The sequence below is a fragment of the Vibrio sp. 03-59-1 genome, assembly GCF_013114135.1.
GTDB classification, from domain to species: Bacteria; Pseudomonadota; Gammaproteobacteria; order Enterobacterales; family Vibrionaceae; genus Vibrio; species Vibrio cortegadensis.
In genome coordinates this window covers 1-57,671 of the sequence record NZ_VTYA01000004.1, presented here as the reverse complement: position 1 = coordinate 57,671, position 57,671 = coordinate 1, and the positions used below count along the sequence as shown (strand labels likewise).

The 57,671-nt window shown below is 41.9% G+C and carries 50 protein-coding genes (1 of these 50 running past the window's edge); 27 read left to right on the top strand and 23 right to left on the bottom strand.

The window, feature by feature from the left end; all coding sequences use genetic code 11:
• Window positions 1-977: the 5' portion of a cardiolipin synthase gene (gene cls / locus F0249_RS05070; protein WP_171756053.1), read on the bottom strand. 478 nt of this gene lie to the left of the window's left edge; 977 of the gene's 1,455 nt are visible here — the first part of the coding sequence; the start codon lies at window positions 975-977; its stop codon lies off the left edge, out of view.
• 351 nt (window positions 978-1,328) lie between these two features.
• Here cls and F0249_RS05065 point away from each other — a divergent pair, with 351 nt between their 5' ends.
• From F0249_RS05065 to F0249_RS05055, 3 genes are all read left to right on the top strand, one after another.
• Window positions 1,329-2,663, top strand: a complete 1,335-nt coding sequence (locus tag F0249_RS05065; RefSeq protein ID WP_113795968.1) for a sodium-dependent transporter — start codon at window positions 1,329-1,331, stop codon at window positions 2,661-2,663.
• A gap of 114 nt (window positions 2,664-2,777) precedes the next feature.
• Window positions 2,778-3,476 carry a TIGR01621 family pseudouridine synthase gene (locus F0249_RS05060; RefSeq protein WP_171756052.1) on the top strand — a complete coding sequence of 233 codons (699 nt, stop codon included), beginning with the start codon at window positions 2,778-2,780 and terminating at the stop codon, window positions 3,474-3,476.
• 20 nt (window positions 3,477-3,496) lie between these two features.
• Entirely contained in the window at window positions 3,497-4,444 is a 948-nt protein-coding gene (locus F0249_RS05055) for a class I SAM-dependent methyltransferase (RefSeq protein ID WP_171756051.1), read from the top strand.
• A gap of 51 nt (window positions 4,445-4,495) precedes the next feature.
• Here the strand turns inward: F0249_RS05055 and F0249_RS05050 are convergent, their stop codons facing one another.
• The gene (locus tag F0249_RS05050; protein ID WP_171756050.1) at window positions 4,496-4,942 is read right to left on the bottom strand and encodes an META domain-containing protein; all 447 of its coding nucleotides are present in this window, start codon (window positions 4,940-4,942) and stop codon (window positions 4,496-4,498) included.
• A gap of 228 nt (window positions 4,943-5,170) precedes the next feature.
• Here F0249_RS05050 and F0249_RS05045 point away from each other — a divergent pair, with 228 nt between their 5' ends.
• A complete protein-coding gene (locus F0249_RS05045) occupies window positions 5,171-5,413 on the top strand; it encodes a DUF1289 domain-containing protein (RefSeq protein WP_017053707.1) in 243 nt (80 codons plus the stop codon).
• A gap of 19 nt (window positions 5,414-5,432) precedes the next feature.
• Here the strand turns inward: F0249_RS05045 and F0249_RS05040 are convergent, their stop codons facing one another.
• The gene (locus tag F0249_RS05040) at window positions 5,433-7,082 is read right to left on the bottom strand and encodes an RluA family pseudouridine synthase (protein WP_171756049.1); all 1,650 of its coding nucleotides are present in this window, start codon (window positions 7,080-7,082) and stop codon (window positions 5,433-5,435) included.
• A 187-nt stretch (window positions 7,083-7,269) separates the two neighbouring features.
• Window positions 7,270-7,809: a type II secretion system protein gene (locus F0249_RS05035; RefSeq protein WP_171756048.1), complete on the bottom strand. Its 540-nt coding sequence runs from the start codon at window positions 7,807-7,809 to the stop codon at window positions 7,270-7,272.
• A gap of 323 nt (window positions 7,810-8,132) precedes the next feature.
• Here F0249_RS05035 and F0249_RS05030 point away from each other — a divergent pair, with 323 nt between their 5' ends.
• The 3 genes from F0249_RS05030 (at window position 8,133) to F0249_RS05020 (ending at window position 10,678) form a co-directional block, all read left to right on the top strand.
• Window positions 8,133-8,495, top strand: a complete 363-nt coding sequence (locus F0249_RS05030) for a PilZ domain-containing protein (protein ID WP_171756047.1) — start codon at window positions 8,133-8,135, stop codon at window positions 8,493-8,495.
• Between the two features lie 233 nt (window positions 8,496-8,728).
• Window positions 8,729-9,760: a DUF2804 domain-containing protein gene (locus F0249_RS05025; protein WP_171756165.1), complete on the top strand. Its 1,032-nt coding sequence runs from the start codon at window positions 8,729-8,731 to the stop codon at window positions 9,758-9,760.
• Window positions 9,761-9,775: 15 nt separating this feature from the next.
• Window positions 9,776-10,678, top strand: a complete 903-nt coding sequence (locus tag F0249_RS05020; RefSeq protein WP_171756046.1) for a sterol desaturase family protein — start codon at window positions 9,776-9,778, stop codon at window positions 10,676-10,678.
• A 147-nt stretch (window positions 10,679-10,825) separates the two neighbouring features.
• Here F0249_RS05020 and F0249_RS05015 read toward each other — a convergent pair whose 3' ends face one another.
• The 6 genes from F0249_RS05015 to F0249_RS04990 form a co-directional block, all read right to left on the bottom strand.
• Entirely contained in the window at window positions 10,826-12,244 is a 1,419-nt protein-coding gene (locus F0249_RS05015) for a YfcC family protein (RefSeq protein ID WP_136995853.1), read from the bottom strand.
• 47 nt (window positions 12,245-12,291) lie between these two features.
• A complete protein-coding gene (locus tag F0249_RS05010) occupies window positions 12,292-13,356 on the bottom strand; it encodes an alanine/ornithine racemase family PLP-dependent enzyme (RefSeq protein ID WP_171756045.1) in 1,065 nt (354 codons plus the stop codon).
• 186 nt (window positions 13,357-13,542) lie between these two features.
• On the bottom strand, window positions 13,543-14,502 hold the full coding sequence (locus tag F0249_RS05005; RefSeq protein WP_171756044.1) for a LysR family transcriptional regulator: 960 nt from the start codon (window positions 14,500-14,502) through the stop codon (window positions 13,543-13,545).
• 251 nt (window positions 14,503-14,753) lie between these two features.
• Entirely contained in the window at window positions 14,754-16,442 is a 1,689-nt protein-coding gene (locus F0249_RS05000; RefSeq protein WP_171756043.1) for an SgrR family transcriptional regulator, read from the bottom strand.
• A gap of 442 nt (window positions 16,443-16,884) precedes the next feature.
• Window positions 16,885-17,160: a nitrogenase-stabilizing/protective protein NifW gene (locus F0249_RS04995; RefSeq protein WP_017053717.1), complete on the bottom strand. Its 276-nt coding sequence runs from the start codon at window positions 17,158-17,160 to the stop codon at window positions 16,885-16,887.
• A gap of 108 nt (window positions 17,161-17,268) precedes the next feature.
• On the bottom strand, window positions 17,269-18,849 hold the full coding sequence (locus tag F0249_RS04990) for a BCCT family transporter (protein ID WP_171756042.1): 1,581 nt from the start codon (window positions 18,847-18,849) through the stop codon (window positions 17,269-17,271).
• Window positions 18,850-19,236: 387 nt separating this feature from the next.
• On the opposite strand from F0249_RS04990, the gene F0249_RS04985 reads away from it, so the two are divergent.
• A complete protein-coding gene (locus F0249_RS04985) occupies window positions 19,237-19,959 on the top strand; it encodes a hypothetical protein (protein ID WP_171756041.1) in 723 nt (240 codons plus the stop codon).
• Window positions 19,960-19,970: 11 nt separating this feature from the next.
• On the opposite strand, the gene F0249_RS04980 is transcribed toward F0249_RS04985, so the two are convergent.
• Entirely contained in the window at window positions 19,971-20,834 is an 864-nt protein-coding gene (locus F0249_RS04980) for a LysR family transcriptional regulator (RefSeq protein WP_171756040.1), read from the bottom strand.
• A gap of 113 nt (window positions 20,835-20,947) precedes the next feature.
• Between F0249_RS04980 and F0249_RS04975 the strand changes: the two genes are divergently transcribed.
• The 3 genes from F0249_RS04975 to F0249_RS04965 all read left to right on the top strand — a co-directional run bounded on the left by F0249_RS04975 (window position 20,948) and on the right by F0249_RS04965 (window position 24,062).
• On the top strand, window positions 20,948-21,322 hold the full coding sequence (locus tag F0249_RS04975) for a nuclear transport factor 2 family protein (protein ID WP_017053721.1): 375 nt from the start codon (window positions 20,948-20,950) through the stop codon (window positions 21,320-21,322).
• A 396-nt stretch (window positions 21,323-21,718) separates the two neighbouring features.
• Window positions 21,719-23,206 carry a SulP family inorganic anion transporter gene (locus F0249_RS04970; protein ID WP_171756039.1) on the top strand — a complete coding sequence of 496 codons (1,488 nt, stop codon included), beginning with the start codon at window positions 21,719-21,721 and terminating at the stop codon, window positions 23,204-23,206.
• A 10-nt stretch (window positions 23,207-23,216) separates the two neighbouring features.
• A complete protein-coding gene (locus F0249_RS04965) occupies window positions 23,217-24,062 on the top strand; it encodes a universal stress protein (protein ID WP_171756038.1) in 846 nt (281 codons plus the stop codon).
• A gap of 70 nt (window positions 24,063-24,132) precedes the next feature.
• Here F0249_RS04965 and F0249_RS04960 read toward each other — a convergent pair whose 3' ends face one another.
• The 3 genes from F0249_RS04960 to F0249_RS04950 all read right to left on the bottom strand — a co-directional run bounded on the left by F0249_RS04960 (window position 24,133) and on the right by F0249_RS04950 (window position 27,395).
• The gene (locus tag F0249_RS04960; protein WP_171756037.1) at window positions 24,133-25,236 is read right to left on the bottom strand and encodes an alkene reductase; all 1,104 of its coding nucleotides are present in this window, start codon (window positions 25,234-25,236) and stop codon (window positions 24,133-24,135) included.
• Window positions 25,237-25,256: 20 nt separating this feature from the next.
• Window positions 25,257-25,925 (bottom strand): SDR family oxidoreductase, encoded by a 669-nt coding sequence (locus F0249_RS04955; protein ID WP_136995856.1) that lies wholly within the window; start codon window positions 25,923-25,925, stop codon window positions 25,257-25,259.
• 282 nt (window positions 25,926-26,207) lie between these two features.
• Window positions 26,208-27,395 (bottom strand): MFS transporter, encoded by a 1,188-nt coding sequence (locus F0249_RS04950; RefSeq protein ID WP_136995857.1) that lies wholly within the window; start codon window positions 27,393-27,395, stop codon window positions 26,208-26,210.
• Between the two features lie 162 nt (window positions 27,396-27,557).
• On the opposite strand from F0249_RS04950, the gene F0249_RS04945 reads away from it, so the two are divergent.
• Entirely contained in the window at window positions 27,558-28,469 is a 912-nt protein-coding gene (locus F0249_RS04945; RefSeq protein WP_113796028.1) for a LysR family transcriptional regulator, read from the top strand.
• Window positions 28,470-28,668: 199 nt separating this feature from the next.
• Here F0249_RS04945 and rplY read toward each other — a convergent pair whose 3' ends face one another.
• Entirely contained in the window at window positions 28,669-28,947 is a 279-nt protein-coding gene (gene rplY / locus F0249_RS04940) for a 50S ribosomal protein L25 (protein ID WP_017053727.1), read from the bottom strand.
• Window positions 28,948-29,434: 487 nt separating this feature from the next.
• On the opposite strand from rplY, the gene F0249_RS04935 reads away from it, so the two are divergent.
• Together F0249_RS04935 and F0249_RS04930 are read left to right on the top strand one after the other, a co-directional pair.
• Window positions 29,435-30,163, top strand: a complete 729-nt coding sequence (locus F0249_RS04935) for a glycosyltransferase (protein ID WP_017053728.1) — start codon at window positions 29,435-29,437, stop codon at window positions 30,161-30,163.
• Between the two features lie 88 nt (window positions 30,164-30,251).
• The gene (locus F0249_RS04930; RefSeq protein WP_171756036.1) at window positions 30,252-31,634 is read left to right on the top strand and encodes an LssY C-terminal domain-containing protein; all 1,383 of its coding nucleotides are present in this window, start codon (window positions 30,252-30,254) and stop codon (window positions 31,632-31,634) included.
• 276 nt (window positions 31,635-31,910) lie between these two features.
• On the opposite strand, the gene F0249_RS04925 is transcribed toward F0249_RS04930, so the two are convergent.
• On the bottom strand, window positions 31,911-32,183 hold the full coding sequence (locus F0249_RS04925) for a hypothetical protein (RefSeq protein ID WP_171756035.1): 273 nt from the start codon (window positions 32,181-32,183) through the stop codon (window positions 31,911-31,913).
• A 249-nt stretch (window positions 32,184-32,432) separates the two neighbouring features.
• Here F0249_RS04925 and F0249_RS04920 point away from each other — a divergent pair, with 249 nt between their 5' ends.
• The 4 genes from F0249_RS04920 to F0249_RS04905 all read left to right on the top strand — a co-directional run bounded on the left by F0249_RS04920 (window position 32,433) and on the right by F0249_RS04905 (window position 37,310).
• On the top strand, window positions 32,433-33,842 hold the full coding sequence (locus F0249_RS04920) for a hypothetical protein (RefSeq protein ID WP_171756034.1): 1,410 nt from the start codon (window positions 32,433-32,435) through the stop codon (window positions 33,840-33,842).
• Between the two features lie 19 nt (window positions 33,843-33,861).
• Window positions 33,862-34,470: a penicillin-binding protein activator LpoB gene (gene lpoB / locus F0249_RS04915; RefSeq protein WP_171756033.1), complete on the top strand. Its 609-nt coding sequence runs from the start codon at window positions 33,862-33,864 to the stop codon at window positions 34,468-34,470.
• Between the two features lie 100 nt (window positions 34,471-34,570).
• Complete coding sequence (locus tag F0249_RS04910) at window positions 34,571-36,133, top strand: hypothetical protein (protein WP_171756032.1); 1,563 nt, start codon at window positions 34,571-34,573, stop codon at window positions 36,131-36,133.
• 46 nt (window positions 36,134-36,179) lie between these two features.
• Window positions 36,180-37,310, top strand: a complete 1,131-nt coding sequence (locus tag F0249_RS04905; protein ID WP_171756031.1) for a hypothetical protein — start codon at window positions 36,180-36,182, stop codon at window positions 37,308-37,310.
• A 120-nt stretch (window positions 37,311-37,430) separates the two neighbouring features.
• Here F0249_RS04905 and F0249_RS04900 read toward each other — a convergent pair whose 3' ends face one another.
• The 4 genes from F0249_RS04900 to F0249_RS04885 form a co-directional block, all read right to left on the bottom strand.
• Window positions 37,431-38,783: an ATP-binding protein gene (locus tag F0249_RS04900; protein ID WP_171756030.1), complete on the bottom strand. Its 1,353-nt coding sequence runs from the start codon at window positions 38,781-38,783 to the stop codon at window positions 37,431-37,433.
• Window positions 38,784-38,817: 34 nt separating this feature from the next.
• Window positions 38,818-39,477 (bottom strand): response regulator transcription factor, encoded by a 660-nt coding sequence (locus F0249_RS04895; RefSeq protein ID WP_017053731.1) that lies wholly within the window; start codon window positions 39,475-39,477, stop codon window positions 38,818-38,820.
• Window positions 39,478-39,514: 37 nt separating this feature from the next.
• Complete coding sequence (locus F0249_RS04890) at window positions 39,515-39,910, bottom strand: PepSY domain-containing protein (RefSeq protein WP_017053732.1); 396 nt, start codon at window positions 39,908-39,910, stop codon at window positions 39,515-39,517.
• A gap of 113 nt (window positions 39,911-40,023) precedes the next feature.
• Window positions 40,024-41,766 (bottom strand): DEAD/DEAH box helicase, encoded by a 1,743-nt coding sequence (locus F0249_RS04885; protein ID WP_136995861.1) that lies wholly within the window; start codon window positions 41,764-41,766, stop codon window positions 40,024-40,026.
• Window positions 41,767-41,901: 135 nt separating this feature from the next.
• Between F0249_RS04885 and rsuA the strand changes: the two genes are divergently transcribed.
• The 3 genes from rsuA (at window position 41,902) to F0249_RS04870 (ending at window position 44,687) form a co-directional block, all read left to right on the top strand.
• Window positions 41,902-42,597: a 16S rRNA pseudouridine(516) synthase RsuA gene (gene rsuA, locus F0249_RS04880; protein ID WP_113796033.1), complete on the top strand. Its 696-nt coding sequence runs from the start codon at window positions 41,902-41,904 to the stop codon at window positions 42,595-42,597.
• A gap of 186 nt (window positions 42,598-42,783) precedes the next feature.
• Complete coding sequence (locus F0249_RS04875) at window positions 42,784-44,028, top strand: Bcr/CflA family multidrug efflux MFS transporter (RefSeq protein ID WP_171756029.1); 1,245 nt, start codon at window positions 42,784-42,786, stop codon at window positions 44,026-44,028.
• Window positions 44,028-44,687 carry a DUF2913 family protein gene (locus F0249_RS04870; protein WP_171756028.1) on the top strand — a complete coding sequence of 220 codons (660 nt, stop codon included), beginning with the start codon at window positions 44,028-44,030 and terminating at the stop codon, window positions 44,685-44,687. The genes F0249_RS04875 and F0249_RS04870 overlap by 1 nt, the downstream gene beginning before the upstream one ends.
• 227 nt (window positions 44,688-44,914) lie before the next feature.
• Here F0249_RS04870 and F0249_RS04865 read toward each other — a convergent pair whose 3' ends face one another.
• Window positions 44,915-46,360, bottom strand: a complete 1,446-nt coding sequence (locus F0249_RS04865) for a DUF2867 domain-containing protein (RefSeq protein WP_171756027.1) — start codon at window positions 46,358-46,360, stop codon at window positions 44,915-44,917.
• Window positions 46,361-46,485: 125 nt separating this feature from the next.
• On the opposite strand from F0249_RS04865, the gene F0249_RS04860 reads away from it, so the two are divergent.
• From F0249_RS04860 to nhaA, 5 genes are all read left to right on the top strand, one after another.
• Complete coding sequence (locus F0249_RS04860; RefSeq protein WP_171756026.1) at window positions 46,486-47,868, top strand: MATE family efflux transporter; 1,383 nt, start codon at window positions 46,486-46,488, stop codon at window positions 47,866-47,868.
• 122 nt (window positions 47,869-47,990) lie between these two features.
• Window positions 47,991-48,662 (top strand): ABC transporter ATP-binding protein, encoded by a 672-nt coding sequence (locus F0249_RS04855; protein WP_017051782.1) that lies wholly within the window; start codon window positions 47,991-47,993, stop codon window positions 48,660-48,662.
• A complete protein-coding gene (locus F0249_RS04850; protein ID WP_171756025.1) occupies window positions 48,643-51,096 on the top strand; it encodes an ABC transporter permease in 2,454 nt (817 codons plus the stop codon). The genes F0249_RS04855 and F0249_RS04850 overlap by 20 nt, the downstream gene beginning before the upstream one ends.
• Window positions 51,097-51,237: 141 nt before the next feature.
• A complete protein-coding gene (locus F0249_RS04845; RefSeq protein ID WP_171756164.1) occupies window positions 51,238-52,317 on the top strand; it encodes a lipocalin-like domain-containing protein in 1,080 nt (359 codons plus the stop codon).
• Window positions 52,318-52,787: 470 nt separating this feature from the next.
• Window positions 52,788-53,933 (top strand): Na+/H+ antiporter NhaA, encoded by a 1,146-nt coding sequence (gene nhaA / locus F0249_RS04840; RefSeq protein WP_113796044.1) that lies wholly within the window; start codon window positions 52,788-52,790, stop codon window positions 53,931-53,933.
• Window positions 53,934-54,022: 89 nt separating this feature from the next.
• Here the strand turns inward: nhaA and F0249_RS04835 are convergent, their stop codons facing one another.
• Complete coding sequence (locus tag F0249_RS04835) at window positions 54,023-54,631, bottom strand: OmpA family protein (protein WP_017051778.1); 609 nt, start codon at window positions 54,629-54,631, stop codon at window positions 54,023-54,025.
• A 2-nt stretch (window positions 54,632-54,633) separates the two neighbouring features.
• On the bottom strand, window positions 54,634-55,944 hold the full coding sequence (locus F0249_RS04830; RefSeq protein WP_171756024.1) for a TolC family outer membrane protein: 1,311 nt from the start codon (window positions 55,942-55,944) through the stop codon (window positions 54,634-54,636).
• 315 nt (window positions 55,945-56,259) lie between these two features.
• On the opposite strand from F0249_RS04830, the gene F0249_RS04825 reads away from it, so the two are divergent.
• On the top strand, window positions 56,260-57,671 hold a 1,412-nt coding region (locus tag F0249_RS04825; RefSeq protein ID WP_216599531.1), incomplete at its 3' end, for a VCBS domain-containing protein.

The window sequence follows — 57,671 nt, the reverse complement described above, 5'->3', positions numbered from 1 at the left end:
ATACTGAGGACTTGTAAAATGAGGTTTTCAGGCATCCCCGGCCCGGAAGGCACGACTTGGATAGGGTGAAGGCTCTCATTGGTATTAATTGTACACTCAGGTAATTGAGGAAAGACTCGTTCACCAGTCTCCACTTCCCAATCCCAGCAATGAATCGCGGAAAGAACATTGACCGTTGGGCCTGTGACCCTCACCATAATGTCAATCCACTGACCGACGCCTGAATCTTGTTTGAAATGTTCAGGGTCAACCAGATTCATTGAGCCTGTGTAGGCAATGCTATCATCGATAACAATAATTTTTCTGTGTTGACGTAAATCTAAGCGACGCAAAAATATACGCATAGGGCTTACTGCAAGTGCTTGCTTTACTTCAATACCAGAAGATTTCATCATGCCGAACCAATGACTTCGGAAAAATCGCGGGCTTCCGGCTGAATCCAGTAACAGCTTTACATTCACCCCTCGCTTAGATGCCTGTATCAATGCAGAGGCGACAGAGTCTGCTAACCCTCCTGGGTGCCAAATGTAGAAAACCATCCGAATACTTGATTGAGCGTTTTCAATATCTTGAATTATCGAGCGTAATATTTTGTCGGGGGAGTCTTGCAATGAAAGTGAGTTACCACTCAAAGCAGGGATCCCCATTCGGTTATTACATAGCTCATCAATTTTGGTGATATGAACGCTCATGTGCTCAGGAAGGTGAGCTTGGCAGTCGTTTAACTGATTAAACCAATTACCAAAAGGGGTGAACATTTTATGAGCGCGCTCTGCCCGTGTTCTGCCTAAATTAAGCTCCCCAAAAAGGAAATAACAGAACACACCAACAATAGGAATGATGTAAATAATCATCAACCAAGATAATGAAACACTCACGGCTCTGCGTTTTAGAACCACACGCAAGGTCACACCTGCGACAAGCACCCAATAAAGGACAACGCCAATGATCGTAAGATAATGATAAAGCTGTTCCATGAGATAAGTTCTGTAAGTTTAGATAGTTCTGATAGTAATGCGAAACTACTTGAATGGGAATTTTCTATGCGATCAAAATTGCAAGAAGATATGAAACCTCTTACCAGTGGATTGTTGTTAGAAAAGTGTTAAATGGCGAGATAAAAAGAAAGATTGATTAAAAAACCAACATTTAAAAGTGAAAATTTGAGTGCAATCCGAAAAATATACTGTTCGGACTTCCAATTTTAATCTCAAACTGTTTTACTTGCTAGACATCAAGCGCCAATCCATTTTTATTAGAGTGTAAATTAAAATTTACACCACCCTATAGGCGCCTTAATACGCACACACAACTTTGGTACATTTATTATGGCGAGTAGTTCTAGAGGCCAATTCTCTTCGAAGTTTGGTTTTATAATGGCCGCAGCGGGTTCCGCTGTTGGTTTAGGTAATATTTGGGGATTTCCCACACAAGCTGCGAGCAATGGTGGCGCGGTATTTTTAATTGTTTATCTATTGATGGTGTTCTTGCTTGCATTTCCGATGCTGGTCGCTGAACTTACTATCGGTCGTTACGGTCAATCTAACCCAATTGCATCATTAAAAGCAGTATGGCCAAAAGGTAAAGCAGGCGCGATTGCTGTCGGCTTAGCTGGCATGACAGCGGTATCTTTAATTTTAAGCTTTTATGCCATCGTTGCTGGTTGGTTAATTGGTTCTTTTGCCGGAAGCGGTCTTGACCTGCTTGGTATGAATGACGCTGCGGATTGGCTAACGGGTTTTGGTACGGCTCGAAACCTGATTTTGATGGTTATATTTATGCTGCTAACTATGTATGTAGTACGTAGTGGCGTTGCTGATGGTATCGAACGTTGGTCAACTCGTTTAATGCCTGTGCTTTTTGGTCTGTTCGGATTGATGATCATCTACATCTTTACGCAAGATGGTGCTGTCGAAGGTCTGAAAATGTACCTTGTTCCTGATTTCTCACATTTCAGTGCTGATCTTGTCGTTAGTGCAATGGGTCAAGCCTTCTTCTCATTATCACTTGGTGTTTGTACCATGATGGTGTACGGCTCTTACCTGAAAAAAGATACGAACTTACCTAAAACCGCAGCGCAGGTTGCATTGGTTGATACTGGTGTTGCATTTGGTGCTGGGCTGCTGATTCTTCCTGCAATGTTTGTGGCGAAAAACAATGGCGTAGAAATTTTCTCAGAATCAGGCGCATTACTAAGTTCAGATACACTCGTGTTTGCAGTTCTACCAGCGATGTTCGATACAATGGGCACAATGGGTATCTTTGTTAGTCTTGTGTTCTTCCTACTAATGATTATTGCGGCTTTAACATCATCTATTTCAATGCTTGAAGTGCCAGTTGCATGTGCGACTGAGGAGCTAAAACAGAGCAGAACAGTCGCAGTGGCGTGGATTGGTACCGTAATAACAGTGGTATCGTCAGTGATTGTTTTAAACTTTGGCGATCTGTTCGGCTTTGTAATTCAGTTAACGACTGTGTACGCGCAACCGATCATTGGCCTATTCATAACGCTGATTGCGGGCTGGATTTGGCATCGTAACAGTGTATTAGAAGAGCTTAAGCAAGGTTACCCAGAAATCGAAAGCGGCTTATTCTGGAAAGTATGGCCACTATATGTACGCGTTGTATGTCCGGTACTGATGCTGATGGTCTTCTTTGCATAAAGCGTCCATTTAATCTCAACACTTCTAATGAAAGCCTCGCCATTGCGGGGCTTTTTCGTGTGGTATCTCTGTAAGGAATCGCTATAATCAAGCGCCTATTATAGGAGCGCAGTCATGTTCGACATACTCTTTAGTCATTCCGACTTTGTAATCATTAACAAACACCCTAACGTCAGCGTCCACAAAGATGACGGTGATACCATGCTGCTCCAAGAAGTGGCTAAAGTGACTGGAGACGAAAAACTCTATCTGGTCCACCGCCTAGACAAAATGACCTCTGGTATTCTTCTATTAGCAAAACGCCATGCGGCCGCAAGTGCGTTATCTCAAGCATTTGCCAATCGAGAAGTGGAAAAATACTACTTAGCGATCGGAGCCAATAAACCGAAGAAAAAACAGGGGCTGGTAAAAGGGGATATGGAGCGCTCTAGACGATCTTCATGGAAGCTAATGACTACTCAGGTTAACCCTGCAATCACTCAATTCTTATCGCAAGCGGCCCTACCAGGTGAGCGGTTATTCCTTTGTAAGCCGTATACAGGGCGTACCCATCAAATAAGAGTGGCATTAAAATCTGTAGGTTCTGCGATTGTTGGTGACCCTATTTATAATTGTGGTGAGCCATCAGACCGTGGTTATTTACACGCTTTTGCTATTCGTTTCAAATACCAGCAAGAAGAGTTTGAATGCCTTTGCGATCCTAGAGAGCAGATAAACCTTGGAGCCAAGTGGCATGAGCAACCGACAAGTAGCAATATAGATGAGTGGCTGATGCCTTGGAAGATGAACTGGCCTAAGTTAACGACTAAATGATAAGTAATAGAGATTTTCAGATGCAAACAATCGCACTACCCGTATTTTTTGAACATATAGAGCAGCAACTTCATACTGTCCCTGATGAAATTCGACGTATTTTTCATGGGCGAGGGCAGCACTGGGAAGGATTAGAGCAACTCACATGTGATTGGCTACAAGGCCAGATGGTAGTGAACATTTTTAAACCAGTTGAAGACGAATTTTTTAATGCGCTGAAATCTGGTTTACTTGCTTTAACAAAGAGTGAAATTTGGAATAAAAGAGAAGGTAAGTCGATTCTAATTCAACACCGTTATAGTGACGGTGCTCCATCTGAGGTGATCTTTGGTGAATTAAACGCAAATCCAGTGGTTATTGAAAGCGGTTTAAAATACCAGCTAGATATAGGCAGAAACCAGAACTTTGGTTTGTTTCTAGACATGCGTTTTGGGCGTGACTGGGTAAGAAATAATGCTGAAGAGAAGAAGGTATTAAATTTATTTTCATATACCTGTGGCTTCTCGGTCGCGGCTATTGCTGGTGGTGCAAATAAAGTGGTTAATGTAGACATGGCAAAAGGCTCACTGAATAAAGGCCGTGAAAATCACCGAGTAAATGGACATGACACAAGCAAGGTTAGCTTCTTAGGTCATGATATTTTTAAGTCGTGGGGAAAAATAAAAAAGGCAGGCCCATACGAATTAATCGTAATTGATCCACCATCTTTTCAGAAAGGAAGCTTTGCATTAACAAAAGATTATAAAAAAATATTACGACGTTTACCTGAATTATTGACCGAAAATGGTCAAGTTTTAGCTTGTGTTAACTCGCCAGCGGTCAGTCCTGATTTTTTAATTAACTCTATGAAGGAAGAGGCTCCATTAATTAAGCACAGCGCTAGGTTGAATAATCCACCGGAGTTTTTGGATATAAATCCAGATAATAGCTTAAAAGCTATGGTTTTTATGCGAATTATTCATAGTTAAAGAAAATTTGGCATCATATTATTATGATGCCAAATTGATGTGTATATATTTTTAATTCATCCAGTCTCGCAGTGTGTATGTCAGAGTATGTGAGTCATTTTTGAGTATGAGTGACTCTTTTGTGAGAGTCAGTTGTGACCAATCTGATAACGTTTGAGAAACGGTACTCTCTACCGCCATCGATTCTTCAGGACACATCTTCATCGTCATCCCCATTTGCTTAATACGAAACTTGCCATTCTCAAGTTCGCTTTGGCCGAAGAAGTTATTGCATCCGGCATTTCCGTTTGCTGTCATCTTTTCGCCTATTTCTAAACTTGCGGCAGGTACTTTCGAATCAGAGTTTACTTGTTTTCCATCAATTTTTGTCAGTTCCCAATGGTGATGCTGCAAATCTTGTTCTGTAACAATACTGTTATCATCCGCATTGCCAGTGCACGCTGATAGCATGACTGGAAGAGAAACTGCTGCGAATAATGTTTTTGAGCTAAACTTCATAGGACGAACTCCAGTAAATATGGCTAGCAAATGCTATTGATTATTATGCTATTTATGTATTAACAATATAGTGGAATAAGTTATCTTGGTGTCAGTATATCGTCATTATTTTTTATAAATTATTTTAGTGCAATGGAAATTGTATTTTGAGAAGTAAATATTAGCTTTATCCGTTTAATGTCATATTTATGGTGTATGAGATTGAGCACTTAGTTTGGGAGGGAAGATATGGAGCAATTGGAGTTTTTTACTGTACCTAACCCTTGTGTTGGAGTTTGTACCGTTGATCCAAAAGGCTATTGCCAAGGATGCATGCGCAAGCGTAGTGAACGGTTTGAGTGGCTGTCCATGACACCTGCTCAGCAGTTGAATGTTATCCGGTTATGCCGTCAACGCTATCAACGTCAAAAGCTTAAGAAGAAGATAAGCACTGAAACGGAAACCAGTCCTCAGCAGCGCTTATTTGATTGATGAGTGTTTAAAATAATGACTAAAAATTGGCATCAGCAGTGAACACCATTACTTTTTTAGTTACAGGGTGAATCAGACGTAAATATTCAGCATGTAAGTGGAGGCGGTCTTGTTTATAGCCATACAAATCATCGCCAACAATTGAGCAATTAAGCCCTAAACGATGCGCACAGTGGACTCTGAGTTGATGAGTACGGCCTGTTTTCGGGTAGAGTCTGACTCTTGTTCTGCCTTCTATTCGGTTAAGGACTTGCCAAGTCGTTTCCGCTTTTCTTCCTTTCTCAAAGCAGACTAACTGCCGAGGTCGATCGCTTAAATCTCCCGCTAGTGGCAGCTTAATGACACCGGACTCTTCTTCTACTTCGCCTTCCAACAAAGCAACATAGTGTTTTTCTACTGTTCGTTCAATAAACTGCTTCTGAATAAATCGATTTGCTTCAGAGGTAAGGGCCAATACAATTAACCCTGATGTAGACATATCAAGTCTATGGACAATCAGAGGGCCAGTCGCATTAGGGTAACGTGATTTTATACGTGTATAGACAGAATCTAAGATGGTTTTTCCAGGAACGGATAGAAACTCTTCAGGCTTATTTACGATAACCATCACGTCATCTTCATAGATGATATCGAGTTCTTTGCCTTCAGCAGGGTTAACTGTCAATGGACTGGGGTCTGTCTCAATACCATCTAACATATGATTGAGAATTTCATAGCACTTACTTTGGCAGACCGGGTATAAATTTTTATGCTGCCTGATCTCTTTTTCAGGCGCGGGGCCCCACCAAAACTCAGCAAGCGCGAGTGGTTTCATTTGATGTTTGAACGCATACTGCAATAGTTTCGGGGCATTCTCATGCTCTGAATTCACAATAGGTTCGAGTGGTGTATTATCTTTAAATAAATGGTAGAGGCTTTGTGTAGTGCCGCGTTGATTTAAAAAAGTACGTTGTTGTAGATTTAGTTTTGTTAACTTGCCCAGTTCTAGTCTACAGGCATCTTTTTGAGCATTCACAGTGGCATTCTGATTTCTTAGTTGCTCTTCTACAAACGCGATCTTCTCTAACCATTCATGTTTTAATTTTTTTAGCTGTCGTTTTTCTTGGCTACTTTGTTCACCTAAGGACTTAATGAATGATGCTAGTTGCTCAGGTGACATCTCAGCTTCTGCTTGATTTCGCTGTAACTTTCGATCTTTCTTAGCTTCCTTGATCCGTAGTTGATGACTGTCGAGAGCGATACTCGATTCTGATTTAATGCTCATTAGCTCTAAGTTAAGCTGATGTAAGTCAGGATCATCATTTAATTTATCAAGCTTACAACGAAGGTTATCAATCTTGTTCTGAATGTATTGCAGTTCAGGATTGGTTGAGTCCAAAATGCTAGGAACAAACTTTTCCAATGCAGTAGGTTTTTCACCAGAGACGCTAGATAAATAGCCTACAATACCATCTTGGTCTTTTACGACCAGAACACCAAACATTCGACCCATGTGGAGAACATCTTCTAGAGTGTTTGATTGCTCGGTAAGGTATTGTTGTAACCCTTCGATAGCTTGATTCGCTAAAGGATGTGGTTCGTAATAGTATGGAAAAGTAAAACGTTTCGGTAATGGTTGAGTTGCGGGATCAAACGCTAGCCGAGAAAAACGTGGGTTAAATGGGAGCATTTCAATATCTGTATCTGAGTTCAGCCCTCATAGAAAGAGGAATGAAAGTGAATGAGTCATCAGATGATGAATATTTACATTATCGAGCTGTTTTTAAGTCGAGCATTTTTATTTCATGCAATGATTAATACCAAGCCTACACTCTAAGCAAGTATAGGCTTTGATTCATTTTATGGGTATCGAATAATTAAAGGCAAGGTAACACTTCAAGTTGATATTGAGTTGTTGCCGACGTCGGTGGGGCGTAGCGCACAGCACAGGCCGTCATGTCTGTTTCTCCTCTTACTGTGACAAAAAGCTCACGACGAGGATCTCCATCAGGATGACGCAGAACAACCCAATCGGAATTATCTGTTTCAAGGTCTTGTACTAACTGACGAAGGCTGGTGTCATCAGCATCAGGGTAGCCATATATGAAGGTGCAATTTTCAGAACCACCAATATTACAATCGGTAAAAGGGAGGTCATGCTTGGGTGTTGGCGGTGTTAGTCCCGTATCTTCATTTTTATTTGAGACGTATCTTAAATGCTCTAACCCTTCTATAGCCATTTTCCCATATCCGATGGCCAGTGCTCCTTCGATAGCTCCTTTCATGCCTTCTAATCGAGCATTGCGCGCGTCCGTTTGTAAATTCAAAAATCGAGGGGCAGCGGTGACCGCTAAAATGCCGAGAATGACAATCACGACAACGAGCTCTATAAGAGTAAAACCATTATTTTTTTTCATAAAATTGTTTCGCAGAATTTTGGTAAGGGGTAATGGTGCTGTTTGATTGCCGCATTATACAATAAAGTTCGTATTTTGTAATTTATGAAAAATAATTTTAGGTATTAGTTTTTATTAATTACTTACAAAAGCGAAGTTAGCTTCGATAACCAGAAGAACATTGCCATGATGAATGTTTTAGTTTTGGCGAGATATGGTATCTATGTTGGCAAATGTAAGCTAAAGTTTTGCTAAACCAAGCAGATACATAACTATTCTTATTACAGCGTAGAACCTACAAAATCAGTTTGATCGAAAGGGATTGGAAGGAATATTAAGCCCCCATGGAAAAAGAAGTAACTGAGCAAAAACGTCAATATTATCGGCTAAAATATCCGAAAAAGGCACGACCTTTGATAAGAATCGGAGATCAGTTGATCCCTGTGAGTGAAGTTTCAGAAAAAGGTATACGCATTGTTAGGCATGATTTTTCAGCTTTATATAAAGGGTTGATTATGGCTGGAATTTTACGTTTACATGGTGATCGTCAGGTTCCTGTTCAAGGGCCAATACTGCGTTTTGATGGTAATGAAGTCATCATTAAACTAGATGAAGGTATAACCTTTAAAGATATGTTTGAAGAACAGCGTTATATTCGACAAAAATACCCGGTTCATTTTACTAATCAAAATAGGCAAACAGATTAGGTAATGATTGTAGTTTCAAGTCTCTTCAACCTCCTACCGTTCACCTCAGGCCATAAATAAATGTAATTGGGAGTCGCTTTTGGTCATCTTATGAGAGCGTTTCCCCGTTAGCCAAGGTACATGAGTGAATATTTGTGACTCTAGCCCTGCATATTTCAAATAAAAATCTGTCTAAAAGCACAATTAAGCATCAAAATACTGTTATCAAAATGTAAATGGAATTTGATGTGAGCATGAGAATTACCCAAACCGCTCCTAAAAACTTGATGGATAGCTCTGGAAACCCGATGGTTGGTCAATTTGATGGCATCCCACAAGATCTTGGTGTTGAGCTCTTTCGCTATAAGAATGAAATGGATAACTCCGCAAGTCGTTGGAGACAATATTTCGATTATAAGCAATTTCAATTTGTTAGTGTGATTTCTGATAATTACATTATCGGAGTCGCACTTGCAGACATTCGTTACCTCGGTTCTGCTTTTTGTTATGTGTATGACATTCAAAATAACGCACTCATCGAGGAGACTTGGCTTCGACCATTTTCCATAGATACGGCAACGTCACCTTCCCCCTACTCATCGGTCGCACACATTGGCGGAAAGGACGTTCAATTTAACATCGTTGACGGACAATGGCAGGTGGTCCTCAACACTAGGAGTGTGAAAGCAGATCTTCGTTTACTCCCTTTTCCAAATCAAAGCTTACCACTATCGATGTGTACACCAACTGGCTATAACGGTTGGACCTATACTCAAAAACACAATGCTTTACGTATTGAAGGCAACTTATCGGTCTTAGATAATAACGTTGATTTGACTCGATCATTGGCTAATTATGACTTCTCTGCTGGGTATATGCGACGTGAAACGAGTTGGCGCTGGGCAAGCATTAATTACAAAGAAAAAGGCACTACATTAGGCTTAAATTTAGCGGCTGGCGTGAACGAAACTGGCAGTTGTGAAAATGTATTTTGGGTGAATGGTGAGCGTCATTTGTTGGGGCCTGTCCATTTTGACTTTGTTCGTTCAAATGATAAAGAAGCTCAAGAACCGTCAAAGTGGCGAATCTATTCTGATGATGGGCAGGTTGACCTTGAATTTCAATCCGTTAATTGTCGCTCAGAGAAACTCAACCTGTGGTTGCTTAAAAGTAATTTTCGCCAGTTTATCGGACACTTTTCTGGATATATTCAAGATGATCAAGGAACGATTCATCGCTTGAATAATGCTATAGGCTTGACTGAAGATCATTTCGCTCGTTGGTAAAAAAAGGAGGTTAAAATGGACCTTAACCGTTTGATAGATAATCCTGAGTGGCTTCTAATGCTGCTTGCTCCTCTATTTGTAACGTGCATTTTGGCTGAATTTTTTTTGGGTCAAAAAAGAGGAAGCTTGCCAGAAAATGCTCGCTATCATTTCGCAGAGGTAGCATGTAATTTTATGTTAGCTGGAATGCACCAATCGACAGATATTCTTCTTGGCCTTGCTGTTGCTGGTATCTATTTATGGCTTTTTGATTGGCGTATCTTCGATATCAGTATGAACTGGCAAAGTTTCATTGTTCTGATGATTCTGCAAGATTTTTTCTATTATTGGTTCCATCGTGCAAGTCACCGAGTCCGTTGGATGTGGGCCGCGCATGTTGTACACCACAGTTCTGAGCGAATGAATTTTAGTACGGCTTTTCGTCAAAGCTTAATGTACCCATTAGCCGGAATGTGGATGTTTTGGTTACCGCTGGTCGTCATCGGTTTCGAGCCTAAATGGGTCGTTTTCGTAGTATTACTGAATCTTGGACTGCAATTTTTCGTGCATACTCAATGGATCAGGTCGTTAGGGATATTGGAGTATATTTTTAATACGCCATCACACCATCGGGTTCATCATGGACGCAATGCTCAATATATTGATAAAAATTACGCGGGCGTGCTGATCATTTGGGATAAAGTGTTCAATACATTTGAGCCTGAAGTCGAAACCGTTCGCTATGGCATTTCAAAACCAGTCAATAGCTTTAATCCGCTGGTGGTGACATTTGCAGAGTGGAAAGCGATGTTTCAAGAGTTGTTCGAGAGTCAGGGTAACTTGAAACATAAACTGGCAATACTGTTTTCACCGCCATCGGATCATCCTCAAGATCAGCAAAGAGTTGAAGAGGTATCGTCATCAAAAGAACTTAGTTGAAAACATGCGTAGAACTTAGCTTAATGAGGTCGGTTTTGGAGTGATACAGCATGAAGCTTTCTGAGTGATGATAAGGCCATGCCGTGGTATCCATAGCATGGCCTTGTTTTACTTAGTGTAATGATATCAATGACTCAGTAGGAATGTTTAGCTGTAAAGCCCAGCCCCTATAGACAAGATGACGCAGTTTAGAGCAATGAAAAATACCACTAGCGGTGCAATAAATTTCAGCCAAATAATGTAAGGGATACGTGCAATCGCCAGCCCACCCATGAGCACCCCGTAGGTTGGTGTGATGAACAGAATGGTACCGATACCACTCATAAACGCGGTAACCACTAACTCTCTTCCTGTATTTGCAAAGTCACTCAATGGCGCAAGAATTGGCATACTCATTACCGCTAGGCCAGAAGTGGATGGAACGATGAAAGAGAGAAGCATTTCAATCGCGTAGACGGTGTTGATGAATAGAATGGAACTCTTACCTGCCACAATACCTTCAGCGTAATGAAGAATGGTATCAGTGATGTTTCCTGCTTCCATTACCACTACGATCCCACGAGCAACGCCGACAATTAATGCAACGCCAATGAGATCTGCCGCGCCCGCTACAAAAGAGTTAATGAGGTCATCTTCACTCAGGCGGCCAATGATGCCACATAAAATCCCCATAAAAATAAATAGGGTAGCCATTTCGGCCATCCACCAGCCGAGAAGGGAAACGCCATAAATCATGATGCCAAAGGTAAGAATGAAGAGGAAAAGTACACCTTTTTGTGAGCCAGTCAGAAGGGGAAGGGTATCTGTGTTCTCTTTACCACTCAAAAAATGCGCTTCATTATCTTTACGCAGGTGAGCAAGTAGAGAAAGCTCAGGATTGTTCTGAATCTTTTTCGCATAACGCATCACATAACCAATCCCAACCACAAGAGCAATAGCAAGAATGGCAAAGCGCAACTCAACGCCACTCAAAAAATCGACGCTGGCCGCATTGGAGGCGATAACTGTACCGAATGGGTTGATTGTAGAACCTAATGTGCCAACGCCTGTTCCCACAAAAATAACAGCGACTGCCACCAATGGATCAAATCGAGCCGTCATAAAAATGGGGATAAGAAGACCATAGAAGGCGAGAGATTCTTCAGCCATACCATAAGAAGTACCGCCTAGTGCGAACAGAACCATGAGGATTGGGATCATGTAGATCTCTCTGCCTTTTAGTCGCACCATTACTCGCGCAATGCCAGTATCAATAGCGCCTGTTTTAGTCACTATTCCCAGAAAGCCACCCACCATCAGCACAAACAGGCTGACATCGATAGCGCCAATAACCCCGCTGACCGGATCATAAAAGCCGGAGATGGGAGCCATTAAAGTATCGAAGAAACCTTGAGGCGAGGATTCGATGACATGATAAGAGCCTGGTAGTGGAACTTCACGCCCCAATTGCTCATTCATTTCACGAGTGTATTTGCCTGCTGGTAATAGGTAGGTCAGTGAGGCAAAGAACGCGATCAGTAGAAATAAGATCGTGAAGGTGTTTGGAAACTTCTTAATTTTGAACATGTTGTATCCTTAACGAGGCGTTTCTGCTCGCAGTAGTCATAGGGACATTAGATAAAGTGTTTGGTGATATATTCAGAGGTCATGCACTGCAATACACCGCCATAGGAGAGTTCGAAGTCAATTAAACTTCCGATGTGATAGTTGTCATCACAGTCAGTAATATCGAGAATCAAGTGATCGCTACTACCGCCAATGACAATAATATTGCTGTCTTTTGGGGTCATTTGGTCGATATCAATATCTTGTTTACCAATGGCACAAATCGCGCGTTTGCGCAGGCCTCTGTCGATAAACTCAGGTCGTTGACCGAAAGCATCCAGAGCCGTAGAAAGAGTTGGAACAGAAGGTTTAACTTTGATTTCCACCACTTCTGCGGAGAGATCAAACGTATCTTGGCGAGTGTTTGGAATTGGATCGTCATTTAGTCCAATGCCCATCAAAATTGAAGCACCAAGCCTTAGCTGATTAATACCCTGAGGAAGTGATCCACTTAGCATCAGAGGTAAACCTGCGGAGCTGGCACCAGAGAGGTACATTAAATGGATCTGATGCTCTTGCTCAATCTGTTGGGCTAAAGCGATCAGTTGTTTTTGATTATCGACACTCGGTTCAACTCCGCCATAACAAGCGAGATTAGTCCCAAGTCCGACGAGCTTTAAGCCTTCGAGTGTCATGACTTGCCGTGCGAGAGCCAAGGTCTCTTCTTGGTAGAAAGCCCCTTCGCGTAGATCGCCCATGTCATGCATAAGAATCACTTGGTGAATTCTCTGTTGTTTAATGGCTTCAACTGAAAGGGCCTGAAGGGTTTCCAATTCAGAATTGAGAGAGATGTCGGCGTAACGAACCACATCACTGACGTCGCTGATCGCCGGGATTCTCAGTAGCATGGTTTCTGCTTGTAAATGGCGTAACTTTTTCAAGTTTTGCACTCGAGAATCAGCAAGAATACGAATGCCGCCATTCAGGATCGCTTGTCCAACCTGTGGGTATGCGCAGGCTAACTTTGTGACTCCAGTTGGGAAGACACCATATTTTTTGCTGGCGGATACAAGGTTTTTGGCGTTTTGAGTAATGGTATCTAAGTGGATATTAATGCATGGGTAGTCGCTCATGTAATTACCTTTTGGTAACGATATTATTTATATGCATTGAGCGCTTTTTAAGATTGAAGTTAAATAATCAGTTTTAGATACTTACTTTGTTGAAATTCGATGTAATAAATCGCAGTGAATAAAATTCACGGGATAAGCGTAATTATCCCGAAAATATTCATAAGGAGAAGTGGTACTTGAATTGAATTAAGTCGTTATTGCGTGCTGGTTTTCAGGTTTATTTATGTTTTTAGATGTATTTGAATCGTTATTTAAATGCACATTGTAAATTGCAGACATTAACTCTTTTGCTGCTAACGATAACTCTTTTGAGTTCAAAGTGGTTAAATGAAAATCGGCTAAGTACTCCAAAGAGGGGGCATTGATTTTTACCATTTCTCCTCGTTGCTCCCAAATAGCGGCGTAATGATCGGGCAGGTACCCGACAAAAGTTCCCGATAAAATCAGGTGAGCCGTTGCTTCCATGTTGGTGCTGCTGGCTAAATGGAGTAAGTTTTCAGTGTCACTGAATGGCGTTATTTTATGGGTTAATCCGCGATCCACAATCGGAAATTGCAGAATGTCTTCAGTGATGATTTCTCCACGATTGGCAAGAATTGGGTGTTCCGGGGCACAATATAGACACTGTCTTTCATTAAATAGAAACTGATAATTTAAGCCATCTTTTTGTACTTCAGAGGACGTAACCCCAAGTTCTATCGTACCTTCGAGTAACATCATTTCAATTTTGTAAGAGTCTAGAGCATCGGTATCGAGAGTCACTTTAGGGTGTTCACTGCAAAACAAACGAATCGCTTGTTGAATTTTGCATTTAGGATTGGTGGCAAGATTATCGGTGAGCGCCAGTCTAATATGACCGTGAGAGACTTTTCGAATGCAATCGAGTTGTTCTTCAAACTCAGAGATATGTTCAAAGATCCCCTTACTGAGTTGATATACTTTTTCACCATCGCTGGTTAAGCGAAACCCACGTCTTCCACGGTGACAGAGTGTCATACCGAGTCGTGTCTCTAAATCATTCATGCGAGTGCTAATTGTGGATTGATGCATGTTCAATTTAAATTGTGCCGCTGAAAAACCACCTGAGTCTGCAATGGTTAAAAATAGCTGAAGAAGCTTTAAATCAATGTCGTGTATTTTACGCATTTAATATCTCTGCTTTTATCGTTATAAGTATCCGAGTGATGGTAATGGTTTAATTAATGAAATTCTGAGAGATATCGCACTGGAACTATTATGGAAATCTGAAGTAAACAACAGAATGGAGAGAATTATTCATATGTAATTAAATGTTAGACCATTAAGACTAATGGGCCTGAATAGAGTGACCATTTAGTCTTAAGGCTGAACTGAGTTGGCAGGCGATTAAGTTTCAAACATCGGCTTCACTAACGTAACTATTCACAGAACCACAACTTCTTAAGCGACATAATGCCAGTACTGTCCGTTTCTGCCCCTTGAATTGAATCGTCAATGTCGTAACTGAGTGAATCACGCCACAGAGGGATATAGACACCTTGTTGGATTAACCAGTCCTCACACCGATAGAGTTTGTTCATAAAATCGTGTTTACTTTCACTTGCAATCAATAGCTGATCGATAATGCCAATAAAAGTTGTCTGTTGTTGGGCTGACAAGCAAGTTTTGAAGACATTACTACAAAGTAACCATTTGTAATAACTGAACACTTGATCATCTTGGAATACATAGCCTCCAAGCTCGATATCATATAGGTCATTGTCTGTATCTTCTTCTCCAATTATGACTATATCTGCGCCAGCTTCATGAAGATAATCGACTAAGCTTTTACTACGAACTTTGGAGCAATTTGAAAGTCGAATTCGTAGAGTGCGAGTTGGTATACGCATCGTGGGATGGTAAAGATAAACTCCTTTGTCTTGGTGGTGATTTGTTATGGAGTTTGCAACAGAGGCAAGTTCGGTCGAGAAACGATGACAGAACTCTCTAGAGTGGTGCATGATCCAGGTTTTTTCATCTATGGATAACCCCTGATTATGAAAAGGAAACTCCATGACTTCACAACCTGTGGTCAACGGTTTTTGAACTGAAGCAGTACGTGAAATAGCAGAATATCCGTGATGCACAATATGGCCTTGAACTCGTCCTGCGGCAGTATCACTGGTCCAGAACTCCGCTTTGTCGATGAATCCATTAAGAGAAAAATAGTGATTGTTCTTAATGAGAGACCAGTGACACGATTCGGCTGCTTCCAAAACAAAAGGGCCAGTGCCGTAAGGGATCGATCTGCTCTCATGTTCTAAGTAAATGGATGAATGCAATTCAGCCAAAATACGGAGAACAATTGGATGAGCGTGACTCATTGTTATCACTACCCACATATTCTTGGTTTCAACCTCTTTGATATGTCGATAGAGCGCCTGATAGGTATGAGACTGCCTTACTCGTTCTCGAAGGCATGCTGCGACATGCTCAGCAGTCATTTTTTCCCCATTATGAAAGTAGACGTCGGGTCTGATATGTAACCATAATTGATTGTCACGAAATTCATAGTGATGGGCAAGGTGAGGTTTAATGGTGCCAGTTTCTTGGTCGTATCGCAGTAAAGTATCAAACAGAGCGTCAATGTAGAATCTTGAAGATGCACGAGAAGTCCACAGCGGATGAAGTTCTGGTAATGTATACGGTACTAACGTAATAAGTACATTTTTAGCTTTAAGATGATTTTGAGCTTCTGATAGCCAATTCGGTAATTGCGCACGAAATGTATCCGTATATCCAAAATGCTCAGCGTACTGAGAGGCTTCACTTAATAGTCCTTTCCGGCAATGGGATTCCAAAATCGAGAGCAGTACACTTTCAAAACTACTCAAGATCGTCAGTTCTGACTTATTTCCGCGTCCTCTGCCTGATTTCCATTTTATCCAGCCGATCGCTTCCAATGTCTTCATTAGTTTAGCAACATTACGTTCTGAGCAATGAAGCTGCTCAGCGAGAGTGTGAATATCGGTTTTATTCGCTAAAGATAAAGAGTAATGCTTACATAGCTGTTCTAATCTTCGCAGATGAACTTGGCTGATAAAAGGTGAACTTTGTTTTTTTAACATATCATTATTACTTCCTGTTTATTAATTAATAATAGAACCGCACGCAATAACAGGAGCAGTATTATGAATCCCAATGATTATGTATTTTATACGCTAAATGCCCGACAGTATTTAGTTAACCCCGAGACGTTTACCGCTGTCAAGCGTGAAGAAAAAACTAAAGTTAAGGTGTCAGTGTTTTTTTGTGGACTAGTTGTTGGGGTGTTATTACAAGAGCTACATATTATTTGGTGAGGGGGGATTAATTTGGGGGTGATTTGAATCATCTTATATTAGCAACCGGGTATCAGGGCTCGGACTAGGCCTTAATTTTGTTTATAACGTAGCTGAATATTTGCCTTAAAGAAGCGTTGAATTAAGGTTAATTTTATCTAAAACTTGCCATTTATCAGTGAATAGCCATGGTTGATCTAGATGCAATATTTATAGAAATGAGGGCTCTCTATCGACGTTGACAAGACGTACAGCCTCGGCAAGCGGATCGAGTATGGCGATCCAAACGGCTTCGCTGAATTTTACAATATGCATTCTTTAATGCTCGACGAGCAGAAAACCAATCATCTGGCTTTTCTAGTAGCAAATTCCCATTGAAGCGTTTTATCAGCGGCAGACGGTACTCATCAATGAATTGGCTATCAAAACCTATATCGAAATAATCTAACGCTTGCTCAATAGAGGTAAAGCTAGCAATTTTTTGTTGAATATTTATCTGGCTCATATTGATGGGCTACATGAAATAGAAGGAGGTTTTGATGAGGCTAAAGAAAAAATCAGCCTCAGTCAAATGACAGAGGCTGATTAATATTAAGTGTGTTTAGCGTTGCTATTATCGATACATGGAGTATTCAGAGTTCAAACCTTTGATTAGGCTATAACACATAATGAGCAGAACAAAAGTGAAAGGCAAAGCGGTCGCAACAACACCCGATTGCAGTGCTTGAAGTGCTTCTTTACCACCAACCCAAAGTATCACAGCCGCGATAGAACCTTCGACACTTGCCCAGAAAATTCGCTGTGGGATTGGTGTTTCAACTTTACCGCCAGAGGTAATGCTGTCGATAACCAGTGAACCGGAATCTGATGATGTCACAAAGAAGATCAGGATCAATACAACCGATAATATTGAGATCACATTGCCAAATGGTAATACATCGTACACATGGAATAGACTAAGTGAGATATCGGTTAAACCATTGGCTCCAAGTTCACCGACTTTATTGATCATCTGATCAAGAGCAAGGCCACCAAATACAGCCATCCAAATCAATGTTACCAATGTTGGGATAAAGATAACTGCTGCTAAGAACTCACGAACAGTACGGCCTTTAGAGATTCGAGCGATGAACATGCCGACAAATGGGGACCATGAAATCCACCATGCCCAATAGAATACTGTCCAACCATGCATCCAAGTGGTGTCTTCACGGCCATGTGGGTTACTTAGAGGGAAAAAGTTTTCTGCATATGCCATTAGAGTCTCAGGTAATGAGATCATCGCAACGTCAAAGCTCACAACGGTCACGAAAATGAGCAAAGCAAACGCAAACAGCATATTGATGTTACTTAGCAGTTTTACACCACCATCAATACCACGAACCACCGACATAATGGCGACAGAAGTAACGAATGCAATCACAATGAGTTGCATCCCGATGCCACCGTCAGTGCCAAACACGTGGTTAATACCACTTGTGGCTTGTTGTGCGCCTAAACCAAGAGACGTTGCTAAGCCAAACAAGGTGGCTAGAACCGCCATAATATCAATGATATGACCAACCCAGCCCCAAGCTTTATCGCCAAACACAGGATAGAACACAGAGCGAATCGACAGCGGCAACCCTTTATTAAAAGAGAAAAACGCAAGCGCGAGGGCCACGATAGCGTAAATTGCCCATCCGTGAATTCCCCAATGGAAAATCGTTGCACCAAGAGCGAGTGATTTAGCTTCTTCGGTTAACGGTTCAACATTAAATGGCGTTCCCCACCAATCCGTGAAGTAAGCAGCAGGTTCTGCAACTCCCCAGAATAGAAGACCGATACCCATTCCGGCAGCAAATAACATCGCCATCCAAGAGACTCTAGAGTGTTCAGGCGTTGTGTCTTTACCACCAATACGGATTTTACCAAAAGGTGAAACAATCAAAGCAAGGGTGAAGAAAACAAAGAAGTTGGTTGCCCACATAAAGAACACATCGAAATCTTCGATGATGCCATTTTTGAGGTTGTTAAGAACCTCTTTTGCGGTACTAGGTTCAACAATAAGCATTGCTGAAAGGAAAAGGAAAATAAGTCCAGCACTAATGCCGAAGACAGGGTTGTGTATATCAAACCCCCATTTTTGAACGTTATCTTGCCCGACTTGGTAATCGGTTGTGTCGATACTGTATTTCTTAAAACTGCTATCCATAAATGATACTCAAACGTTTAATCCGTAATGCTTTTTGTTCAAAATTAAAAAGCGAAATGGTCTGTAAAAGTTAAAATAATTAGACCACTAAATAAAAATCAGCCGGGATATTAACAATAACCACATTATTATTCAATAAAAACCAGTTTTAGCGCACGTTTTGACTGTTCTATATGCTATTTAATGAAATAAAATGTTATGAGTTCTAATTATTAGTGGTCTATGGTTTGGGTGCGATTGGGCTCGACCTGGATCAGTGGGCTGCGGTTGGCTAGAGGTAAATTGAGCTCAGAGTTGTTAGGCTATCGAGATATCCACATGGTTCATTATCGCTGCAGCAGAGCGTATACTCTTAAATCACAGACTAATGTAATAGAGTATTGTTATATGAATATTCGTAAGTTAAGTGGGATGCTTTTTCTACTCTCTTTTATGGGCTGTTCTACCGTTGAAACTACGCCGACTAACACCTCTCCTTCTACGGTTGCAGCTGATCCCGATAAAGCAGAAATTGAAACTTGGATAGATAAGAGCATCTTGGCTCCAGAAGGTCTATCGATAGAACAAAATCAGATTAAGTACCTAACGGGGAGCGTAGATCTGAATCGTGATGGAGACGTTGAGCATCTTGTATTAATACAAGATCGTTATTTCTGTGGTAGCGGTGGGTGTACCGCAGTTATGTTCGATAGTGTAGGTAAAGTGATTAATCGAATCACTGTAGCTCGAACGCCAATCACGTTAGCCAACAGCTATCGTAACGGATGGCAAGATTTTATTGTGTGGAGCAATGGGGCTTATCGATTGATGAGCTATAACGGTGAATCGTACCCGAGTAACCCTTCCCTAGAACCTAAAATAGACAGAGAAACAAGCGAAAAACTAGCTCAGATGAAAGTTGCCGAGACAGAATTGTATGAGCAAGATGGATATGATCTTCAACCTACCGATTCGACCGTTTTATGGACGCCCGCAGAAACTTATTATTTCACATTCAAACATTATGGTGACCCGTTTAGCTTCTATGATGCGACAGTCAATTTGGAGAGTGGAGAGATCGATATTGTGATAACACCTAAATCGGAATCAGACCTAAACATCAGCCAATAGCATCGTATTGTCTATAGCTCCGCCTCAATAGCTTCTATTGCCATCTTGACACTGATGGGGATTTGGCTGTGGAAAGGGTGTAGCGAATAGACATTAGATGGTGCCATTTCAAAGTTCGGCAGTACTTCTCTTAATCTATCTTGTTGTTTAAAATAGATTAATTGCGGCAATATACCTATACCTAATCCATTCTGAATTAGCGCTAAACTATTTTGAACCGTATTCACTTGGTGAGAGGCGGTGAAAGCCAAAACATGAGTCTTGTCTGACCTTTTATTGCTCAATTTATGAGTGATTTGTTTTGGTTGCCAGTGATTAGCAATGTAAGGCTGCTTCTCTATCTCACTGTCGGCAAATGTTGGATAATCTTGAGATACACATAGCACATCTTGCACCGAACCAATCTTCTTCTGTTTCAAATTACTTAGCTTTGATTCGCCAACTCGAATCGCTAAATCAATCCCTTCTTGCATTAAGTCTAGGTGGCCATCATGGGCGATGAGATTGAGCTTTACGTCTTGATATTGCTTAAATGCAGAGCTTAGAGCAGGGATCACAATACTATTCATCAGCGCGTGTGGGGCCGTCACCGTCAGTTTTCCTTGAGGGGAATCTTGTTGATGTAAAATATCGCTCCATGCTTTTTCGGCTAACCGGTGCATTTCACAACATTGTCGATAAAAGTGTTCACCTGAAGCGGTGAGTATCTGTTTTCTCGTTGTTCGTTTGAGCAGCGGGACATCAAGATCGAGCTCTAATTGTTTGAGATGTTGGCTAATGACCGATTTAGAAAGGTCGAGTTTTTCTGCCGCTTTAGTGATTGAACCTGTCTCGACGATAGTCATGAAGAGAGTCATTTGTTTGAGTTTATTCATGCTAGCTAAATTCCATTGTTCTGTTTTATTAAACAGTATTTTCTAATTGGTCTGTTTTTCTTGCTTAATGATGCGCTTATAGTTGGCTACATACAAACATTTGGAGAAGAATAATGACTCAAGAACAAATTTTATCAGCATGCAAAGCTGGGATTTCAGCATGGCAACAAGCATTTAACGCTCAAGATGCAGCAGGTTGCGCTGCCCAATATGCGGAAGGAACCGTAATGGAAGCACGTCCATTCGGAACGTTTACTGGTCGTGAGGAGATCCAAGCTTTTTGGCAAAATATCATGGACCAAGGGTTTTCAGATGTGGATTATACGGATGTGACATGGGAGCAAATTGGTGATGGTGGCTACCTGTTAAGTGCAAACTGGACGATGAACAAAGCATTTGGCGTTGTTCATCGTGAACATTGGACGATTCAAGAAGATGGTAAAGCGCGTCTGATTTCGGATGATTTTGAAGTGCAAGGCGAGCGCTAGAGCTAGAGCTAGAGCTAGAGCATCATGCATCTATTAGGAATAATGCCTAGGTAAAATAACTTTAGGCATTAATTATTATACAGACACTAGTGTAATCTTAAGTTTTGGTAATGAAAATTGCCTTTGATATTTTATAAATATAGACTCGCCTCCTGTCTGATTTAGAGGATATTAATCTCTGTGTTAATTACGCCGCCTTAACGTTCCACCCTCCCATAGCTTCATTGCTAACTAAAGCCCTGTATTCGCCTGAGTATTTGGCTTAACTCTCTGCGCTTGTTAATTCTATGCCGTATTTTCGGTTACTTTTCCGCGTTTAAAATTTATCAAAGAAGCACTTATTTACACCCCAGATCTATTTCTGGTGCGTATTTCAGTACGTAAATTGAGAATTCAATGTTTAAAAATTTCAAAATTGATTGGATGTCTAACATCCGTGGCGACTTGCTTGCGGGTATCGTTGTTGCTCTAGCTTTAATTCCTGAAGCTATCGCTTTTTCTATTATTGCAGGTGTTGACCCTAAAGTTGGGTTGTATGCCTCATTCAGTATTTCGGTTGTTATCGCCTTCACTGGAGGTCGTTCAGGCATGGTATCTGCTGCAACAGGTGCTATGGCATTATTGATGGTCACGTTAGTTAAAGAGCACGGGTTAGAGTACCTACTTGCCGTTACTGTACTTACTGGAATATTGCAGATCTTAGCGGGTTATTTAAAATTGGGCAGTTTGATGCGTTTTGTTTCACGCTCAGTAGTCACAGGTTTTGTTAATGCGCTAGCGATACTTATTTTTATGGCGCAAATTCCTGAACTTACTAATGTTACTTGGCACGTATACGCCATGACTGTTGCAGGTTTAGGGATTATATATCTTTTCCCATATCTACCAGTAATCGGAAAATTAATCCCTTCACCGTTAGTGTGTATTATCGTACTAACCGCAATTTCTATGTCGTTTCATATTGATATTCGTACTGTTGGAGATATGGGGCATTTGCCTGATACATTGCCAATTTTCTTGTGGCCTGATGTACCATTAAACATAGATACCTTATTGATTATATTGCCATACTCCATTGGTTTAGCAGTGGTCGGGCTATTAGAGTCGATGATGACAGCGACGATTGTTGATGATTTAACTGATACCAATAGTGACAAAAACCGAGAGTGTAAAGGGCAAGGTGTTGCCAATGTTTTTACCGGTTTTCTTGGTGGAATGGCTGGTTGTGCGATGATTGGCCAATCAATGATTAATATAAAATCTGGCGGACGTGGTCGGCTATCTACACTTTCAGCGGGTGTGTTTTTATTAGTTATGGTGGTGTTTCTTGGCCCGTGGTTAAAACAAATACCAATGGCGGCTTTAGTTGCAGTGATGATCATGGTTGCAATTGGTACTTTCTCATGGAGTTCGATCTCGGATTTAAAAAAGCATCCAATATCAACCAATATTGTAATGCTATCCACTGTGGTTATTGTTGTAATGACGCATAATTTGGCTATTGGTGTTTTGGTCGGAGTGTTGCTTGCTTCACTATTCTTTGCCAACAAAATCAGCCGCATGATGGTGATAAAGAATAATTCAGACGAAAATAGCTCGCGTGAATATACCGTAATAGGGCAAGTGTTTTTTGTGTCATCGGATAAATTTATCACTTCTTTTGATTTCAAAGAGGTGATCGAGAGTGTGACGATTGATTTATCGGCTGCGCACTTTTGGGATGTCACTTCGGTATCTGCTTTGGATAAAGTCGTGGTTAAGTTTCGACGAGAGGGAACTCAAGTGGAACTTATTGGAATGAACCAAGCCACTCAGACTATTGTCGATAAATTTGGTGTGCATGACAAACCAGAAGAAGTTGAAAAACTATTGGCCGGACATTAAGGATTAAAGAATGAAAAATATCATAGCTTGTATTGATGGTTCCCCTATGACGCCTGCAACGTGCGAAGCGAGTGCATGGGTAGCATCTAAGATTAATGTGCCGCTTATCTTACTGCATGTTCTCGATAAAACGGCCAGGCCAGTGGTCAGTGAGTTTTCTGGACAAATTGGATTAGGTAGCCAAGAAGAGTTGCTAAATGAACTTGCCGAGTTGGATGAGGCTCGTAGTAAAGTCGCACTCAAGCATGGAAAACAATTGTTGGATGAAGCGGCTAAATGGGTAATGAAAGAAGGCATTACTAATGTTGAGCAACTACAGCGACATGGAAGTTTACTTGAAAGCCTGATTGATTTAGAAAATGAACTCAGAGTGTTAGTAATTGGTAAATTAGGTGAAGAGCAGGGCAGCAATAAAACGATAGGTTCTCAACTTGAAAGTGTGATTCGTTCTATTAAATCTCATACGTTAGTAGTTAATGCCCCATTTTCTATCCCAACATCTTATCTCATTGCTTTTGATGGCAGTCCAACGAGTGAAAAGCTGATTGAAAAAGCGATTAATACGCCTCTGCTTTTTGGATTAGATTGTCATTTAGTAATGGTGGATGACTTTGCGGCAAAGAGTGCGGCTTTTGAGAAAGCGGCGATTAGATTGAAAAATGCAGGGCTTAGTGTACATGAAGACATACTGTCAGGATCTGTTGATGATGCTTTGTTGAAATACCAGAAAGATCATCAAATAGGCATGATGGTAATGGGGGCTTATGGGCATTCAACACTAAGGCAGTTTTTTTTAGGAAGCAATACAACCAAGGTATTAATAAAAAGTGAATTACCTTTATTATTAATACGTTAGTTATGGGCATATAAGTGAACATTAGCTAATAAAATAACGCCTAAAGTAGATTGCTTTAGGCGTTTTGCTTTTATACGAGGCTTTCAATGTAAGTTGGGTAATCAATATAGCCTTGTTCGTTACCGCCGAATAACGTATTGCCGTCTAATGCTGCTAGGTCATAGTTATTCTCTAAGCGTGATACCAAATCTGGGTTAGAGACAAACGGGCGACCAAAAGCGACAAGATCAGCATAGCCTTTGTTGAGGATCTCATTAGCGCGTTCTTGTGTGTAACTGCCTGCGACGATAATCGTATTGGTAAATATTTTTCGTAGCTCAATACGGAAGCTTTCAGGGATAATTGGTGCATCGTCCCAATCGGCTTCTGATAAATGTAAATAAGCAATATCACGTGCTTGTAATTCTCTTGAAGCTTCAAGAATAGTTGGCACAATATCTGGACAATCCATGTCTTTAAACGTGATGAAAGGAGCAAGGCGAACCCCAACTTTGTCAGCCCCAATCTCTTTGCTTACCGCATCAACCACTTCAAGCAGAAAACGAATACGGTTTTCACGAGTTTCGCCATATTCATCGATCCTATGGTTGGAGTTAGTTCGAAGGAATTGATCAATCAGGTATCCGTTACCACCGTGTATTTCTACACCATCAAACCCCGCTTCTATTGCACGTCTTGCAGAGTAGGCAAAATCTTGGATGACACGATGGATGTCATCGTGCGTCATTGCCCTCGGCTGAATGCAATCGACCATATTGCCGTTGCCTTGTTCATCTGCAATCCATACTTTGGTTTCAACAGGAGCAAGAGCAGAGGGGGCAATAGGTAATTCCCCTTTCTGGAACGTCGGGTGAGATACTCTTCCTACATGCCATAATTGACAGAACATCGCAGCACCAGCTTGATGAGCCGCCGATGTGATTGGTTGCCATCCTTTGACTTGTTCATCTGTGTAAACACCAGGAGTGAATGAGTAGCCTTGAGAGTCGTCTGATATTTGTGTTGCTTCAGAAATAATTAACCCTGCAGTGGCTCGTTGCTTGTAATAAGTCGCCATCATTTCATTTGGAATGTTCCCCGGCTGGCTCGTACGTGCCCGAGTCATTGGAGCCATTACGACTCGATTTTGCAAGCCGATGTTTTTTAAGTTGGTTTTCTCAAATAATGTGTTCATGTTATTACCTTTCGCTCGTATTAGTTAATTAATGCGCCGCCATCAATATCGATGATTGAACCTGTCATATATGGATTTGTAATCGCCATCACATAAGCCATCGCAATATCTGAGGCTTGGCCAATGTGACCAACAGGCAAGCTCTGTTTTGCGTTGTCATACATAGATTCACGAGATTTTGTATCCATATTTTGATAAGCGGCTGTTGCTGTTAATCCTGGGCTTACAGCATTCACTCGAATTGGAGCCAATTCTTTGGCGAGCACCTTGGTCACCGCTTCTAAGGCGGCATTTATTGCTGATTTTGTATAAGTGTTGGCCACCACCTTTCGAGATAACATGCCCGTGGTGAGGGTGATTGAGCCATTGGGTTTTAGATAACGAGCTGCATGTTTAGCCGCGTGAATTGAGCCCCAAAATTTGGTATCAAAAGCTGATTTTGCTTCTGTGATAGCAACATCAATTAACCTCCCGGAGGGAGCCGATGACCCTGCTGTAACAACAAGATGATCAATTGGCCCAATCGACTCAAAATAATGATGAACTGATTTTTCATCACTGATATCTAGGCCAGTAGAGCGACTTACCACATGAACAGTATTATTTTCATGAGTGAAGTACTGAGCTACCGCCTCGCCAATCCCAGAAGTGCCTCCAATGATGACAAATGTGGTTTTTTCTTGATTCATAATGTGTACCTTCTAAAAATCGTAATAGGATGATGCGGTTAACCGCTGTTGATTAGAGTAAAAGGAGAAATAGAACACCTAAGAAAATAATAACGAGACTCTCTATTCTCTGAACTAATTTATAATCAAAAATATCGATATTCTTCTTTGAGAAGCAAAAGGGAATGTCGTTAATAGCGAATTGATTTAATGAATTTTTTGTCATTTTTGTCATTTTTGGATTTAAAACCATCGAACGGCTCCTTTGTAATGAGGCTCAGGTTATGAGCCTTTCTAAAAGAACTAATTTGCGAGACTTGGTGTAACTAGTGCTGATGTTTTTTCTTTTTGATTGGCTTTCGCAATGAATAGTAAGCCTATGACGGGAACTACTACGGCAGCAAAAGGAATCATGCTTGCTCCTAATTGGCTATCGAGTACCATGCCGCCTAGGAAACCACCGAATGCATTGGCTAAGTTGAATGCCGATATGTTTGCTGTTGCTGCGAGTTCTTGGCCTTCACCGCCGTGATTCATCACTCGAAGTTGCATGGCCGGCACGTTTGCAAACGACGCAATCCCAAAGATAAATGCGGTGATGACAAAGAGAATTTTGTTATCAACCACCAAGCCAACGGCAATTAATGAAATAATCATGGCGACAGCCCAGAACATCGATGCTTTTCCTAAGTTTTTGTCAGAAGAGCGGCCACCTAAAATATTGCCAATGATTAAACCAACTCCCACAATAACCAGAATCCATGTCACAGCAGACTCACCATAGCCCGTGATATGCATAGCAATTGGCGCGAGGTAGCCATACAGAGCCATAAAACCAGACCATGATAATGCGGTGATTGCTAAGCTAATGAGCAGCATTGGGTTTTTAAATGCCATCAGCTGAGTTTTAATATCTTTTGCTTCGCTATGACCTGTTGAATTTATTGAAGTTAAAATTGAAATCATAGCGACGGCACCAAATGCAGCAACCGTAAAGAAGGTGGTGTGCCATCCGAACTGCAAACTGATCCAAGTACCCGCGGGAACACCAAGAACATTGGCAAGCGTTAAGCCCGCAAACATTTGGCCAACAGCACGGCCTGCCATTTTTTCGGTGACTAAATTGGTTGCGACAACGGCACCAATGCCATAGAACGGCCCCTGAACAAGGCCAGCAATGACACGGCTAATCAGTAATAAATGGTAGGTTGGTGCTAGCGCCGATAATACGTTGCCAATAATAAATAGTGCCATTAAACCAGTTAGAACGACCTTCTTATTAAAACGGGCTAAATAAATGGTTAAGACAGGGCCGCCAATCACAATGGCTAATGCATAGGCGCTGATTAAGTAACCAGCTTGACCTTCAGTGATCGAAAGGGATGTTGCAATTTGCGGTAAGATGCCAGCAATCACAAATTCGGCAGTACCGATGGCGAAAGCAGCCAATGTGAGTATCCAGACTTGAAAGGGCATTTTTTCTTTATTCATGATGTTACCTTTAGCTTATTCTTTGTTGTAATTAACTTATGGCAACTATTTTATCTGTTCGACTTAAATTGATAATTGGGTAAAATGTAAAATCATTATTCGGATTATCTGAATAGTAGTGATTGAGCGGTAATACTGGCACGAGAAATGAAGAGGTAAGAGATGGATAAATTCTCTGATATGGCGATGTTCGTGAGTGTGGTGAAGCATCAAGGGTTAGCGGCGGCAGGGCGTGAATTAGGGCTTTCTCCTGCAACAATGACGGCAAGGCTACAAGGATTGGAAGAACGCTATGGAGTCAAGTTGCTCAATCGAAGCACAAGGCATATATCTCTCACTGATTCTGGTGATCTTTACCATAAAGCGTGTCTTGAGATCCTTGAAAATGTAAAAGAGACAGAGAATCTCATTTTGAATGGGGTGAAAGAAGTCAAAGGGTCACTTAAAATCAGCGCACCAAAAGACATAGGTAAACAACATATCCTTCCCATCTTGTCTGAATTTTGTGAACAATTCCCAGATGTGGTGCCTTACTTATATTTGAATGACGATGTCTCAAACATCGCTGAATCGGGTATCGATATTGTTATACGTTATGGTGAGCTTGCCGATAGCAGTTTGATATCGCGACGATTATCGTCAAGCCATCGAGTCCTGTGTGCATCACCGAAATACTTAGCGAAGTATGGCACGCCATTAACCCCGCAAGATTTAGTAAATCATCGCTGCCTTGCGATGGTTCGTAGTAATGAAGAGCTTAAAACGTGGCATTTTCAAGATACGGATAAAAAGAATGTAATAACAGTATTGCCTAAACGATTTTCAGATGACGGCGAAGTGGTTCGGCATTGGGCATTAGAAGGGGCGGGGATTGCTTTGAAATCAATACTAGACGTGCAGGACGATATCGATAACTTACGCTTGGTTACGGTACTGAATGGTTATATGACCAATTTTAACACATCGACATCAGTATCAAGTGCTGACCTGAATGTTGTCTATATGAGTAAGAAATATCAGCCTAAGAGGATTCGGCTATTTCTAGACTTTCTTTTTGATAAATTTCGTAAGTAATGAAATGAGCCATAGTCGAAGATAAATACGACAGCATGATTAACTTAATATTTATTAATGAAAATTTTAGGCTCTAAAACGGCGAAACCCCGATGTTGGTAGCATCGGGGTTTCTAATTTTTAGATTTCTCGGTTGGTAATGCCGATTATCTTTCTATGCAGCAGGTAATGGTTTTATCCACTTAATTCCAAAAAGGAATTAGATGCGGATGAAATCCATGTGCTCAACTTTTGGCTTGTAAGCGTGACGTTGAACGTCTTGTGGCTTAACCTTAACTTCTGCGCCGTCGATCACTAGAGTGATTTCTTCGTAGAATTCAGGTTTGTCCATTTGGTTCATTACAACGTGGTGCTCAAGCGCGATAGCTACTGCAGCTGCTTCGCCACCGTAAACTACTGCTGGGAATTTACCCGCGTGACGTAGGCGGCGGCTCGCACCCTTACCTAGTTCAGTACGTACTACTGCTTCAAATTTCATAGGTTTTACTCTCAAATAGTAAAATTAAACTTCATCACCAACATAGCGACCTAGTTGATGCGGTATAGCAAGAATAGAAAATTGGTAGTTACTATTCTTGCGAGCGCGGATACTACCATTCTCTGTTGGTTCGGGCAAGAGTATTGTCCTGAATCCTTCTCTAATTGAACGACTAATGGCTTAGTTTTTAAAATATGTTAGTAGAGAACTCGTGGTTAAAGCGAAAGGGATGATTATTTAGGCATTGTGATTCGATTTTACTCGTTGTCGTAAGCTGTTTTACTTTCTCAATTCTCAATTCTCAATTCTCAATACTCAATGCGAACTTCAATTTGAATACTGGTAGGTTGGTGTACGGTATTGATAATCAAACTCAAAAGCATGAACTGAACCTGAATGTCTTACTCACGATAGGTTAAGTCACCGCACGTTAATCTCTTCATCAGAATATAAAAACAAAACATTATTTCAATAGATGGAGAAGATTATGAACCCGATTAGCATTGTTGTGATTACCCTAAATGAAGAAAAACGAATTGGCCGTTTAATGGATGACTTAAGTAAACAGAGCCATCGTGATTTTGAAGTGATTGTGGTGGATTCGAATAGTGACGATTCAACATGTGACGTTGCCGCAGCCTATGAATCAAGCTTGCCTGAGCTTTCCATCCATAAAATGAGCACACGCGGAGTCAGCTTAGGACGAAATACAGGAGCATCATTAGCCAAGCACGAACGTTTACTGTTTTTAGATGCCGATGTTCGTTTGAGTTCAGATTTTCTAGCCATGGCGATTGCTCAGTTGAATGAACGAAAACTTGAAGTTGCTGGTGTCTACATGGGGTCTAAAAATCTGCCTCTTTTACATAAAGCGGGTTATGCGATGTTTAATGGCGGCTTATTTATTACGCAGTTCTTTTTCCCAACCGCAGTAGGCGCGTGTATTTTCTCAACGAAAAGAGTTCACCAAGCCTTAGACGGGTTCGATGAAAATATCACGTTGTGTGAAGACTGTGACTACGTCAAAAGGGCCAGTAAAACGTGGCGATTTCGTTTCCTCTCACTTCGCTTCGAGTTTGATCCACGACGTTTAGATCAAGATGGGTTGTTCAAAATGGGGCTGACATACCTTAAGGCTAATGTGCGCCGTTTCTTCATCGGTGAAATGCGTAATAACGAGATGGAATACAAATTTGGTCATTACTCTGAGGGCTGATCAATATTGGCTGCACTGAATGTGTCGGTGTGGCCAATATCGTAGAGTGGTTTAGAAAGAAGAGAAACAGCAGAGTCATGAGGTGGTTATGTGGGAAAGCGCGGGTTTATTTCTGGGTGCATTGTTAGATGCACTCATTGGCCCTAATTTATTTGTCCCAGGAGAGCCGTTTTTAATTGCGGCGGGTTACCAGTTGTACCAAGGCGTATGGCTTGGTGTTATTGCCGTACTATGTGGAGCTCTGGTTGGTGATCAGGCCAGCTATTGGATTGGCCGAAAAGTTGGGAATTCAGCGCAACGAAAATTAATGCGTTTTCAGCCTAAGATTCGTCGTCCTATTGCCCGCTGTCGGATATTGATGCAGAAAAGAGGCAATTATGTACTCGCCTTCTCTCGTTTACTTGGTCCTGTTTCGTGGGTGGTCCCGTTTATGGCGGGTACACAAAACATCGAGTGGCGTAGATTCAGTCTATTTGACACTTTTGGTGTAATGCTTGGCGTTGGGCAGTTTGTCTTTTGGGGCTATCTGTTAGGTGCTGGTATTGAACAAGTCCCTTTTGTCGACGCGGCCAAAACATTTGTGTTGGAACATCAATACTTGTTGATGTTATTTGCTTCTACCGCTGTTGTGGCTTTTATCGCATACAAGAAAAATTGGCGATTCCCAGTGACTAAAAGTATCGGCTTTTTGCTTATTGGAATGTTAGGTGTCAACTATAGCCATTTCTTTTGGTTCAGTGATGATGCAGTGGTAACACCTGGGAATACTCAAACTATGGAGGTTGTTTCTCAGTATAAAGAAAACGCAAACCCTTCCCTTATTTCTCTAAAAACAGCATTTCCAGTCGCGTCCGTTACTTTTAGCGACGATTTAATGTCGACACCGTTGTTGGCATCAGACTTTAAAGTGTATCCGGGAAAGTCTCCCTTTTTTGATGCCCAAGCCCTGAATCTGGTGCTCATTGGAGAATCGCCTCGAACACTAATGGCACAGCTTGGTTGGATTGAGAACAAAACCTTTTCCCGTGATGAGATTGAGTGGAAAGATTACTTACAACTTTTAAGCGATAAAACACCGCCCGTGTCGGATCTTTTTTGGAATGAAGAACCTCAACATATGGCGTTTCAACTTCCAGGAACATTGATGAAACGGAGTCATGTTCGCTGGTGGAAAGCGGGTGTTGATCCTATTAGCCAACAACCACGTTGGGTTGGCGCAATCAGTTATGATGATGGGTTAATACTGACGCCCTATAGCGGTATTGTGACTGTTTTGCACAGCATTGATCCAAATGTCGACCATGAACGTGACCAATTCGCGGCGAAGGTTGAACTGGCTAACCTTAACTGGAGTACCGAAATGCAAGCTTTAGGGCAAATCACGGTGCTAGATGACCAGCATGATTATTACAGTGACGGACAAGTCTTAGTGATTAAAGAGAATACGTTATTGGCAAAAGTGACGAAGTAAGGCTTTGCAATTTTGTTTGATATGAAAGAAAAGATGCGTGATGCAAATTGGAGGTTTTCATATTGAATATTAAGTCTGAAGTGGGAACGAGTTTCTACTCGAATCCAAGCTTGATGCCGTTGATAGTATGATGAGTTGATAAATTTAACGATGTGTTCAAATTCAGTTTAGAATTTGAACACCTCTTCAATATTGTTCTAGAGTCGCTGTCTAGCAAACTAGACAAAAATAGTACTCGCTCTGCTAGTAACTACCTTAGACTAATATCAAGCAAGATTATTTTACTTGTAATATTAAACCATTATCAGTGTCTAACAAAGTGTATTTCTTCTGGTCATCACATTCAACTTGGTAACCTTTTACATTTGATGCTAGTTTAAAATCAGTGATTTTTGAGCACTTAATACCACCATCTTGAATAACTCGTAATGCAGCGACAATGTTCTGAGTATCTGTACTTATACTAGGCGCTTCAACTTTAGGTAGGCCAAAAGCCATTGCGTTGAAAGACAAAGTTAAAGTCGCTGTCACTGTTAATAGTTTGTTCATTTTTTTACCTGATATATTTATGTTTGGGTGTAATTTATATGGTATATCATATCATGTAAAGTGTAATATTATTGTTAGAATCTACTAATTATTTCATCAAATAAAATATCGTACTGTTTTTGTTTTCTTTTCGTATTTTATACCATATGATGCCGAAAAATTTTATTAGCTCATGCCAATTAATAAACAGAATTTTTTTTGTTGGTTATGGGGGCTTTGTGTTTTATAAATCGAAAGGTAATTAATTAAATGAATTATTTGAGAGTTAGCTCTGTTGCTTTCGCCGTTATGGTTTCTTCTGGTTGTTCTACTCTTATACAAAATAGCGATTATAAAAAATTAAATGAGCCTCTTGAAAAGGGAGATGTCGCAACAGCACTAATTAATACAGAGCAACTTGCTGGTGATATCAATCCTGAAGATGGTCAAGCAGGCGATCTTTTATGGGCTCTGCAAGCGGGAACCCTGAATCATGCTACTGGTAATGATCAAAGAACTATTATGTACTTTGACTCTGCCGAAAAATCATTTCGAGACGAAAATTCTGAAGGTGTTCTGAAAAATACTGGTGAAGCGACAGGTGCAGTCTTAGTGAATGATGCAGTCCTTGACTATGAGCCAACGCAATTTGACATGGTGTATGCTAATCACTATAAGGCAATGTCTTTTTGGCATGATGGCGATCCAGCCATTGCACGTGTTGAATTTAATCGTGCTGATGAACGCCAACGTCGTGCTGCAGAGGCTTTCTCAGATATCATCAAAGAGCAGCGTGAGCTTGCAAATACAGAAGATGTTAAACAGATCAATTACAGTAAGATGATGGGTGATATTGATACCCAAATGCAGTCCGCAGGTATTGATATGACCGGAGGTGAGTGGGCCCCTTACGAAGGTTACGTAAATCCGGCAGTCACTTATGCTTCATCATTGTTCTTTATGCTTGAAGGCAAATCGCAGTCTGATTACAACAAAGCGATTGATGGTTTCAAGCGAGTGTATGGCATTAGCAAAAATGCTTCCGTAAAGGTTGATATGCAAATGGCGCAATCTCTGGCAAAAGGCGTTGCTGATTCTGAAATGAAGCCGACGACTTGGATTATTCATGAAGATGGTTTGGCACCTAAGAAGTCAGAATTTAGGATTGATTTACCGGTGTTTCTTTTAACGGGGAAGGCTCAAATCGCTTCTTATGCGATACCAAAGATGGGAACTGGTACACCTGCGGTTAAAGAACTTAAAGTAGGTCATTTTGTTACTTCTGAAATAGCGGATGTGAGCAAAATCATTAAATCTGAATTTAAAGAAGAGCTTCCTGCCATTAAAGCTCGCGCTGCTGCATCTAGTATCTCTAAGGTTGTAATGCAAGTTGCGGCTGCAGAAGCTGCAAAGAAAGATGAGACAGGCGCTGGCGCATTATTACAGCTTGGAACCATGCTTTATACCCTGGGTTCGACCAGTGCTGATATTCGCACGAATGTTCTTCTACCAAACACTGTAAACGCAGTGCGCATACCTAAACAAAACTCGTTTGTTATGAAGGCTGGTGTTTTCGATATCCCGGTAACTACTGATCCAGATGCAAAATACTCAATTGTCTATGTACGCACGATGAACTCAGTGGTAAAGCCAACTGTATCAGTCATTAATATCCAATAATTAAAATCTAGGAAATAACATGAAATTATCAAAATTCATCACTCTAGCTGTTTCTGCATTAATCATGGTAGGTTGCCAAACGACAACGCAATATATTGATAGTAGTGATCAAACAACAAATATTACGGCTGGACTATCGAACGCTGATTTTGAACAAGCAGCACAAGAGGCAATTGAAGAAATGATTGTTTCTCCTTTGCTTGTTCATCCTAAGGCTCAATCTGGCGGTCGTTACGTTATAGCTGTAAGCGATATTACTAATGACACTATGCAGCGTATTTCCACCGAACAAATAGCTAAAAAAATTCGTGTTGGTCTACTTCGTTCTGGTAAATTTTTAGCGACAAATGCGATTGGGGCAAACAAAGACTCCCTTGTTGTAGAGTCAAGAAAAATGCAGGAATCTTCGATTGTGAATAAGAGCACAGCTAAAGGAAACAACATAATCATGCCTGATTTTTCTTTGTCTGGAACTATTCTTCAGCGTGTTAATTCATTAGATAGCGGTGACCAAAAGATTGAATACTATTTCCAGTTAACTCTAACAAACCTTGATAACGGATTAGCGTATTTTGAGTCAGAAACTGTAATTGGCAAAGTGGCTGACGGCTCAACGGTTAGCTGGTAAGACAAATGACTAAAGGTATCCAGTGGGTACCTTTTTTAACGAATAAACACTCAGGTAATGTCTTTTACGCGTTTACTACGAATAGCGCGAAGTAGGTAACATGAAAAAAATTTCAATATTAATTGCTATTGCGATGGGTTCAACGAACGCACTGGCGAATTTAAGTAATACTGCAGTTGTAGACACTGTAGCAACTAACGATACACAATCCGTTCAGAAAGAAAAACACGCAACTCAATCTCAAGACCCAGAAGATATAGCAATTCAACGAATCCAACATCGTATAGCCAAAGAGTGTGTAATCGATAGCTTGGGGTATACATTGAACCCTAAAGGTTGTGTTGATGCACAAATCAAATTCTATGTCGCTCAAGTAAAGAAAAAAGAACGAGCTAAAGCTGCAAAGCTTGGTGCCGCCTATAAAAAATCGTTTGTTCATAGCGGTACTGCGAAAGTCTCTGTGGATAAAACAGATTTGAAATGGGGAGACCATCGTATTGCAGCATTCGGTGATGCGATTCAGGTAGCACGCGTTAACTTTATCACTGAAATTAATGCAGATTTGTCTTCGTCAACGTTAAAGGGCACCTCATTTGATAACGGTATCGAAAAAAACGTTAGTTTTACGGACTCTGAAAAGAGAGCGTTTTTAAATAGAGAAGCGAACTTAGATATAACAGCAGGTGTTGCAGATGCAGTGATAGAAAGTGAAACGGGAAAAGAAGTTAACCTTTCAGATAGTATTGAACTTCAGCCGATGACTAAAACAGTTAAGGGCAATGAGTCGACGGTCGTGACTACAAAGAGTGTTGATGCTGCAGCTGAGATCTCGGGAAGCTACGTTGTACGTTCATTTGAAGCAGTTAGTGAAGAAGGTGTCACTTGGGTTGGTGTCGTGATTCGTGGCTCTGAAAAATCAAAGCGTCAAATTCGCTCGATCTATGAAGGTGGTTCTTCATATCAACCGGTTCCTGAAAAAGTAGGCAAGGGCATAGATCCATATATTTGGTTTAACAAAGAATACAACAACCTTTATAAAGAAGTCGGTACCAAACTGATGTGGAATGAACGTGGCTATCCCGTTTTACTGTCTTTTGGACAAACTTCTAACCCATATGTACAAGGGACGTTTGATTACGATATGTATGAAACAGACTTTGCAGCTGATGAGGCATTGACTCGCGCTTTAGGTGGGTTGTCTGAAGTATTCAATTTACAAGGTGTATCAAATAAAAAAAGTGCAATTGGAAAAACAACGCGTAAAGAATTTACAGTTACATTTGATGGGCAAAATGAAAAAATTAAGACGAAAGAAATTACTGATCTTGTCAAAAAGGTTAAGTCATTTTCTGAAATGAACTCGTCGACTAAAGGTATGCAAGGATTGAAGGAAATTGGTACTTATGACAATTACCATCCTGTAACTAATAAGAAAATCACTGGAGTTGTTTACGTATGGAGCCCGGAATACGCAGCAGCTTCTCAAAGTTATAGTGCTCAACAAGGGGCTGACACGTCAAAAGGTATTGGTGGATATAACGGTGGAGGTTCTATTGCGGGTCAAGAACAAGCCACAACCCCTGGCGTATTTTACAGTGAGACACAGCCTACGCAACAATCTTTAATCATGTCACAAGACTTGATGGATGATTCTGACTTTTAATTGGCTCCCTGCGTTAGCTCGTGGGGTAATACTTTAGGATGTAATAATGAACAAATTATTTCTACTGTTACTGATTTTGCCAGCAATTGTGTCAGCAAAATTAGTTGAAGTTGAAGCCACTGGTTATGGCGTTAGTATTAGTGCCGCGACTGATGACGCTTTGGTCGCTGCAGTTAAGCAAACAAACAACACGACAATAAATGTGAATCAAAAGTCAGTGTCAACATTACTTAAAGAGAATGGGACAACGGATCTATCCAAAGCGACAGGTAAAACATTTGATTTAGCCGCAAATGGTGTGATCAAAGAATATAGAATCGTTGAGTCGGAATGTGATGGCGATAAGTGCTTCGTTAAAGTTGTTGCAGTAGTTAAAGAGTCAAAAGAGACCGTGATTGAGAACCTCAATCGCAAAAAAGTTTCAATTAAGAAATTTAAAGGTAAGTTGAGTGATAACTTTAATGCTGCATTAGAACAGTCGTTTACAAGAGGCGGCGGGAAGTTTGCTGTTATTGAAAACGCTGTTGATGAACAAATGGATTATCTGATTGAATTGACGCTTAAAAAGGCGAATACGAATTCTTGGAAAGTTGATAATCGAAAAACAGATCCTCTGACTAATAATGTGACAGGTTCTATAAAAACAAAGTATTCATCAATTTATGAAGTGAATTATCGAGTGATTTCTGGAGCGACTGGCCAAGTGAAGTACGCTAGTTCGAAAAAATCAACTTCCTCACGGAACAATTTAAGTTTGCTGGCTAAGTTGGCGGCGAATAAGGTGTATGAAGATATTACCGATGCCGTTTTCCCTATGCGAATTGCTGCGGTATACCCGGAAGTCAATGAGATTGCAATTCCCACTGACGGTAAGATATTTGTTCTCGGTCAGAAACTGAAAATCACTACAGTTGGTAATAAAGTCCGAGACCCATATACCAAGGAAGTCATTGGCTATCAGACTGTAAAAGTAGGTGAAGCGAAAGTTTCCCGTATTGATCGTAAAGTTCTATACGCAACGGTTACGACATCAAATGTAGAGAGTATTCAACCCACGATGATTGTTGAAGTCATTAAATCTAAGCAAAAAATCGTCAAGAAAGCGAAAAAGCCTAAACCTGTAGAGGTAAAAGAAGAGTCAATTGTCGACAGTTCACATGGAGGGATTATACTCTAAATCAAAATTTAACTATTTTGTTTTAAGAGTTTTCTATCGTTGTTCTTCAGGCATCAAATTGGCAAAAGTGACGAAGTAAGGCTTCGTCACTTTTTTAATCATGTGGAAGGTACGATCCTATTACTCTTGGGACACTTTCAGTGTGAGAGTGGCTTTTAAACCGCCCATATTACTTCTTTCCAATTCAAGTGAACCGCGATAACTGTGTGCCATTTCACTGACGATATTTAAGCCAAGCCCTGTTCCCGCTGTGGTTTCATCTAATCGAACACCACGCTTGATTACCTGATCTATCTGATCATTTGGAATTCCAGGGCCGTCATCTTCAATCATAATGGTCGCGTTGTCGTCACTGGTTTGAACGGCATGAACACGGATAATAGAGTGAGCCCATTTGTAACCGTTCTCGAGTAAATTACCGACCATTTCATCAAGATCGGTTTTATCCACGTTAACAAAAAGATCACTATCTAGTTCATTCACGAGCACGACATTACGTTCAGCAAACACTTTATCGAACGCCATTGAAATCGCATCGACACGCTCACTGGGTGAGGTTCTAACTGCGAGAATATTCATTGATCCCGCCATTCGAGCGCGGCTTAAATGGTAATCAATATAATCTTGAATCTGCTTGATGGGAGGGGTGAGCTTGGCCTTTGGTTCTGACTCTAAGGTATCAATTTCATTTTTTAGAATAGAGAGAGGCGTTTTCAGTGCGTGAGACAAGTTACCTGCATGGTTTCGAGCGCGTTCAAGCAGTTCTTGGTAATGAAATAGCAGAGCATTGAGATCAGACACCAGCGGAGAAACTTCTTGAGGGTAGTTATTACTCAGCGCTTGCTGATCGCCGCTACGTAACATCGCAAGTTCTTGCTGCATTTTCGTCAATGGCCTGAGTGACCAACTGACCTGTGCTCCAATTAAGATTAAAACACCGGTAAACAGTAGACCTAAAATAACCCATAACTGACCAGTAAGCCTGTGTAAGGTCTCTTCAAGTGGATCTTCATCTAGCCCGATCAAAATGGAAATGGGTGTCGAAAGCTCAGGGAGATAAATCTCTCGTTCGATGTAAATCAGCTTCTCATCTTGAGCGCCACGCGCAATGGTCTTCAGTCCTGTTTTTTCAACTTGTATGCTTTTATCCCAAAGAGAACGAGAACGTAAAGTGTGTGATTCAGCAGAAGCTGTCCAATATAAGCCACTATAAGGTTGAATAAAACGAGGATCAGATAAGCGTGCGCTCATGGATAAACTGCCACTATCATCCGCTTCTATGTTCGCGGTGATCTCATCCATGCTTCGGTTAAGTTGGTTGTGAACGTCTTCTAATAAGTAATCGTTCACCAGTTTCGGTATACCAAGTCCTGCGGCCAAAATCATAGCCGACAGCCATAAGGCAGCCGCCAATAGTAGGCGGCTTTTCAGGCTGATATTTTTTAGCCTCTGCTTAGAGGTTCTGTGATACATAGAGGTTCTGTTATGCATAGAAGCTTTGTGGTGCTTAGTTGGCATTGAGTCTGTACCCTAAACCACGCACTGTTTTGATGACCTTAGGTGCGATTTTTTTACGGATCCGACCTATGAATACTTCGATGGTGTTTGAATCTCGGTCAAAATCTTGTTTATAGATATGTTCAACTAATTCGGTGCGAGAGATGACTTTCTCTGGGTTATGCATAAAGTAAGCGACCACTTTATATTCTAGGGCAGTAAGGCTCATGGCTTGACCTTGCCACATTACTTTTGAGCTTCGAGTATCAAGGCTAAGATCGCCTATTTGCATGATTGGAGAGGCATTGCCAGATGCGCGACGAAGCTGCGAACGAATTCGAGCAATCAGTTCTATCATTTCAAACGGTTTGGTTAAGTAATCATCCGCGCCTGCATTCAAACCTTCAACACGTTGAGTCAGCGTGTCACGCGCACTTAAAATAATTACCGGAGTATTAATATTTTCATCTCGAATACTTTTTAAAACCGTTAAGCCATCGAGTTTTGGCAATCCAAGGTCGAGCACAATCGCGTCCCACTCTTCTGATGTGGCGCGGTATAAAGCATCAATGCCATCTTGTGAAAGTTCAGGTACCCAGCCAGTATTTTCGAGGGTTTCAATTATTTGTTCACCAAGACGTGGTTCATCTTCGACAACTAAAATTTTCATTATTGTTTTTCTCTTTAGGATTGGATTTCAGTTTGGATTATTTCTTAATGACATCGTGAAGGTTGCGGCCTTTTATTTCAATCATTTCTAAGGTGGCAGCATTGTATTCAACTTTGATGACGCTGTTTTTATGCACTAATTTCAATTCATACACCCACTCATCGTCGTCTTCTTCTAGTTCGACTTTGATAAGACGGCCGTTTAATTGAGATTCAACTGCCGCATAAAGCTCTGAAAAGGGTTTAATTAAGCCTGCTTGTACTGCGTCGTAGACTTCGTCTTGATCTTCATCGATCTCCACGCGAGTCCCTGCTTTATGCTCATCTAGAACGATGTTATGCCCATTTTGATGATCTTTTGCGAATGCTAATGGACCTGAAAAAATGGATAAAATCAGACAAGATATAAGCGTATGTTGTGCCTTGTTTTTCATACAATTTCCTAAGCAATAACCTGATAGGGCAGCGTTGATATTTCCATACTCAGTATAATTAAACATAGATGAACATAAAGTGAATAAGTGGATTGTAAGTTAAATCTGTAGACTTAACGGCTTTGCATTTCATCTTCAAATATTTTGTCGCGCATTTTCCAAAATCGTCCGACCTTTCTTGCTACCACAAATTGAGGAGGGCGAAAGCGGTGTTGGTTAGCGACGACGCGAGTGGGTGAACTCTCTTCAAATGGTCGATGTCTATCCGCAAGGTGAGGTCGAACAAATTGATCTTTAAACAGTTGTTTTTGCTTCTTCGTGGTTAATGGCCAAAACTCATGAACTTGAGCTTGGTTTTCACCTAGATAGGTGACTTTAAGCTGAGATTTTCCTGTTGAGTCTTTATGAACATTTAAATCCATCTCAAGACACTCAAATACTAACGCATCTTTTAAGTTGAGAGCCTCTTTTAGTTTTTTATCAGGGTCAACTAAAGTGGCATCGCACTCATGACAAATACGCGCGGCAATGTCATTGTCTGCTCCGCAGTTGCCACAATATTTAGCTCTGAATCGGTATCCACAATGCTCCCGTTCTTGAGTCTCTTCATCGGTAAAATAACCTTGGCAGCGACGTCCAAAATGCTCTAGTAAGAAACCATTACTGTCTAGCTTTCCCCAGAAGTTATTATTGAAACCGCAAGCCGGGCAGGGGATGGTGACGATTTCGCTCTCAGAATCCGGTTTTGGATCGCCCACTTCTGGTTGATAAAGGTCGTAGCTATTGCCTGCATAATCGAGTACTAAACATTCGGTTTTTCCCTCAGATAGGCGTAACCCTCGACCTACAATTTGCTGATAGAGACTGATTGATTCTGTTGGTCGCAAAATCGCGATTAAATCCACATGAGGCGCATCGAAACCCGTGGTTAACACCGAAACATTGACGAGAAATTTGATATGGCGGTTTTTGAAGTCATTAATGATCTGATCGCGCTCTAATGTAGGAGTATCACCGATGACAATTGCGGACTCTCCAGCTGGCAGTAGGCCTAAAATCTCCTGCGCGTGACGAACCGTTGCCGCAAATACCATTATGCCTTGTTTGTCTTGTGCCAGTTGAATGATTTGGTCGACAATCTGCGGTGTGGCGCGTTTAGATTGCTCAATGACCATGTCCAGTTCCGCTTCTTTATATCGCCCAGTGTTTGCTGGCTTAAGCTTAGAGAAATCATAACTGAGTACAGGAGCATCAATCATTCTGGCGGGGGTCAAAAAACCTTCATCAAGCAGGTAACGAATCGGCAGTTCAAAAATGCAGTCACGGAAAAATCTCGGTTCTTCAGAGCGAACTTGGCCGCGAGTATGGTATTGGTATAACCACCCCATGCCTAGGCGATAAGGTGTGGCGGTTAAGCCTAACACTTTGATGCCGGGGTTTATCTCTCTTAAGTGGGAAATGACTTTTTGGTAGCTGCTTGTTTTCTCATCGGGTACGCGATGGCATTCATCAATGACCAAGAGTGAAAACTGATTCGCAAAAGCGTCTAAGTTTCTAACAACGGATTGTACTGAGGCGAAGACGACCTGTTGATCGGTCTCTTTACGACCTAAACCCGCCGAGAATACGGCCCCTTTTAAGTCATAACCTTCGTATTTCGCGTGGTTTTGCTCAACTAACTCTTTTACGTGCGCCATCACCAAAACTCGTCCTTTAGCGAGACGGGCGAGTTCTGCAATGACTAAGCTTTTTCCTGCTCCAGTGGGCAGTACGAGAACCGCAGGTGTGCTGTGCTTACGAAAATAGTGGATGACCGCTTTAACTGAATCAGCTTGATAAGGGCGAAGTGTGTACATAGGGATGCGTTTATTAACCTTTCAAATGAAGCAAATAGAATAAGAGCAGCGGCGGTTTACACAAATAATGTGAAATAGCTCAACTATTGAGTAAAACAAGACTATAATACCTGACTTAATTTAGTCGAGGTATTCATGCGTTTAGATAAATTTTTGTGTGATTCATTAGGTGTTACTCGTAGAGAAGCGACAATCCTTCTTAGAAAAGGCGAAGTAACCGTAAATGGCGAGAAGAAAAAAAGCGGTTCTGTAAAAGTAACAGAGCAGTGCTGTGTTGAGTGGCAAGAGCGCGAAATAACGGTGAAAGGCCCTCGTTACATAATGCTATACAAACCGGAAGGCTTTGTTTGTTCACATGAAGATGGTTCTAATCCAACCGCATTTGAATTGCTTGATGAAATCAAAATGGACGAACTTCATTTTGCTGGCCGTTTAGATGTTGATACGACAGGTTTAGTTCTGATCACCGATGATGGCCAATGGTCTCACCGCATTACATCGCCTAAGCGTAAATGTGAAAAAACATACCGCGTATGGCTGGTTGAACCTGTTGAAGATGACTATGTTGAGAAGTTTAAGCAAGGTATTGAGCTTCGCAGTGAAAAAGAGCCAACACTGCCTGCACATCTCGAAGTTCGCGCCGAAAAAGAGGTGCTACTGACTATCCATGAAGGCAAATACCATCAAGTAAAACGTATGTTTGCTGCTTTGGGTAATAAAGTAGAAGCACTTCACCGTGAAAAAATTGGTGAAATTGAATTAGATGAAGAGTTAGAGTTAGGTGAGTACCGTTATTTAACTCAAGAAGAAGCGGATTCTATTTGGAAATAGTGGCGTAGGTTAAAGCCTGACGTTTATTTTCATGTTCGCGTATTAAAGTCATGGCCCATTTGGTCGTGGCTTTTCTTTAGTTTCGAAGTTCTGATTTATTTTTTATTGCAATATCTGATGATAGTTTTCGTTTGTAATACTTAGTCTTACGCCTACTTATCACCTCCACTTCCGCATAGGAGAGTTATGACCACAACCACTGAACCAAGCATTTCGCAGGGAAATACTCAGCCGACAAGCGTGAACCCCAATGAGCCGCCTAAATTAGGGTTGTTGCTATTTTTAATTTTGGGTGCGATTGGTGCGCTGACACCTTTAGCTATCGATATGTATTTGCCAGCAATGCCGACGATCGCTAAAGATCTTGGCGTGTCTGCTGGTGCGGTTCAGATTACGTTAACCGCTTATACTGCTGGTTTTGCGTTTGGTCAGTTGCTGCATGGCCCTTTGGCCGACAGTTTTGGGCGTCGGCCTGTGCTCATCATTGGTGTGCTCTTTTTTGGCATTGCTGCGGTAGTGAGTGCGACAACGACGGGTATTGAAGCGCTAACTTATGTCAGAACCGCGCAAGGCTTTGCGGGGGCTGCTGCGGCTGTGGTGATACAAGCTCTGGTTCGCGATATGTTTGATCGTGAAGATTTCGCTCGTACCATGTCGTTCATTACCTTAGTGATGACGATCGCGCCGTTAGTTGCGCCTATGGTGGGGGGGTATTTGGCTCTGTGGTTTGGTTGGCGTTCTATTTTCTGGGTGCTCGCTATTTTTGCTGCACTGGTGATTGCTGCGGTGTTCTGGAAAATTCCGGAAACATTGCCAGTAGAGAAGAGACAACCATTGCGCTTTAGAACCACCATTCGAAATTACGCTCGGTTATTTAAGAATCCAGTGGCAATGGGGCTGATATTTTCAGGTGCATTCTCTTTTGCCGGAATGTTTGCTTTCTTGACCGCTGGCGCATTCGTCTATATTGATATTTATGGCGTACGACCTGATCACTTTGGTTATCTGTTTGGAATGAATATCATTGCGATGATTTTGATGACGAGCATTAATGGTCGCATGGTGAAAAAAGTGGGCTCACATAATATGCTGCGCTTTGCTTTAACCATTCAGCTGTTAGCGGGTGTTGGCCTATTTGCGGGCTGGGCGCTCGATCTTGGGTTGTGGGGAATTGTTCCATTTGTCGTTCTATTCATCGGAACACTCTCAACAATCGGTAGTAATTCTATGGGGTTATTACTTAGCGGTTATCCGAAAATGGCGGGTACTGCTTCTTCGTTAGCTGGAACACTTCGTTTCGGTACTGGTTCTGCTGTAGGTGCTTTGGTGGCAATGTTCCCATCCACAACCGCAGTACCAATGATTTTGGTGATGACAGCCTGCTCTGTGCTGTCAGCATTGTTATATTGGACATTAGGGAAAAAGGCATAATGTCGAAATACCATATTGAAATTCAAGCATTAGTAAACGCTGCATTAGAAGAGATGGCAGCGGAACACGAAAGCGGAAAGTTGGTCAATGCTCCTGTTGCAAATAACCACTTTCTGGTTCGTTGGGTAACGAAAAACATTAAAACCAAAGTGTTTAATAAGTGTATTAGCAGCGACATGATTCGCTGGCAAAAATCGGGTCGTTCTAAAGGTAACCAATCCGATCTTCTGTTTACGTTCAAACGTATTTCGGCCTTCTACGGAAAGATGTTTCCACAAGGTGACGACACTAAACCATTAAAAGACAGCGATGTTGAAGCGTTCATCGATAAAATGGATGAAGCGGGTTGGTGTGTAACGAATACAGAAGTGCTAACTAATGGTGAGAAGATTCAGTTCTTTACGGATGGCGCAGACTCTTTCGCGATGTGTGCTGATCAATGTGATGACTCTTTTGACGGTGAAATCATGGCACGACCAATGAATTGGTTTGTTCGTGGCAATCACGCGAAGTTTATTGAGATGGCCGCAGACGCTGGTTTCATGCTGCACAAACGCACTGACTACAAATCATTGGTTAAATACCATGGTGAGTATATTGTTTACCCTGGAAATCACGGCGTTGAATTAGCTGAAATTCCGATTAGCGTCATTGGTTAATTGATTGGTTAATTGATTGGGTCATCGGTTAGCGGATTCGTTTTAATCGTTGAATTATAATGCCTCTTTTGAGCTTTATTGGTAAGGCTTCAAAAGGGGCATTTTTATTTTCTGTTTTCAGCTATCGACTGTTTACACGGCATGTCTCATTGTTTGTGCATGCCTAATAGTTTGTGTATGTCTAGCTGCTCGTGCATGTCTAGCTGTTCGTGCATGTCTATGGTGAATTAGCTCTTCTCCGCTTGTTTACCGGAGGCCTTTTTACAGATAGCCTTTACCATGCCTCTAAAAATAAATAGATGGGCAGGCATCATGGCAAACCAGTAGAGTAATCCTAAAAACCCTTGCGGATGCCACCAAGCGGTTAAGTTCACCTCTCTATAGTCACCATGATCAGTGATGGTGCACTCAAGACGTCCTAAACCGGGTCCTTTCATCCCAAAAAATAGAGAAAGAAACTGATTTTTTTCACAGCGAATCACTTTCCAAGAGTCAATAAAATCACCCACTTTTAATTCAGGTCCTTCAGGAGATCGACGTATCGGCCTCTGACCGCCAAAGAAGATGTCGAGCCATTCCCGTGTACGCCATAACCCATTAGCAAAAAAGTACCCTTCTTCTTTGCTTCCTATTTTTTGTGCAACTTCCCATAGTTGCTCGCTCGATAACTGAGTATGTGCACTTGCCCCAGCTTGTTTAGGGTAATAGCCGTAACCAGGCTGCCAGCGTTGTAAGGCTGCGGGTTCAAATCCCCATACATTACTGCGGACAAATGTACCTTCTTGTTTAATTGTCTCCCTTACTGCGTCTTCATAAGAAATAAGATCTTGCGGGTATAGTTTGCGTATTGGCTGAGCGTCGGCAATGTAGTCGTGTTCCAGTCCGGCCAGCAGCGCTTTGCCAATATTAGAGGGGACGGAAGTGACTAAGCTAAGCCAATATGAGGCCATTTTAGGAGTAAGGAGAGCGGTAGACCATAAACGGAGTGGCTTTTTGACCGCCTGGCAGATCACTTTAAATTGCTCGCGGTAGCTCAATACATCGGGCCCGCCGACTTCAAATGTTTGAGATTCGTTCGGCGATGCTTTCGCTAATTCTAATAGGTAATGATTGAGGTTAGGTAGGGCAATGGGGTTTGCTTTTGAATCAACCCATTTAGGTGCGATCATTAGAGGTAGGTTGTAAACAAAGTCGCGCATAATTTCAAAAGCAGCGGAACCTGGCCCAATAATGACGCCAGCGCGAAGCTCAGTCACGGGTATACCACTAAGTCGAATGATCTTACCTGTCTTCTTTCTTGCTAATAAATGTTCAGAATTCCCCGTTTGCGGCTGGAGTGCGCTTAGGTAAATAACATGTTTGACTCGGCTATTAAGCAGAGCTTGAGAAAAGTTCTCCGCAAGTTGTAGTTCATATTCGATGAAGTCGTGTCCCTCTGCCATCCCGTGAACGAGGAAGAAGACAAGATCGAAATCATCAACAAGCTTATCGGTCTCATCCTTATCCGCTAAATCTAGATAATGCATCGTAAGGCTAGGGTGGGGAGCGGTTCTCTGTTTGAGATAATCGATATGACGAGCTGCGGCCGTGACAAGATGACCCTCTGCTAGCAACTTCGGGATTAGTTGTGATCCAATGTAGCCTGACGCACCTAATATAAGAATTTTTTTCATGCTCATCCATCAGCCTTTTTAGTGGTCGAAATATGCACTAAGGGCTATAGTATCAGATTATTATCGAGTTCTATCAATATGTTGTGATTTGGTTACGATTACTCGGTTTTTGTTTATTAAAGGTGATGTTCTTGGCTCTTGTCTCTCAAATAATTTTCCATACCAAAGGTGATTTTTTACGCCGCTTAATTGCGATTGCATTACCTATTGCCCTTCAGAGTATTATGTTCTCAAGCCGAGGTTTGGTGGATGTACTTATGCTGGGACAGCTAGGTGAAGCGGATATTGCCGCGGTGGGTGTGGCGAGCCGAGCCATGTTTGTTACAACCATAATGTTAGTGGGTGTAAACACTGGAGGCGCACTATTAACGGCTCAGTTCTGGGGCGCAGGAGATAAAAAAGGCGTTAGGGAAAGTACCGCCCTGACTTGGATGATTGCGGTGGGTTTTGCTCTATTGACCATCGTCTTTTTTGTCTTATTTCCAACTCAGATTATGTCACTGACCACCGATTCGAGAGAAGTTCAGCAACTGGGTCGTGACTATATTGTTATCACATCGTTTAGCATGATAGCAGTGGCTTGTGTGAGCAGTATGGCGGTAGGTTTACGTGCGATGCACAAGCCGGGGATTAGTACCTTTTTTAGTGGAATCGGAATCCTGTCGAACGTCTTCCTCAACTGGGTGCTTATTTTCGGTAAGTTTGGATTCCCAGCTATGGGGATCACCGGTGCAGCAATCGCGACGGTCTTAAGCAGCGCAATAGAGGTGATGTGTTTATATGGTTACCTATATAGCAAGAAGCATCTTCTCGCTTTTGGTATGAATGACATAAAAGCCGCGTGTTATTGGGACAATATTGTTCGCTTCTTAAAATTATCAATGCCGACAACGTTCAACTTTCTTGCGTGGGCTGGTGGTTTATTCGCGTACCATGCCATTATGGGACAAAGTGGTGTTCAAGGCCTTGCTGCACTCTCTGTCATGACGCCTGTTGAGTCGATCTCACTAAGCTTGCTCATCGGTCTATCGAATGCCGCGTCAGTGTTAGTCGGCAACCAGCTAGGTGCTAAAAAATACGATGCCGTGTATTACCAGGCGCTGGGTTTAACTTGTTTAAACATCATCGTTGGTGTTTGTGTAGCTATCTTGCTCTTCTTTATTCAGATCCCGATTTTAAACGCTTTCTCTGCGCTGACACCCGAAACAAGGGAAATGGCCGAAAAATTCATTGTTATCTTAAGTTTCGGCATCATCCTTCGATCCGTTCCTATGGTGGTGATCGTTGGGGTGCTGAGAGCGGGTGGTGATGTGAAGTTTTGCTTGTATCAAGATCTTATCGCTCAATGGTTGATCGGCATTCCGCTGGCTGCTTTTGCTGCTATCAAGCTAGGGATGTCTCCGGAGTGGATTTATGTGCTGTTTCTCACAGAAGAAGTGGTGAAATGGGGAGGCTCACTTTATAGAATGAAAAGCAAGAAGTGGATGAAAAATTTGATTGAAAATTAGACATGTGAATTATTGATGCTGCAATGGGATGCGTATATTGTGATCTGTACTTCAAAACACTTCCTACTAACAAGGAATTAGTGTAGATTCTGAATCCAATTTAGAGTTCATGTGGTGATTTAATGCTAAGACTGTCGGACCTGTGCAAAGGCTATGTAGATGGGGGGGAATTTCACCCTGTACTGCAAGGGGCAGAGCTTCACTTAAATCAAGGGGATCAAGTTGCTTTAATGGGAGAAAGTGGTTCAGGAAAGAGCACTTTACTTAACCTTATTGCTGGTCTCGATACGGTAGACTCTGGTGAAATTGAGTTCCCTCATTTGCAAATGCACAGTGCTTCTGAGTTTAACCGTACCGCTTTTCGTCGTAATAATATTGGTAATATATTCCAACAGTTCAACTTGCTCCCAACGCTTAATATTGCCGACAACATCCGCTTTTGCCGTCAATTAAAAGGCCTACCTGAAGACAAAGCTCTATGGCGTCAGATTTTATCTGCATTGGATCTGATGGCACTTTTAGGGCGTTACCCAGAAGAGGTCTCTGGTGGTCAGCAACAGAGAGCGGCGATTGCAAGGGCTTTATATATGGAGCCTCAGTTACTACTGGCAGATGAACCAACGGGTAGCCTTGATGAACGTAATGCGGAAGCGGTAATGCGTTTATTAACCTCACTTACTCGTCAGCTAAATTGTACGCTGCTACTTGTCACTCACAGTGAAAAAGTTGCTCAGCACATGGAAGGGCGCGTTCGCCTTCAAGGAGGGCAATTGCATGTTATGGCCCGTAGTTAAGGCGCTACTAGGTCACTACCGTCGGTATCCTTTACAAATCATTCTAGTTTGGCTTGGTCTTACTCTTGGCGTATCACTTTTGGTGGGTGTTACGGCGATTAATGATCATGCAAAACAGAGCTACGCGAATGGTGAGAAACTTTTTTCAAACCCTCTTCCTTACCGTATTCGCCCAAAGCACAACGCAAATAAGATCCCACAAGGGTTTTATATTCAACTCCGCAGAAAAGGCTTTAACCAATGTGCGCCTTTTGATAATCATCGCTTAACAACCAGCAATGGTACTAGCTTGATGCTGATGGGGGTCGATCCTATTGCGATGATGCAGTTCAAAGATGATATTCACTTAGAAGATTTGACCACGTTAAGCTTGATGAAGCCGCCTTATCCGCTGCTTGTGAGTCAGCAATTTGCGAAACATATGAACTGGTCAGAAAATTCATACATAGAGTTGAATGATGGTTCAAAGCTTGGGCCCATCACCATAGATAGAAAAAATCAACTCCATGGCACCAAAGTCGTCGCTGATCTGTCATTACTTCGCATGCTAAAACGAAGCTCTGGGCTGTCTGTTATTGCTTGTGGTGAAATGCCAGCGAAAAAGTTGCAAGCGTTAAGATCCCTATTACCCAACGGCATGGCGATCTCGCGTAGTACAAAAGCGGAACTTGAGTCATTAACGAATGCTTTTCATATGAATTTATCAGCGATGGGGATGCTCTCTTTTGTCGTTGGATTGTTCATATTCTATCAAGCCATGTCGCTTTCTTTTATCCAGCGTCAGCCTCTTGTTGGAACATTACGCCAAATTGGCGTGTCAGGTTGGCAATTGGCAAAAGCGCTCTCTTTTGAGTTGGTTTTATTGGTCCTCATTAGCTGGCTTTGCGGTAATGTACTCGGCTTACTCCTTGCTAATCAGCTTATCCCTGCCGTATCGGCTAGCTTGGGTGATCTCTACGATGCAAATGTAGGTTTATCGATAACGTGGGGTTGGAGAACAAGTTTATATAGCCTAGCGATGGCATCATTTGGGGCGTTCATTGCTTGTAGCTGGCCTTTGATTCGCTTACTTAAATCACAGCCTATTCGTCTAACGTCGCGTTTATCACTGGTTCGCTTTGCTGGTACGGAATTTAGTTGGCAAGCGTTGATCGCCTGTGCGTTTTGTGTCGCTGCGATTGCGGTGTACCAAGCGCCTAAAACTCAAGAAACAGGTTTTGCGATAATTGGTCTGATGCTTGTGAGTGTCGCTTTATTCACGCCATACATCATTTGGAAACTGTTTAACGCGCTGTCTTACTCTTTACGCTGGGTTAAAGCTCGTTGGTTCTTTGCTGATGCGGCTGCGAGTATGAGTTATCGTGGGGTAGCAACGATGGCGTTTATGCTTGCTTTAACTGCAAATATTGGCGTTGAAACTATGGTAGGCAGTTTCCGTGATACGACGGATAAGTGGTTAAGCCAGCGATTAGCGGCGGATGTTTATATCTACCCAAGCAATAATTCTGCGGCGCGAATGAGTACCTGGCTTACTGCTCAGCCTGAAGTTGATACGGTTTGGTGGCGTTGGGAAAAAGATGTGTCAACGGCTGGTGGCCCTATACAGGTCGTGAGCTCCGGCTCTTCAGAAGGTGAGCTTGATGCCTTAACCGTTAAACTAGGGATCCCAAATTATTGGTACCAATTGCATCAGTCCAAAGGTGTGATGATCAGTGAGTCCATGTCATTGAAATTAGACATCAGACCGGGTGACTACATCGATTTAGGCGAAAGGCTTGGCAAAAAATGGCAAGTGGTTGGAGTGTATTATGATTATGGCAACCCGTATCATCAAGTGATGATGTCACATCGCAATTGGTTGAACTCCTTTGCTGGTAGCGGCAATGTCGCTCTTGGCGTCGTGCTAGAGGATAATGTGAATGCATTGGGTCTTAAGCGTCGTTTAGAGAGTGTGTTTAGGATGAGTTCTGAACGTGTTTTTGATAATGGCAGCATCCATAGTCAGGCCATGAGAGTTTTTGATCGCACTTTTGCTATTGCTGACACTTTAGGCAACATCACACTGGTGATCGCGGTATTCGGCATTTTCTTCTCGACCTTAGCTGGAGAAGTTTCAAGGCAGCGTCATATTTCTTTACTCCGCTGTTTGGGTATGTCAGGGAAAGAGTTGATCGCTATGGGGAGCTTGCAACTGGTGGTATTCGGTTTGATTTCGGCGATAATTGCGATGCCTCTAGGACTCGCATTAGCTAACTTGATTGTGGATATTATCATCAAGCAATCCTTTGGTTGGTCCTTGGAGTTACAGGTGATTCCTTGGGAATATATGCAAACTTTTGCTTGGGCGATGTTATCGCTAATTGTTGCAGGTGCGCTACCTGTTCTTCGAATGGTTCGTAATACACCGATCAGTTCACTAAGAGATGCGTTGTAAATGAAAAACAGAAAAGATTCGGATACGACGAAGCACTCTAGTCAGACTACACATTCTGGTCAGAAGTCGGACTCAGGTGAGTTACGCGTTCAAGATCTAGGTCGTCACCACCATTCTAGTCGCATTATCACGGCCTCTGTGATGCTGTTTGTTATGATTCTTTTAGCTTGTGGTGTCTATTTTTCATTTTTTGACTCCTCAAATGAAACTAAAGCAAGTAACGTAAGCCCGTTATTTCATAGTGAAGAGCGAAAGGTTTACGACCCAGTGCTTCCAGATAAAGCAGTTAAACTACCAGCAGACTTTCAACTTCATCCCGACTTTCAGCATGAGTGGTGGCACTACTTTGCAAGTGTTGTGGATGCTGAGGGTCAAGAGTATGGGATCCAGTGGAGCTACTTTAGGGTTGCCACAGATGAAAGGGAAACGTCTGGCTGGCAAAGTCCACAGCTATATATCGCCAATGTTGTTATTAGCTCTGGAACAAAAACGTGGAAAGAGCAGCGTTTGGCTCGCGGTGGAATTGGCCAGGCAGGAATGCGCAATCGTCCTTTTAGGATCTGGTTAGATAACTGGAGTTGGCGCTCATTAAGTTCTACGCCCTTTCCTGGTTTGTTAGATGTTCAGTCAGATGAGTTTGGCATGGTATTGACATCTAAGACCATAGGACCTTATGTCTTAAATGGAGATAAAGGCTATCAAATTAAGCATGATTTACTGCCTATCGCTTCTTACAGTTTCAGTGCTCCATTTTTGAGTGTTCAAGGACAACTTCGTTTAGAGGGGCAACCAGCGTTCGCAGTTAAAGGCAAAGCTTGGCTGAATAAAGAGTGGGGGAGCGCTCTACTTGCTGAAGGAAGAAGAGGTTGGGATTGGTTTGTGTTTGACCTTGATGATGGTCGGACATTAAGCGTGACTCAATCTCGACATGATCAACAATTGCCTTATACGTATGGCACTTTGGCGGATAGATCGGGGAAAGTAATAAGTTTGTCTGATTCAGATATATCGATCACGCCATTAAATACCAGCACTTTACCGAATGGACGCAGGTTGCCATTACAGTGGTCGATAGAGGTGCCTGAAAGCAATATTAAATTGATGACCAAAGTGGTTCGTAGGGATATGTGGCTGCCTTTTGTCATTCCATATTGGGAAGGCCCAGTGTCCGCTTCTGGTTCCCATGAGGCAAAAGGTTTCATGCAATTGACGGGCTACTAGTGACGAGTATTCACTGAATAAGATCGTATGAACAAAATGCGCTGATGAAATTATTGTTTACATGATCTGAGCCTTCGTCGCTTTATCTCATTACGTCAGATCTTGCCCATGTATGTTGTATTTTGGGGGTAAGGGTGGTTTTTCTATCTTATTTTTCTACTCTCATGAGCCAGTCGGCCTATTATGAATGGGCTGCCTGTGCTTTCATGATTATCCGCATCCTTCACTTTTCGTATCTTTCTGATTGATAAAATATTAATCGGGTGCACTCAGTTGCATTTCTAATCTATACTCCCACTTATGAATAAAAATGTAACTTTAAGGAATATACGCTGTATTGTTTATTAAACATCGGAAATTCCGAAGTTAAACATCTAAACAATCGATTATTCCAAACTGTCGGTGATCTATAAACTCAGATCTATTCTTTGTTATCAGATTATTAACATAATAAATATAAGGACGATATCATGAGTGATGTCATTCGCGACTTCTTCAAAATGGAGTCAGCTGGTGGAATTTTATTAGTCATTGCTGCTGCGATTGCAATGACGATTGCAAACACGTCGTTTAATGGTGTTTATCAAGAGTTTCTTCATACCTACGTGTTCGGCATGTCTATTTCGCATTGGATCAATGATGGTCTAATGGCGATTTTCTTCTTTTTGATTGGTCTTGAAGTTAAACGTGAATTACTTGAAGGTGCACTGAAGTCAAAAGAGACAGCAATATTCCCAGCAATTGCTGCCGTGGGCGGTATGTTGGCACCTGCACTGATCTATGTACTGTTTAACTCTGGTGACCCACAAGCAATGCAAGGTTGGGCAATTCCGGCCGCGACTGATATTGCATTCGCGCTAGGTATCATGGCTCTGCTAGGAAAGCGTGTTCCTGTTAGTTTGAAAGTTTTCCTACTCGCCCTTGCTATTATCGATGACCTTGGTGTTGTTGTGATCATTGCGCTTTTCTATAGCGGTGACCTGTCAACGATTGCATTAACGATTGGTTTTGCGATGACTGGTGTGCTCTTTATGCTTAATGCCAAACATGTGACTAAGATAAGTATCTATTTGGTCGTTGGCTTTATTTTATGGGTGAGTGTACTCAAATCGGGTGTTCATGCGACGCTTGCAGGTGTGGTTCTAGGTTTTGCTATTCCACTGAAAGGCAATGAAGGTGAGCGATCTCCACTCAAACACCTTGAGCATGCACTTCACCCATATGTCGCGTTTGCAATTCTTCCTCTGTTCGCATTTGCTAACGCAGGTATCTCATTGGAAGGTGTTTCAATGGACGGTCTGACATCGATGCTGCCACTAGGTATTGCGTTGGGGCTGTTAGTTGGCAAACCTTTGGGTATCTTTACTTTCAGCTGGATTGCGGTAAAAGCTGGCGTAGCGAAGTTGCCTGAAGGCATTAACTTTGTCCATATATTTGCAGTATCAGTGCTATGTGGTATCGGTTTTACCATGTCTATATTCATCTCATCACTTGCATTTGGTTCGGTGAGTGCTGATTTTGATACTTACGCAAGGTTGGGCATTTTAATGGGATCTACAACTGCGGCTGTGTTGGGTTACGCACTATTAAGCCTATCATTGCCTAAGAAAGCATAATGGTTGTGCTCTTCTAGACAAAAACCTAGACAAAAAACAAGCCCTCTAAATGTAGAGGGCTTTGTTGTATTTATGAGTCCAGAAAAATGTTACTTCTTGATGGTGGTGAAAATCGTCCACTCTTCAATCACCGCTTCTTTAAGGCCAACAACGGTCGCAGTAACTTTTCGGTTGATTGCATGGGATGTTGGATCATCACCTTGACTCTCTAGTTTGGACTCACCATACCCAACGATACGAGCGCGGTCTCTAGTTATGCCATAGGAGATAAGCCGTTTTTGAACATTGTTCGCTCGCTTCTTTGAAAGTTCGAGGTTGTATTCTGGTGACCCGATCTTACTGGCGTAACCTTGGATCTCAATTGACGCCGTTTTATAGGTTTTTAAAAACTCCGCCATCGTACGGATTTGCTCAGAAAAAATTGGGTTTATCTCAAAAGAGTTATGAGCAAAGAGAATCTTGAGTTGCCTTACCTCCTCTGAGCGCATTAGTTCTCCACAGCCATCATTATCGACTTGTGATTCTCTTGGCGTTCCTGGACAAATATCACGAGCATTCACGACACCATCTCGGTCGTCATCTTGTAAATCTGAAACTTGAACGGCTGTTGGTGTATCTATGTAGGGGTAGTCTTGCTCAGCCCAAACCATGGTTGAAATGGACAGAACTAAGCTAGGGACTACAAGGATAAATTTCATAGTTAGTACTCCATCTCTTTCGTCCACTCTTCAGGTATATCTACCAGTAAAGCATCCAGTAGGCTCCCAGTGGCATTCATCACTCTATACTTTGCATATTGCTCGGAATAGTGCGCATCGAGGTAATCTTTTCTCGCTTCAAATAGTTCATTTTCAGTATTGAGAAGATCAAGCAATGTTCGTTGACCGATTCGATACTGTTTTTCGTAAGCAATCACGGTCTGAGAGGCCGAATCTACATGATCCGCCAAAAAGTTTTTCTGTTGCAAAGTCAAATCAAGCGCACTCCAAGATAGACGAAGCCCTTCTTCTACTTGTCGGAATGCTGTATCTCGTAGATCTTTTGCTTTGTTCAATTGGTATGCGGCAGATTCACTACGGTCGCTGTCTGATCCTCCGTTGTAGAGATTATATCGGAGCCTAAGCATCGCTAGAGTTTCGTCACTTCGACCTTCATCACCGCCAGCATCATCACGCCATGTCTGCGAAGCTTCAAAAGAAAGAGTAGGGTAATTATTGCCTTTCGATTGCTCATATTGGAAGCGAGCAGAATCGATATCAGCATTAGCGACTTTAATGACAGGGTGTTTTTCGAAAGCAAAATCGATGGCTTCAGTTAAAGCAAGAGGGAGTTTGGAAATATCAGCTCTAGGATAGATAAGTCCTAAAGGTGCTTGGCCCACTTCTCGTTTAAATTGGGTATGGGTATCGATTAAGTTGTTCTGCGCAGCAAGTAAGTTTCCGTGAGCCTTGGCTATTCGAGCTTCAACCTGAGACAGGTCTGCTGTCGATCCTAATCCTGATTCTGCACGGCGTTTAATATCTTTATAGATCTCTTTGTGAGTCGCGAGGTTACTTTCAGAAAGAGCGAGAACTTCACTCGCTTTCACCGCATCTAAATATATTTGGGTAACATTGAGTGCTTGATTTTCAGCGTCCGCTAATAGTTGCAATCGCACCGATTCAGCATCGGCAGCGGTTCGATCAATGTTATTCAGCGTTGCCGAACCATCCCAAATAAGTTGTGTAAGCGAAATCGTCGCTTCTTTACGTGTTAGATCGGTGGTTGGATCATTCTGTTGAGCGGGGTCAATCCTTTCATAGCCAATACCAGCATCTAGATCGATACTCGGCCTATAGTCTCCTTTTGTTGCATCGTTGTCTTTACGTAGACTGATGTATTCGTTAAACACACTTTTTATTTGTGGATTGGTTGCAAGAGTATACGCAACTGCCTGCTCTAATGTTTGGCTATTTGCGGTAAAACTCGACACAATCAAGCAACTAATTAGATTGAGATTGGTCCATTTCAAGGTCATTCTCCTCTTTCTTTTCTCGCTAAAAATGCAGTCGATCAACCTAAAGTGTGTGATCGCTCTAGTATCAAAATGCGACTTTATTATCAGCAAGCTTAGTTTATAGAGTGAGAAAAACGAGAAATTTATCAAATTTTTTAAAATTAAATTCCCTTATAAATTGACATCTTGGAGTTTGATGGGTTTTAAGGGTTGTTATTGAGTTGAATGTTACTAGTGTGGCGACTAGTTTTATAAGATGCAAAAGGTGCGATGTTTATTCAGATATAAGACATATTTGAGCACACTCTTAGTGACGGAAGGGATCAACTCATGAAATCCACGACTCTTAATTATATAGCAGCGGCAAGTGGTCTGATTGTATTAGATGGGCTAGGTCAGTTGAAGCAATTAGAACCTGGAGAAAAACCACTACCCGGCGAGCTAGTTGTTTCAATTGATAATGGAGAACCTGATGATGTCAATATTGAAGCTCAGCTGATTGGAGACAATGCGCTGCCTCAGAATATCAATATCGATGATGAAATAGCACAAGTTTTAGCTCAAATTGAACAGGGAGAAGACCCCACTCAGAATGAAGATTTCGCGACAGCGGCTGGTGGCGAAATAGGGTCAAGTCCGACTGGTTCTGGCGATATAGAACGAACAGGTGCTGAGACCCTTGCGTTCACTAATTTTGAAACGTCTGGTCTTGAGGCTCAAGGCTTAACTGAATTACAAAGCTTAGCTTTAGGTGAACTTCTGGTTGAAGCATTTGCGATAATTTCAGGCGATGAAAATGTTGAAGTCGATGAAACGGATGCCCCAATAGAGACCGGGGGAGCTGTGGATGTAGATATTGAGGAAGTTTCATTTTTACCAATAGAAAATCAGCCAGGTGATAATAACTATGGTTTATTTTCTATTGATGAAGAGGGGAATTGGACATTTGTTGCTAATGAAGCGTTCGATGAACTTAATGTTGGTGATAGTTACGTTGATACCATTACCGTCTCAACGACAGATGACACTGAGACCACGATTACCGTCACAATCAATGGTACTGATGATGTACCAGAGTTGGTCGCAGATACAGGCAGCGTCACTGAAGATGTAGATGTTGTCGAGGGTAACTTGTCAGCGAGTGGTACTTTGGAACCTGGGACTGGCGGAGACGGCGGAGAAGATAAGTTTGTTGCTGCTGATATTGTTGGTCTCTACGGCAGTCTTTCTGTTGATGAAGATGGTAACTGGGAGTATTTCGCCAATAATAGCCAGGTTGCGATTCAAGAGTTAGATCAGGGCGAATCAATAGATGATGTCTTTACTGTACTAAATGCTGATGGAGTAACGGAAACAACCATCACCATCACCATTAACGGCGCGGAAGATCCGTCCGACATCACCGTGGGTGAAGGGGACAGCGATGAAGGCAGCGTCACCGAAGACGTGGACGTCACGCTGGCGGAGACTTTGGTCAGTGAAGGCAGCTTGACCATCACTGACGTGGACGCCAGTGACAATCCGGAGTTCAACCCGAACGGAGTGTTCACGTCCGCAGGGTCCACCAATGCGGCGGCACTCGGCAGCTTAGTGATTGACGCCGATGGGGACTGGACCTACACCGTCGACAACAACGCAGTGCAATATTTAGACGAAGGTGAAAGCGTCACCGAAATTTACACCGTCAGTGCCACCGATGGGACCGAGCATGTGGTCACCATCACCATTAACGGCGCGGAAGA

What these genes read in the sequence shown, in the direction of transcription:
- F0249_RS05065 (WP_113795968.1), top strand. Translation starts at nt 1,329, where the DNA reads ATGGCGAGTAGTTCTAGAGGCCAATTCTCTTCGAAGTTTGGTTTTATA.
- F0249_RS05060 (WP_171756052.1), top strand. Translation starts at nt 2,778, where the DNA reads ATGTTCGACATACTCTTTAGTCATTCCGACTTTGTAATCATTAACAAA.
- F0249_RS05055 (WP_171756051.1), top strand. Translation starts at nt 3,497, where the DNA reads ATGCAAACAATCGCACTACCCGTATTTTTTGAACATATAGAGCAGCAA.
- F0249_RS05050 (WP_171756050.1), bottom strand. Translation starts at nt 4,942, where the DNA reads ATGAAGTTTAGCTCAAAAACATTATTCGCAGCAGTTTCTCTTCCAGTC.
- F0249_RS05045 (WP_017053707.1), top strand. Translation starts at nt 5,171, where the DNA reads ATGGAGCAATTGGAGTTTTTTACTGTACCTAACCCTTGTGTTGGAGTT.
- F0249_RS05040 (WP_171756049.1), bottom strand. Translation starts at nt 7,082, where the DNA reads ATGCTCCCATTTAACCCACGTTTTTCTCGGCTAGCGTTTGATCCCGCA.
- F0249_RS05035 (WP_171756048.1), bottom strand. Translation starts at nt 7,809, where the DNA reads ATGAAAAAAAATAATGGTTTTACTCTTATAGAGCTCGTTGTCGTGATT.
- F0249_RS05030 (WP_171756047.1), top strand. Translation starts at nt 8,133, where the DNA reads ATGGAAAAAGAAGTAACTGAGCAAAAACGTCAATATTATCGGCTAAAA.
- F0249_RS05025 (WP_171756165.1), top strand. Translation starts at nt 8,729, where the DNA reads ATGAGAATTACCCAAACCGCTCCTAAAAACTTGATGGATAGCTCTGGA.
- F0249_RS05020 (WP_171756046.1), top strand. Translation starts at nt 9,776, where the DNA reads ATGGACCTTAACCGTTTGATAGATAATCCTGAGTGGCTTCTAATGCTG.
- F0249_RS05015 (WP_136995853.1), bottom strand. Translation starts at nt 12,244, where the DNA reads ATGTTCAAAATTAAGAAGTTTCCAAACACCTTCACGATCTTATTTCTA.
- F0249_RS05010 (WP_171756045.1), bottom strand. Translation starts at nt 13,356, where the DNA reads ATGAGCGACTACCCATGCATTAATATCCACTTAGATACCATTACTCAA.
- F0249_RS05005 (WP_171756044.1), bottom strand. Translation starts at nt 14,502, where the DNA reads ATGCGTAAAATACACGACATTGATTTAAAGCTTCTTCAGCTATTTTTA.
- F0249_RS05000 (WP_171756043.1), bottom strand. Translation starts at nt 16,442, where the DNA reads ATGTTAAAAAAACAAAGTTCACCTTTTATCAGCCAAGTTCATCTGCGA.
- F0249_RS04995 (WP_017053717.1), bottom strand. Translation starts at nt 17,160, where the DNA reads ATGAGCCAGATAAATATTCAACAAAAAATTGCTAGCTTTACCTCTATT.
- F0249_RS04990 (WP_171756042.1), bottom strand. Translation starts at nt 18,849, where the DNA reads ATGGATAGCAGTTTTAAGAAATACAGTATCGACACAACCGATTACCAA.
- F0249_RS04985 (WP_171756041.1), top strand. Translation starts at nt 19,237, where the DNA reads ATGAATATTCGTAAGTTAAGTGGGATGCTTTTTCTACTCTCTTTTATG.
- F0249_RS04980 (WP_171756040.1), bottom strand. Translation starts at nt 20,834, where the DNA reads ATGAATAAACTCAAACAAATGACTCTCTTCATGACTATCGTCGAGACA.
- F0249_RS04975 (WP_017053721.1), top strand. Translation starts at nt 20,948, where the DNA reads ATGACTCAAGAACAAATTTTATCAGCATGCAAAGCTGGGATTTCAGCA.
- F0249_RS04970 (WP_171756039.1), top strand. Translation starts at nt 21,719, where the DNA reads ATGTTTAAAAATTTCAAAATTGATTGGATGTCTAACATCCGTGGCGAC.
- F0249_RS04965 (WP_171756038.1), top strand. Translation starts at nt 23,217, where the DNA reads ATGAAAAATATCATAGCTTGTATTGATGGTTCCCCTATGACGCCTGCA.
- F0249_RS04960 (WP_171756037.1), bottom strand. Translation starts at nt 25,236, where the DNA reads ATGAACACATTATTTGAGAAAACCAACTTAAAAAACATCGGCTTGCAA.
- F0249_RS04955 (WP_136995856.1), bottom strand. Translation starts at nt 25,925, where the DNA reads ATGAATCAAGAAAAAACCACATTTGTCATCATTGGAGGCACTTCTGGG.
- F0249_RS04950 (WP_136995857.1), bottom strand. Translation starts at nt 27,395, where the DNA reads ATGAATAAAGAAAAAATGCCCTTTCAAGTCTGGATACTCACATTGGCT.
- F0249_RS04945 (WP_113796028.1), top strand. Translation starts at nt 27,558, where the DNA reads ATGGATAAATTCTCTGATATGGCGATGTTCGTGAGTGTGGTGAAGCAT.
- rplY (WP_017053727.1), bottom strand. Translation starts at nt 28,947, where the DNA reads ATGAAATTTGAAGCAGTAGTACGTACTGAACTAGGTAAGGGTGCGAGC.
- F0249_RS04935 (WP_017053728.1), top strand. Translation starts at nt 29,435, where the DNA reads ATGAACCCGATTAGCATTGTTGTGATTACCCTAAATGAAGAAAAACGA.
- F0249_RS04930 (WP_171756036.1), top strand. Translation starts at nt 30,252, where the DNA reads ATGTGGGAAAGCGCGGGTTTATTTCTGGGTGCATTGTTAGATGCACTC.
- F0249_RS04925 (WP_171756035.1), bottom strand. Translation starts at nt 32,183, where the DNA reads ATGAACAAACTATTAACAGTGACAGCGACTTTAACTTTGTCTTTCAAC.
- F0249_RS04920 (WP_171756034.1), top strand. Translation starts at nt 32,433, where the DNA reads ATGAATTATTTGAGAGTTAGCTCTGTTGCTTTCGCCGTTATGGTTTCT.
- lpoB (WP_171756033.1), top strand. Translation starts at nt 33,862, where the DNA reads ATGAAATTATCAAAATTCATCACTCTAGCTGTTTCTGCATTAATCATG.
- F0249_RS04910 (WP_171756032.1), top strand. Translation starts at nt 34,571, where the DNA reads ATGAAAAAAATTTCAATATTAATTGCTATTGCGATGGGTTCAACGAAC.
- F0249_RS04905 (WP_171756031.1), top strand. Translation starts at nt 36,180, where the DNA reads ATGAACAAATTATTTCTACTGTTACTGATTTTGCCAGCAATTGTGTCA.
- F0249_RS04900 (WP_171756030.1), bottom strand. Translation starts at nt 38,783, where the DNA reads ATGTATCACAGAACCTCTAAGCAGAGGCTAAAAAATATCAGCCTGAAA.
- F0249_RS04895 (WP_017053731.1), bottom strand. Translation starts at nt 39,477, where the DNA reads ATGAAAATTTTAGTTGTCGAAGATGAACCACGTCTTGGTGAACAAATA.
- F0249_RS04890 (WP_017053732.1), bottom strand. Translation starts at nt 39,910, where the DNA reads ATGAAAAACAAGGCACAACATACGCTTATATCTTGTCTGATTTTATCC.
- F0249_RS04885 (WP_136995861.1), bottom strand. Translation starts at nt 41,766, where the DNA reads ATGTACACACTTCGCCCTTATCAAGCTGATTCAGTTAAAGCGGTCATC.
- rsuA (WP_113796033.1), top strand. Translation starts at nt 41,902, where the DNA reads ATGCGTTTAGATAAATTTTTGTGTGATTCATTAGGTGTTACTCGTAGA.
- F0249_RS04875 (WP_171756029.1), top strand. Translation starts at nt 42,784, where the DNA reads ATGACCACAACCACTGAACCAAGCATTTCGCAGGGAAATACTCAGCCG.
- F0249_RS04870 (WP_171756028.1), top strand. Translation starts at nt 44,028, where the DNA reads ATGTCGAAATACCATATTGAAATTCAAGCATTAGTAAACGCTGCATTA.
- F0249_RS04865 (WP_171756027.1), bottom strand. Translation starts at nt 46,360, where the DNA reads ATGAAAAAAATTCTTATATTAGGTGCGTCAGGCTACATTGGATCACAA.
- F0249_RS04860 (WP_171756026.1), top strand. Translation starts at nt 46,486, where the DNA reads ATGTTCTTGGCTCTTGTCTCTCAAATAATTTTCCATACCAAAGGTGAT.
- F0249_RS04855 (WP_017051782.1), top strand. Translation starts at nt 47,991, where the DNA reads ATGCTAAGACTGTCGGACCTGTGCAAAGGCTATGTAGATGGGGGGGAA.
- F0249_RS04850 (WP_171756025.1), top strand. Translation starts at nt 48,643, where the DNA reads ATGTTATGGCCCGTAGTTAAGGCGCTACTAGGTCACTACCGTCGGTAT.
- F0249_RS04845 (WP_171756164.1), top strand. Translation starts at nt 51,238, where the DNA reads ATGCTGTTTGTTATGATTCTTTTAGCTTGTGGTGTCTATTTTTCATTT.
- nhaA (WP_113796044.1), top strand. Translation starts at nt 52,788, where the DNA reads ATGAGTGATGTCATTCGCGACTTCTTCAAAATGGAGTCAGCTGGTGGA.
- F0249_RS04835 (WP_017051778.1), bottom strand. Translation starts at nt 54,631, where the DNA reads ATGAAATTTATCCTTGTAGTCCCTAGCTTAGTTCTGTCCATTTCAACC.